Annotated in this window: 46 protein-coding genes and 2 pseudogenes (1 of these 48 running past the window's edge); 36 read left to right on the top strand and 12 right to left on the bottom strand. The window is 63.2% G+C overall.

Annotated features, from left to right (window positions below; genetic code table 11):
- From LHU53_RS10535 to LHU53_RS10460, 16 genes are all read left to right on the top strand, one after another.
- Positions 1-626 carry the end of an NAD(P)-dependent oxidoreductase gene (locus LHU53_RS10535; RefSeq protein ID WP_227332612.1) on the top strand. It extends 730 nt beyond the left edge of the window, so 626 of the gene's 1,356 nt are visible here — the last part of the coding sequence; the start codon falls outside the window, past its left edge; its stop codon occupies positions 624-626.
- Between the two features lie 160 nt (positions 627-786).
- A complete protein-coding gene (preA, locus tag LHU53_RS10530; protein WP_227332611.1) occupies positions 787-2,094 on the top strand; it encodes an NAD-dependent dihydropyrimidine dehydrogenase subunit PreA in 1,308 nt (435 codons plus the stop codon).
- Between the two features lie 233 nt (positions 2,095-2,327).
- Positions 2,328-3,770, top strand: coding sequence for a dihydropyrimidinase (hydA, locus tag LHU53_RS10525; protein ID WP_227332610.1), 1,443 nt, complete (start codon positions 2,328-2,330; stop codon positions 3,768-3,770).
- Positions 3,771-3,822: 52 nt separating this feature from the next.
- A complete protein-coding gene (locus LHU53_RS10520) occupies positions 3,823-4,071 on the top strand; it encodes a DUF4160 domain-containing protein (RefSeq protein ID WP_227332609.1) in 249 nt (82 codons plus the stop codon).
- A complete protein-coding gene (locus LHU53_RS10515; protein WP_227332608.1) occupies positions 4,058-4,483 on the top strand; it encodes a DUF2442 domain-containing protein in 426 nt (141 codons plus the stop codon). Before LHU53_RS10520 ends, LHU53_RS10515 begins: the two co-directional genes overlap by 14 nt.
- A gap of 6 nt (positions 4,484-4,489) precedes the next feature.
- On the top strand, positions 4,490-4,894 hold the full coding sequence (gene fosX / locus LHU53_RS10510) for a FosX/FosE/FosI family fosfomycin resistance hydrolase (RefSeq protein WP_255631994.1): 405 nt from the start codon (positions 4,490-4,492) through the stop codon (positions 4,892-4,894).
- 630 nt (positions 4,895-5,524) lie between these two features.
- A complete protein-coding gene (locus tag LHU53_RS10505; RefSeq protein WP_227332607.1) occupies positions 5,525-6,784 on the top strand; it encodes a Zn-dependent hydrolase in 1,260 nt (419 codons plus the stop codon).
- Between the two features lie 257 nt (positions 6,785-7,041).
- On the top strand, positions 7,042-8,043 hold the full coding sequence (locus LHU53_RS10500) for a BMP family protein (RefSeq protein ID WP_227332606.1): 1,002 nt from the start codon (positions 7,042-7,044) through the stop codon (positions 8,041-8,043).
- A 66-nt stretch (positions 8,044-8,109) separates the two neighbouring features.
- Entirely contained in the window at positions 8,110-9,660 is a 1,551-nt protein-coding gene (locus LHU53_RS10495; RefSeq protein ID WP_227332605.1) for an ABC transporter ATP-binding protein, read from the top strand.
- Positions 9,657-10,718: an ABC transporter permease gene (locus LHU53_RS10490; RefSeq protein WP_227332604.1), complete on the top strand. Its 1,062-nt coding sequence runs from the start codon at positions 9,657-9,659 to the stop codon at positions 10,716-10,718. The genes LHU53_RS10495 and LHU53_RS10490 overlap by 4 nt, the downstream gene beginning before the upstream one ends.
- On the top strand, positions 10,715-11,638 hold the full coding sequence (locus LHU53_RS10485; RefSeq protein WP_227332603.1) for an ABC transporter permease: 924 nt from the start codon (positions 10,715-10,717) through the stop codon (positions 11,636-11,638). Before LHU53_RS10490 ends, LHU53_RS10485 begins: the two co-directional genes overlap by 4 nt.
- A 77-nt stretch (positions 11,639-11,715) precedes the next feature.
- The gene (locus LHU53_RS10480; RefSeq protein WP_227332602.1) at positions 11,716-12,990 is read left to right on the top strand and encodes an amidohydrolase family protein; all 1,275 of its coding nucleotides are present in this window, start codon (positions 11,716-11,718) and stop codon (positions 12,988-12,990) included.
- A gap of 152 nt (positions 12,991-13,142) precedes the next feature.
- The gene (locus LHU53_RS10475; RefSeq protein ID WP_227332601.1) at positions 13,143-14,123 is read left to right on the top strand and encodes a substrate-binding domain-containing protein; all 981 of its coding nucleotides are present in this window, start codon (positions 13,143-13,145) and stop codon (positions 14,121-14,123) included.
- Positions 14,120-16,498: a hybrid sensor histidine kinase/response regulator gene (locus tag LHU53_RS10470; RefSeq protein WP_227332600.1), complete on the top strand. Its 2,379-nt coding sequence runs from the start codon at positions 14,120-14,122 to the stop codon at positions 16,496-16,498. The genes LHU53_RS10475 and LHU53_RS10470 overlap by 4 nt, the downstream gene beginning before the upstream one ends.
- A gap of 23 nt (positions 16,499-16,521) precedes the next feature.
- Positions 16,522-18,660, top strand: coding sequence for a GGDEF domain-containing response regulator (locus tag LHU53_RS10465; RefSeq protein ID WP_227332599.1), 2,139 nt, complete (start codon positions 16,522-16,524; stop codon positions 18,658-18,660).
- A 10-nt stretch (positions 18,661-18,670) separates the two neighbouring features.
- Entirely contained in the window at positions 18,671-21,289 is a 2,619-nt protein-coding gene (locus LHU53_RS10460; RefSeq protein ID WP_227332598.1) for a response regulator, read from the top strand.
- Here the strand turns inward: LHU53_RS10460 and LHU53_RS10455 are convergent.
- Positions 21,280-22,917, bottom strand: a complete 1,638-nt coding sequence (locus tag LHU53_RS10455; protein WP_227332597.1) for an NAD-dependent malic enzyme — start codon at positions 22,915-22,917, stop codon at positions 21,280-21,282. The genes LHU53_RS10460 and LHU53_RS10455 overlap by 10 nt on opposite strands.
- Before the next feature lie 167 nt (positions 22,918-23,084).
- On the bottom strand, positions 23,085-23,579 hold the full coding sequence (locus tag LHU53_RS10450; RefSeq protein WP_227332596.1) for a hemerythrin domain-containing protein: 495 nt from the start codon (positions 23,577-23,579) through the stop codon (positions 23,085-23,087).
- Positions 23,580-23,797: 218 nt separating this feature from the next.
- Here LHU53_RS10450 and LHU53_RS10445 point away from each other — a divergent pair, with 218 nt between their 5' ends.
- From LHU53_RS10445 to LHU53_RS10405, 9 genes are all read left to right on the top strand, one after another.
- Complete coding sequence (locus tag LHU53_RS10445) at positions 23,798-25,630, top strand: FAD-dependent oxidoreductase (RefSeq protein ID WP_227332595.1); 1,833 nt, start codon at positions 23,798-23,800, stop codon at positions 25,628-25,630.
- Positions 25,627-27,441, top strand: a complete 1,815-nt coding sequence (locus LHU53_RS10440; RefSeq protein ID WP_227332594.1) for a 2-oxoacid:acceptor oxidoreductase subunit alpha — start codon at positions 25,627-25,629, stop codon at positions 27,439-27,441. Before LHU53_RS10445 ends, LHU53_RS10440 begins: the two co-directional genes overlap by 4 nt.
- Positions 27,438-28,493 (top strand): 2-oxoacid:ferredoxin oxidoreductase subunit beta, encoded by a 1,056-nt coding sequence (locus LHU53_RS10435; protein ID WP_227332593.1) that lies wholly within the window; start codon positions 27,438-27,440, stop codon positions 28,491-28,493. Before LHU53_RS10440 ends, LHU53_RS10435 begins: the two co-directional genes overlap by 4 nt.
- A 63-nt stretch (positions 28,494-28,556) precedes the next feature.
- Positions 28,557-29,000, top strand: coding sequence for a cyclic nucleotide-binding/CBS domain-containing protein (locus tag LHU53_RS10430; protein WP_227332592.1), 444 nt, complete (start codon positions 28,557-28,559; stop codon positions 28,998-29,000).
- Positions 29,001-29,451: 451 nt separating this feature from the next.
- Positions 29,452-30,006 (top strand): alpha/beta hydrolase, encoded by a 555-nt coding sequence (locus LHU53_RS10425; protein WP_227332591.1) that lies wholly within the window; start codon positions 29,452-29,454, stop codon positions 30,004-30,006.
- Positions 30,007-30,054: 48 nt separating this feature from the next.
- Positions 30,055-31,056, top strand: a complete 1,002-nt coding sequence (locus tag LHU53_RS10420) for a sulfate ABC transporter substrate-binding protein (protein ID WP_227332590.1) — start codon at positions 30,055-30,057, stop codon at positions 31,054-31,056.
- A gap of 326 nt (positions 31,057-31,382) precedes the next feature.
- Positions 31,383-32,264 carry a sulfate ABC transporter permease subunit CysT gene (gene cysT, locus LHU53_RS10415; RefSeq protein WP_227332589.1) on the top strand — a complete coding sequence of 294 codons (882 nt, stop codon included), beginning with the start codon at positions 31,383-31,385 and terminating at the stop codon, positions 32,262-32,264.
- Positions 32,261-33,145 (top strand): sulfate ABC transporter permease subunit CysW, encoded by an 885-nt coding sequence (cysW, locus tag LHU53_RS10410; RefSeq protein WP_227332588.1) that lies wholly within the window; start codon positions 32,261-32,263, stop codon positions 33,143-33,145. Before cysT ends, cysW begins: the two co-directional genes overlap by 4 nt.
- Before the next feature lie 142 nt (positions 33,146-33,287).
- The gene (locus tag LHU53_RS10405) at positions 33,288-34,406 is read left to right on the top strand and encodes a sulfate/molybdate ABC transporter ATP-binding protein (protein WP_227332587.1); all 1,119 of its coding nucleotides are present in this window, start codon (positions 33,288-33,290) and stop codon (positions 34,404-34,406) included.
- Between the two features lie 22 nt (positions 34,407-34,428).
- On the opposite strand, the gene LHU53_RS10400 is transcribed toward LHU53_RS10405, so the two are convergent.
- The 7 genes from LHU53_RS10400 to LHU53_RS10370 all read right to left on the bottom strand — a co-directional run bounded on the left by LHU53_RS10400 (position 34,429) and on the right by LHU53_RS10370 (position 43,511).
- On the bottom strand, positions 34,429-34,833 hold the full coding sequence (locus LHU53_RS10400; protein ID WP_227332586.1) for a thioredoxin family protein: 405 nt from the start codon (positions 34,831-34,833) through the stop codon (positions 34,429-34,431).
- Between the two features lie 22 nt (positions 34,834-34,855).
- On the bottom strand, positions 34,856-37,270 hold the full coding sequence (locus LHU53_RS10395; protein ID WP_227332585.1) for a bifunctional diguanylate cyclase/phosphodiesterase: 2,415 nt from the start codon (positions 37,268-37,270) through the stop codon (positions 34,856-34,858).
- Positions 37,267-37,692, bottom strand: a complete 426-nt coding sequence (locus LHU53_RS10390; RefSeq protein WP_227332584.1) for a hypothetical protein — start codon at positions 37,690-37,692, stop codon at positions 37,267-37,269. Before LHU53_RS10390 ends, LHU53_RS10395 begins: the two co-directional genes overlap by 4 nt.
- Positions 37,693-37,698: 6 nt before the next feature.
- Positions 37,699-38,934, bottom strand: a complete 1,236-nt coding sequence (locus LHU53_RS10385; protein ID WP_227332583.1) for a porin — start codon at positions 38,932-38,934, stop codon at positions 37,699-37,701.
- A gap of 226 nt (positions 38,935-39,160) precedes the next feature.
- On the bottom strand, positions 39,161-40,270 hold the full coding sequence (locus tag LHU53_RS10380; RefSeq protein WP_227332582.1) for a 6-phosphofructokinase: 1,110 nt from the start codon (positions 40,268-40,270) through the stop codon (positions 39,161-39,163).
- A gap of 551 nt (positions 40,271-40,821) precedes the next feature.
- Entirely contained in the window at positions 40,822-41,451 is a 630-nt protein-coding gene (locus tag LHU53_RS10375) for a response regulator transcription factor (RefSeq protein ID WP_227332581.1), read from the bottom strand.
- Positions 41,448-43,511 carry a nitrogen regulation protein NR(II) gene (locus LHU53_RS10370; protein WP_227332580.1) on the bottom strand — a complete coding sequence of 688 codons (2,064 nt, stop codon included), beginning with the start codon at positions 43,509-43,511 and terminating at the stop codon, positions 41,448-41,450. The genes LHU53_RS10375 and LHU53_RS10370 overlap by 4 nt, the downstream gene beginning before the upstream one ends.
- A 118-nt stretch (positions 43,512-43,629) precedes the next feature.
- Between LHU53_RS10370 and LHU53_RS10365 the strand changes: the two genes are divergently transcribed.
- The 10 genes and pseudogenes from LHU53_RS10365 to LHU53_RS10320 all read left to right on the top strand — a co-directional run bounded on the left by LHU53_RS10365 (position 43,630) and on the right by LHU53_RS10320 (position 53,843).
- A complete protein-coding gene (locus LHU53_RS10365; RefSeq protein ID WP_227332579.1) occupies positions 43,630-44,565 on the top strand; it encodes a prenyltransferase in 936 nt (311 codons plus the stop codon).
- A gap of 229 nt (positions 44,566-44,794) precedes the next feature.
- Positions 44,795-45,802 carry an ABC transporter substrate-binding protein gene (locus tag LHU53_RS10360; protein WP_227332578.1) on the top strand — a complete coding sequence of 336 codons (1,008 nt, stop codon included), beginning with the start codon at positions 44,795-44,797 and terminating at the stop codon, positions 45,800-45,802.
- A gap of 2 nt (positions 45,803-45,804) precedes the next feature.
- Positions 45,805-46,692: a proline/glycine betaine ABC transporter permease gene (locus tag LHU53_RS10355; RefSeq protein WP_227332577.1), complete on the top strand. Its 888-nt coding sequence runs from the start codon at positions 45,805-45,807 to the stop codon at positions 46,690-46,692.
- Positions 46,685-47,749, top strand: a complete 1,065-nt coding sequence (locus tag LHU53_RS10350; protein ID WP_227332576.1) for a glycine betaine/L-proline ABC transporter ATP-binding protein — start codon at positions 46,685-46,687, stop codon at positions 47,747-47,749. The genes LHU53_RS10355 and LHU53_RS10350 overlap by 8 nt, the downstream gene beginning before the upstream one ends.
- A gap of 63 nt (positions 47,750-47,812) precedes the next feature.
- The gene (locus LHU53_RS10345) at positions 47,813-48,349 is read left to right on the top strand and encodes an SH3 domain-containing protein (RefSeq protein WP_227332575.1); all 537 of its coding nucleotides are present in this window, start codon (positions 47,813-47,815) and stop codon (positions 48,347-48,349) included.
- Between the two features lie 34 nt (positions 48,350-48,383).
- Complete coding sequence (locus tag LHU53_RS10340) at positions 48,384-49,454, top strand: mechanosensitive ion channel family protein (RefSeq protein ID WP_227332574.1); 1,071 nt, start codon at positions 48,384-48,386, stop codon at positions 49,452-49,454.
- Between the two features lie 43 nt (positions 49,455-49,497).
- On the top strand, positions 49,498-50,577 hold the full coding sequence (locus tag LHU53_RS10335) for a DctP family TRAP transporter solute-binding subunit (protein WP_227332573.1): 1,080 nt from the start codon (positions 49,498-49,500) through the stop codon (positions 50,575-50,577).
- Positions 50,578-50,687: 110 nt separating this feature from the next.
- Positions 50,688-51,683 (top strand): TRAP transporter substrate-binding protein, encoded by a 996-nt coding sequence (locus LHU53_RS10330; RefSeq protein ID WP_227332572.1) that lies wholly within the window; start codon positions 50,688-50,690, stop codon positions 51,681-51,683.
- Positions 51,684-51,786: 103 nt separating this feature from the next.
- Positions 51,787-52,374, top strand: a pseudogene (locus LHU53_RS10325) (TRAP transporter small permease); the annotation flags it as partial.
- Positions 52,375-52,559: 185 nt separating this feature from the next.
- Positions 52,560-53,843, top strand: a complete 1,284-nt coding sequence (locus tag LHU53_RS10320; protein WP_227332571.1) for a TRAP transporter large permease — start codon at positions 52,560-52,562, stop codon at positions 53,841-53,843.
- 151 nt (positions 53,844-53,994) lie between these two features.
- On the opposite strand, the gene LHU53_RS10315 is transcribed toward LHU53_RS10320, so the two are convergent.
- Positions 53,995-54,639 (bottom strand): MBL fold metallo-hydrolase, encoded by a 645-nt coding sequence (locus LHU53_RS10315; protein WP_227332570.1) that lies wholly within the window; start codon positions 54,637-54,639, stop codon positions 53,995-53,997.
- 333 nt (positions 54,640-54,972) lie between these two features.
- Between LHU53_RS10315 and LHU53_RS10310 the strand changes: the two genes are divergently transcribed.
- Positions 54,973-55,131 (top strand): hypothetical protein, encoded by a 159-nt coding sequence (locus LHU53_RS10310; RefSeq protein WP_227332569.1) that lies wholly within the window; start codon positions 54,973-54,975, stop codon positions 55,129-55,131.
- 226 nt (positions 55,132-55,357) lie between these two features.
- Here the strand turns inward: LHU53_RS10310 and LHU53_RS10305 are convergent, their stop codons facing one another.
- Both LHU53_RS10305 and LHU53_RS10300 read right to left on the bottom strand, forming a co-directional pair.
- Entirely contained in the window at positions 55,358-56,137 is a 780-nt protein-coding gene (locus LHU53_RS10305; RefSeq protein ID WP_227332568.1) for a hypothetical protein, read from the bottom strand.
- Between the two features lie 12 nt (positions 56,138-56,149).
- Positions 56,150-57,411 (bottom strand): annotated as a pseudogene (locus LHU53_RS10300) (Y-family DNA polymerase).
- Positions 57,412-57,671 lie beyond the last annotated feature (260 nt).

Genomic DNA, 57,671 nt, shown 5'->3' with positions numbered 1-57,671 from the left:
TTGGCGTGCCCGGCGAAGCGCTTTACGGCGTGCAAGATGCGGTGGACTTCATCGCCCAGCTGCGCCAGTCTGACGATTTATCGACCCTGCCCGTGGGCCGCCAAGTGGTGGTGATCGGCGGCGGCATGACCGCCGTGGACGCTGCCGTACAGGCCAAACTGTTGGGCGCGCAAGACGTGCACATGGTCTACCGGCGCGGCCCCGAGGCAATGAGCGCCTCCCAGGCCGAACAGGAATGGGCGATGACCAACGGGGTGGTCATTCACCACTGGCTGGCACCGGTGGCGGTACTGCCCAACAGTTTGAAGCCCCCATGCGTGGGTGGCGTGCGCTTTGCCCGGCAAAAAATGGCCGACGGCAAGCTGGTGCCGACCGGCGAGACGCTGGTGCTGGAAGCCGACATGGTGCTCAAGGCCATTGGCCAGACGCTGGGCAACCCGCTGCTGGCGCAGGCCGGTTTTGAATTGCAGGGTGGTCGTATCGCGACCGATGCCAACGGCCAAACCAACCAGCCTGGGGTGTGGGCCGGTGGCGACTGCCGCGCCGGTGGACTGGATTTGACGGTGGAAGCGGTGCAGCACGGCAAGTTGTCGGCGCAGGCGATTCACGTCCGGTTGACGGCCTAAGTCGCCATGTTGCCGCTCGTCCAGCACACTCCCTTGGCTGTCACGGCGGGCGCGACCCGCCATCCATGGCCGCGAATCGATGGCTGCCGGACCCCGTTCGGCATCACAGACCGCAACACCCGTTGACTATCGAAGCCTCTCAAGAACTCAAAAGCACACCATGGCCAATTTGACAACCCACTTCATCGGCATCCAAAGCCCCAACCCGTTCTGGCTGGCCTCCGCCCCGCCCACCGACAAGGCCTACAACGTCAACCGCGCTTTTGAGGCCGGCTGGGGCGGCGTGGTCTGGAAAACGCTAGGCGAGGACGGCCCGCCCATCGTCAACGTGAACGGCCCGCGCTACGGCGGCCTGCTCACGCCCGACCGGCGCCTGACCGGCTTCAACAACATCGAGCTGATCACCGACCGCGACCTGGCGCTGAACCTCCAGGAAATCACCGAGATCAAGCGCCTCTGGCCGGACCGTGCGGTGGTGGTGTCGATCATGGTGCCGTGCAACGAGGACGCCTGGCGCGCCATCCTGCCGCGCGTGGAGGCCACCGGCTGCGACGGCATTGAGCTGAACTTTGGCTGCCCCCACGGCATGAGTGAACGCGGCATGGGCGCGGCGGTGGGCCAGGTGCCCGAATACATCCAGATGGTGACCCACTGGTGCAAGCAGTACTGCAAGCTGCCGGTGATTGTGAAGCTCACGCCCAACATCACCGACATCCGCCTGCCCGCCCGCGCCGCCAAACACGGCGGTGCCGACGCGGTGTCACTCATCAACACCATCAATTCGATCATGGGTGTGGACCCCTACAGCCTGACCATGGTGCCCAGCACCGGCGGCAAAGGTTCGCACGGTGGTTACTGCGGCCCGGCAGTCAAACCGATTGCACTCAACATGGTGGCTGAAATTGCGCGCGACCCACTCACCGCTGGTTTGCCGATCTCGGGCATTGGCGGTGTCACCACCTGGCGCGACGCGGTGGACTACATCGCCCTGGGCGCGGGCAACGTACAGGTCTGCACCGCCGCCATGGTCTACGGCTTCAAGATCGTTCAGGAGATGATTGACGGCCTGTCCAACTACATGGACGAGATGGGTTTCACCAGCATTGACGACTTCAAAGGGCGCGCCGTTCCCACGGTGACCGACTGGAAGCACCTGAACCTGAACCACATCAGCAAGGCCGTCATCAATCAGGACAGCTGCATTGAATGCGGCCGCTGCCACATCGCCTGCGAAGACACCAGCCACCAGGCCATCACCTTCGAGAAAGACGGCAAACGCCACTTCGAGGTCAAGGAAGACGAATGTGTCGGCTGCAACCTGTGCACCCTGGTCTGCCCGGTGCCAGACTGCATCACCCTGCGCACCTTGGCACCCGGCGAAATTGATTTGCGCACCGGCAAAGTGGTCAGCAGCGAACACGCCGACTGGACCACGCACCCCAACAACCCGGCTCGGGTGGCGGCGTAGGACGATGAACGACATGTTGACGGCGACTAGCAGCTGGCATGCGGTGTCTGACGCAGCAGAATCAAGGAGGAGGCTGGGCGCTTGCGCCCAGCCGGGGGACATCTGCGGAGTCAGACACTGCATGTCGGCTGCGGGTAAGCGCTGTGAATGCGCGAGCATCACAAACGGTTTTTTCACCTCAACGCCCTGAACACGACAGAGCAAACAGCCATTCATAGACAGAGGAGTAACCGATGAGCAGTATCCTGATCCGCGGCGGCACGGTGGTCAACGCCGACCACGCCTTCCAAGCCGACGTCTTGACGCAAGACGGCCAAATCATCGCGGTCGGCCCTGACCTCCAAGCCCCGGCGGGCGCAACAGTTGTCGACGCAGGTGGCCAGTATGTGATGCCCGGCGGCATCGACCCACACACCCACATGCAGCTGCCGTTCATGGGCACCACCACCATGGACGACTTTTTCACCGGCACGGCAGCTGGCCTGGCCGGTGGCACCACCAGCATCATCGACTTTGTCATCCCCAACCCCAAACAGTCGTTGATGGAGGCTTACCAAACCTGGCGCGGCTGGGCCGAAAAATCTGCTGCCGACTACGGCTTTCACGTGGCAGTGACCTGGTGGGACGAATCCGTCAAGCGCGACATGGGCACGCTGGTGCAGCAAGAAGGCGTGAACAGCTTCAAACACTTCATGGCCTACAAAAACGCCATCATGTGTGACGACGAAACGCTGGTCAACAGCTTCAGCCGGGCGCTCGAACTCGGTGCCATGCCCACCGTGCATGCCGAAAACGGTGAACTGGTGTTTTTGCTGCAACAGCAGGTGCTGGACCGTGGCATCACCGGTCCCGAAGGCCACCCGCTGTCGCGCCCACCGGTGGTGGAAGGTGAAGCCGCCAACCGCGCCATTGCCATCGCTGACGTGCTGAACGTGCCGATCTACATCGTACACGTGTCGTGCATCGAAGCCGCCGACGCCATTGCCCGCGCCCGCGCCCGCGGCCAGCGCGTCTATGGCGAGGTGCTGGCCGGGCACCTGGCCATAGACGACAGCGTGTACCGCGACCCCGACTTTGCAAAGGCCGCCGCCCACGTGATGAGCCCGCCGTTCCGACCCAAAGCCCATCAGGAAGCGCTGTGGCGCGGTCTGCAAAGCGGCAACTTGCACACCACCGCCACCGACCACTGCACCTTCTGCGCGTCACAAAAAGCCGCAGGCTTGGATAACTTTGCCAAGATCCCCAACGGCTGCGGCGGCGTGGAAGAACGTTTGGCGGTGATCTGGGACGAAGGCGTCAATACCGGCCGCCTGACGCCGTCTGAATTTGTCGCCATCACCTCGGCCAACACCGCCAAGCTGTTCAACCTGTACCCGCAAAAAGGCTGCGTGGCCGTAGGCGCCGACGCTGACCTGGTGGTCTGGGACCCGGCGGGCACCAAAACCTTGTCCGCCAAAACGCATTTCAGCAAAAACGACTTCAACATCTTCGAAGGCCGCACCGTGCGCGGCATCCCCAGCCACACGCTGAGTCAGGGCAAGCTGGTGTTTGTGCAGGGCGACCTGCGCGCCGAGCGTGGTGTGGGGCGGTACATCAAACGCCCGGCGTTCAATGCGAATTTCACGGCGAGTAAGTTGAGGGCGGATGTGATGGCGGTGGGGGCGGTGAAGCGCTGAACCTTGATCTGTAGCCACAAAATAAACCCAAGCTGTTTAGGTTTATGAGAGAATGCCGACGGTTTTGATGATCTTCGGTTTACGCGTGGTGGTCTATCCCAACGACCATTGCCCCGCCCATGTACACGTGCAGGGCAATGGGTGTGAGGCGGTGTTCAATCTGGGTTGCCCCCAAGGGCCCGTTGAATTGCGTGAGAACTACGGCTTCTCTCAAAAGGAGCTGAGCCGTATTGCTGGCGCACTGCAAGACCATTTGGTGCCGCTTTGTAACGCCTGGAGGATGATTCATGGATTTGACTGATGCCGTTTTTGAAGCCGCCAACCAGCGCGGCCTAGCCAAACAGGCCGCTTTCCCGGCAGTGGTGGCAGTGCGCTACGACCGGCGCATTGCGCGCGTCGTGATTTCGCTGAGCACAGGCCTGGATGTGACGTTTTCACCGCGTGATGCGCAAGGACTTGAGCATGCCCGCCCATCTGATCTGGTGGATGCCCAGATCAGCCCGTCCGGCCTGGGCGTGCACTTTCCGAAGCTGGATGCAGACATCGACATCCCCGGGCTGCTGGAAGGATTTCTCGGCTCCAAAAATTGGATGGCCGCCCGCATGGGTCAGCGCGGCGGCAAGGCCAGCACCGAAGCCAAGTCCAACGCCGCTCGCGCCAATGGACGCCTGGGTGGGCGGCCGCGCAAAGCCAAACCGGCAGATATCGCCTGACATCAAATGAACATTGAAGGCATCAGCCATGTCACCTTCGTCGTCCGGGATCTGGAACGAATGGCCAGGTTGCTGTGTGAGGGACTGGGTGGCCAGGAGGTGTACAACAGCGCAAAAAAGAACTTTTCTGTCTCCCATGAAATGTTCTTCCTGGTTGGCGGCACCTGGATAGCGGCCATGCAAGGCGATGCCCCTGACCAGAAAACCTACTCACATCTGGCCTTCAAGGTGCCCGATGGAGCCCTGTCTGAATTCGAGAAGCGACTCCGTCACCTGGGCGTTGACATCAAACCACCGCGTCCGCGTGTGGAAGGTGAAGGTCAGTCTCTGTACTTTTACGACTTCGACAACCACCTCTTTGAACTTCATACGGGTACGCTGGCGCAACGGCTGCAGCGGTATTCAGAATGAGCTACTCGGCGAACCATAGTTTCCCGCGCGCAGGCCGCGTGCCTGCCGGAGAGGGCACGGCCGGGGGCCTCATACTGTCAAAGGCCCAGAAATCGGCCCCCGGCCATTGCCTCTCCGGCGACAACGGGCGGTGTTGGCTCACCAACAGTAAAAACCAAAGCCAAGACCATCGTTTTGGCGTGACACCGCAAAATTGGGGTCAGAGCCCAATTCGGGGCAAAACCTGTTGGACCAGGCAAGTTTCCCACCCCGAATTGGGCTCTGACCCCAATTCCGCTACAGCAACACGCAGCCTGGCACGAGCGAAGCAAAGTGCCGTAACTCTCCCCGCCGTTGAGGCCGGGCTGAGCAGCGCAGCGGCAGGCGGATCAGGGCTGGCGTTGTTTGAGCGAAGCGAGTTTAGCCAGACCCCGCCTGACGTGAGCAGCGCAAGGCACCGCGCAGCGGCCCGGACGTCGGCTCGCCTTTTCTTTGGTTACTTTCATTTGGCGAAGCAAAAGAAAGTAACTCGCCCGCCGGGGCGAAACCCGGCCAGCGGCAGCCAGCCGACCCGCCCACGCCAGCAGAACCAAGCGAAATGCAGGCACACCACTTGCAACAGATGACAACCCATTCACCAAGGAAGATGACATGACCACCACAGCAACCGACCTCTCCACCCTGCGCATCAACAGCCAGCGCCTCTGGGACAGCCTGATGGAACTCGCCAAAATCGGCGCGACTGAAAAAGGCGGCGTTTGCAGATTGACATTGACCGACCTGGACAAACAGGGCCGCGACCTCGTCACCAAGTGGGCCAGAGAAGCCGGTCTGACCGTCACCATCGACAAAATCGGCAACGGCTTCATGCGCCGCCCGGGCCGCAACAACGCCCTGCCACCCATCGTCACCGGCAGCCACATCGACACCCAGCCCACCGGTGGCAAGTTCGATGGCAACTACGGTGTGCTCGCCGGCCTGGAGGTTTTGCGCACGCTCAACGACCACGGGATCGAGACCGAAGCGCCGATGGAGGTCAGCTTCTGGACCAACGAGGAAGGCTCGCGTTTTGTGCCGGTGATGATGGGTTCGGGCGTGTTTGCCAAAGCCTTCACGCTGGAACACGCCTATGCTGCCAAAGACATCGATGGCAAATCGGTGGGTGAGGAGCTGGCACGCATCGGCTACATCGGTGATCAGGAGCCTGGCGACCACCCGATCGGCGCGTTTTTTGAGACCCACATCGAACAAGGCCCGGTGCTCGAAGACAACGATGTCACGATTGGTGTGGTGCAAGGCGTGCTGGGCATCCGCTGGTTTGACTGCACCGTGACCGGCATGGAAGCCCACGCCGGCCCCACGCCGATGGCATTGCGCCGCGACGCGATGCAGGTCGCCACGCACATCATGCAGGAGGTGGTGGCCACGGCTTTGCGCCACGCACCGCACGGGCGCGGCACGGTGGGCATGGTGCAGGTGTTCCCGAACAGCCGCAACGTGATCCCGGGGCGGGTCAAATTCAGCATCGACCTGCGCAACGCTTCTGATGCACTGGTGGACACCATGGCTGACGAGGTCAAAGCCTTTGCGGTCAGTCTCAGCACCCAAACCGGGCTGGACGTGAAGATTGAACTGGTGTCGAGCTACCCGGCGCAGGTTTTTCATGACGACTGCAAGGGTGCCGTGGCACGCGCAGCGGCCAAGCTGGGGTATTCCAACATGCCGGTGGTCAGCGGCGCCGGGCACGATGCGGTCTACATGGCCAAACTCGCCCCCACCGGCATGATCTTCATCCCCTGCCTGAACGGCATCAGCCACAACGAGATCGAATCCGCCACGCCCGAACACATCGCCGCTGGCTGCAATGTGCTGCTGCACGCCATGCTGGAGCGGGCCGGGGTGGCGGGCTGACAGCATGTTCGGCCAGCTGGCAACGGTTCGTGACAAAGACGCTGGCCTTGCGCAACATCCTGGCGCCCGACCAACTCGAACTCGAGGGTGGTGACCAACAGGATGCCAAAGCGGTGTTGAATGAAAAACCCCGCTTGATGCTTTGCAGAATGGCACATATTCTGCTTGTAAATACAAGGTCAAAATAAGGCGCCAACGCCGACCTCATTGACAGCCATAGCTCTTTATTTTGCAGTGTTCTTAACCTGGAGAAACCCATGTCGTTGAAACCGTTTTCCCGCCGTCAATCCCTCATCCTGGCTGCCACTTTGGTCGCCCTGACCCCTGGCCTGACTTTCGCCCAGGCCAAGCTCAAGGTAGCTGGCATCTACACCGTGCCGTTTGAGCAGCAATGGGCCGGCCGCCTGCACCAGGCGCTCAAAGCGGCCGAAGCCCGGGGCGAGATCGAGTACAAAGCGTCCGAGAACGTCAGCAACGCCGACTACGAGCGCGTCATGCGCGAATACGCCACCGGTGGCAGCCAGCTGATCGTGGGCGAAGTGTTTGGTGTGGAAACGGCCGCGCGCAAGGTGGCCAAAGACTTTCCCAAGGTCTCGTTCCTGATGGGGTCCAGTGGCAAACCGGTGGCACCCAATTTCAGCGTGTTTGACAACTACATCCAGGAGCCCGCGTACCTTTCCGGCATGGTGGCGGGCGGCATGACCAAGAGCAACAAGATCGGCATGGTCGGCGGTTTTCCCATCCCCGAAGTCAACCGCCTGATGAACGCCTTCATGATGGGCGCCAAAGAGGTCAACCCCAAGGTGGAATTCAGCGTGAGTTTCATCAACAGCTGGTTTGACCCGCCCAAAGCCAAGGAAGCCGCCTTCGCCATGATCGACAAGGGCGCCGACGTGATGTACGCCGAGCGTTTTGGCGTGTCAGATGCCGCCAAGGAAAAAGGCAAGCTGGCGATTGGCAACGTGATCAACACCCAGGCGCAGTACCCTGACACGGTGGTGGCCTCGGCCCTGTGGCACTTTGAGCCGTCGGCTGACCGTGCCATCAAGCTGGTCAAAGACGGCAAGTTCACCGCCGAGGACTACGGCCAGTATTCGATGATGAAGCACAAGGGCTCGTCACTGGCCCCGCTGGGCACGTTTGAGAAAAAAGTGCCCGCCGACGTGGTGGCCAAGGTCCGGGCCAAAGAGGCCGACATCGTGGCGGGCAAGTTCAGCGTCAAGGTAGACGACAGCCAGCCCAAGTCCACCGCCAAGTAATTGGCAATCAAGACGATGATCAAGCGGTTTTCCCGGACCTGATCCGGGAGCCTTGGTTTGACGCGCATGCCCCAACCCGTCCTCACCCTCTCCCACATCACCAAACGTTTCGGCGATTTGGTGGCCAATGACAACATCTCGCTGGAACTTGGGCGCGGCGAGGTGCTGGCGCTGCTGGGGGAGAACGGCGCGGGCAAGTCGACGCTGGTGTCGATCCTGTTTGGCCACTACACCGCGGACGAGGGTGAGATTCGTGTGCGAGGCCAGTTACTGCCGCCGGGCGACCCCAAAGCCGCGCTGGCCGCAGGCATTGGCATGGTGCACCAGCACTTCACGCTGGCCGACAACCTGAGCGTGCTTGACAACATCATGATGGGCTCTGAGCCGCTGTGGCAACCCTTCACCCGCCATGCCGAGGCCATCGACAAACTCACCGCGGTGGCGCTGCAGTTTGGCCTGACGGTGGACGCCAAAGCCAAAGTGGGCCACCTGTCGGTGGGCGAGCGCCAGCGTGTGGAGGTTCTGAAGGCGCTGTACCGGGGCGCGCGCATCCTGATTCTGGATGAGCCCACGGCGGTGCTGACGCCGCAGGAATCTGAAAGCCTGTTCGAGGTGCTGGCCCAAATGGTGGCGCAGGGCTTGTCGATCATTTTTATCAGCCACAAGCTCGGTGAGGTGCTGCGCGTCTCTGACCGGGTGGCGGTGTTGCGCGGCGGCCAACTGGTGGCTGAGGCTCCGGCCCAAGGCACCACACAAGCCCAGCTGGCGCAGTGGATGGTAGGCCACGCGATTGACGCACCGGTGCGCCGCCCGGCCCAGGCGGTGGGTGGCGCAGTGTGTGTGCTCAACCAAGTCAGCACCGCGCCGGGGCGGGAGCGGCTGGTCAACGTGTCGCTCGACTTGCGCGCGGGCGAGATCGTGGCCATCGCCGGGGTGTCTGGCAACGGCCAGGTGGCCTTGGCCGAGTTGTTATGCGGCACCCGCGCCGCCACCTCGGGCAGCGTCACGTTTCTGGGCCAGCCGCTGCCGCCGCACCCGGCCGAGCTGGTGGCCTTGGGCGTGGCCCGAATCCCTGAAGACCGCCACGCCGTGGGTGTGGTGGGTGACCTGCCGGTGTGGGAAAACGCTGCCTCCGAACGGCTGCGCAGCCCGACCTTCTCACGCTGGGGCTGGGTGCGCCGCGCCAGTGCCCATGCGTTTGCCAAACAGGTGATCGACGCCTTTGACGTGCGCGGCGGCGGCCCGCTGGTGGCGGCACGCGCCTTGTCGGGCGGCAACATGCAGAAGCTGATTCTGGGCCGGGCCCTTATGAATCCTAGATCAGAAGCTACACATTCAAAAGTAGAAGGCACCCCGCCGCGCCTGATCATTGCGCACCAGCCGACCTGGGGGCTGGACATTGGCGCAGTGGCCTATGTGCAGTCGCAACTCATCGCCGCGCGCGATGCCGGTGCCGCCGTGCTGGTGATCTCGGACGACCTGGACGAGGTGCTGACCCTGGGCGACCGGGTGGCGGTGATGCACGCCGGCGAGATGACCGCCGCCCGGCCCGCGCTGGATTGGACCCGCGAAGCCATCGGCTTGGCCATGGCGGGTGTGGCCGAGGTGCGTTCATGAGGCTCGAAAAACGCAGCCACAGCTCCCCCGCCGCGCTGGCGCTGGCACCGCTGGGGGCGGTGGTTTTTACCTTATTGATCAGCGCACTGCTGGTGTTGTGGGCTGGTGCACCGGTCGGCCAGACGTATGGGCTGTTATTCCAAGGCGGTTTCGGCTCGGTGTTTGCGTTGTCCGAGACGCTGACCCGCGCCATCCCGCTGATGCTCACCGGGCTGGCGGCGGCGGTGGCGTTCAAGGCGCGGCTGTTCAATATTGGGGCCGAGGGCCAGTTGTATGTGGGGGCACTGGCGGCGGTGGCGGTGGGTGGTCTGCATGGCGGCACCGGCTTTGATTTGCCACCGGCGCTGTTGTTTGTGTTGATGATGCTGGCGGCGGCACTGGCCGGGGCCACCCTACTCTTGGGTCCGGCCCTCTTGAAAGCCAAGCTCGGTGTGGACGAGGTGGTGACCACGTTGCTGCTGAACTTTATCGTGCTGCTGTTTGTCTCGATGATGCTGGACGGCCCGATGAAAGACCCCACCGCTTTGGGCTGGCCGCAAAGTGTGGCGCTGCTGCCTGAGCTGGAGCTGGCCAAACTGATCCCGCAAACCCGCGTGCACACCGGCCTGCTGTGGGGTCTGGCGCTGGCACTCGCCATCTGGGCGCTGATGAAATACACGGTGCCGGGTTTTGACATCCGCGCTGTCGGGGCCAACGCGCGCGCTGCCGCGTTTGCCGGGGTGTCGGTCACGCGGACCGTGGTGCTGGTGGCGCTGCTCTCGGGTGGGCTGGCCGGGTTGGCGGGTGCCATCGAGGTGGCCGGGCGCACCAGTTACCTGACGCTGGACATGTCGCCCGGTTACGGCTACAGCGGCATCGTGATCGCCATGCTGGCCGGGTTGCACCCGCTGGGTGTGGTGCTGGGCAGTGTGTTTGTGGCCGGGGTGCTGGTGGGCGCCGACAGCATGAGCCGCATCGTCGGCGTGCCGACCTACATCGCCGATGTGATTGTGGCCACCTCGCTGATTGCGGTGCTGGTGGCCACGCTGCTGACGCAGTACCGGGTGCGGTGGAAATGACTGAATTCCTCGACATCCTCACCAACCCCGCCTTCTGGGTCGCGGTGCTGCGCATTGCCACGCCGCTGGTTTTGGGCACGCTCGGCGTGCTGCTGTGTGAGCGCGCCGGGGTGTTGAACCTGGGCATTGAAGGCATCATGGTCGCCGGGGCGTTCACCGGCTGGCTGGCGGTGTACGGCGGCGCACCCTTGTGGGCCGGTGTGGCGGTGGCGGCGCTGACTGGCGCGGTGCTGGGCCTGTTGCACGCCTTTTTGACCGTTGGGCTGGCGCTGTCACAACATGTGTCCGGGTTGGGCATCACCCTGCTGGCCACGGCGCTCAGTTATTACGGCTACCGGGTGAGTTTTCCGAAAGTGACCACACCCCCCACCATCACCCCGTTTGCCGAGATGAGCTGGCTGCCCGTTCCCATCCTGGCCCAGCAGACCGCCATGACTTTGCTGGCGCTGCTGGCGGTGCCACTCATCACCTATGTGCTGTTCAAAACGCCGGTCGGCCTGGCGGTGCGCATGGTGGGCGAAAACCCGCAGGCAGCCGAAGGCCAGGGTGTGTCGGTGGCGCGGGTGCGCACGGGCTCAATAGTGGCGGGCTCGGCGCTGATGGGTGTGGCCGGGTCGTTTTTGACACTGTCGGCGTTCAACGCCTTCTTTTTCAACATGGTCAACGGGCGCGGCTGGATCTGTGTGGCGCTGGTGGTGTTTGCCTCGTGGCGACCGGGGAAGGCGCTGCTGGGGGCGCTGCTGTTTGCGTTTTTTGATGCGCTGCAACTACGGCTGCAGCAGATGAATGAGGCGGTGTTGCCCTACCAGTTGTACCTGATGCTGCCCTACATCTTGTCCATCGTGGCGCTGATTCTGGTGGCGCGCAAGGCCAGCTACCCGCAGGCGTTGATGAAGCCGTACCGCAAGGGTGAGCGCTGACCGCCTCCGGCCAGCAGATGGTGTTGAAATGACGCCCTGCTGCCTTTTTTGACATCACCACCTGACCCCACATCACCATGCTTGACCTGCTGATTCACAACGCCACCCTGCCCGACGGGCGCACCGCCATGTCGGTCGCCGTGCAAAACGGCACCATCGTCGAAGTGAGCGCCGGTCTGCAGGCGCCCGCGCACCAGGCGCTGGATGCGCAGGGCCAGTTGCTGAGCCCGCCCTTTGTCGATCCGCACTTCCACATGGACGCCACGCTGAGTTACGGCCTGCCGCGCATCAACCAAAGCGGCACGCTGTTGGAGGGCATTGCACTGTGGGGCGAACTCAAACCGCTGCTGACGGCTGAGGCGCTGATTGAGCGCGCCCTGGCCTACTGCGACTGGGCCGTGGCCAAAGGCCTGCTGGCGATTCGCACCCATGTGGACGTGTGCGACGACCGCCTGCTGGCGGTGGATGCGCTGCTGCAAGTCAAACAACAGGTGGCGCCGTACCTTGATCTGCAGCTGGTGGCCTTCCCGCAGGACGGTGTGTTGCGCGCACCCACCGCCCTGGCGAACCTCAAGCGTGCCCTGGACAAAGGGGTGGATGTGGTGGGTGGCATCCCGCACTTTGAGCGGACCTACGAACAGGGCACACAGAGCGTCAAGCTGCTGTGCGAGATCGCCGCCGAGCGCGGCCTGCGGGTGGACATGCACTGCGACGAGTCGGACGACCCGCTGTCACGCCATGTGGAAACCCTGGCCTTTGAAACCCAGCGCCTGGGATTGAGAGGCCGCGTGACCGGCTCGCACCTGACCTCCATGCACAGCATGGACAACTATTTTGTTTCCAAACTCATCGCGCTGATGGCCGAGAGCCAGCTTCACGCGGTGGCCAACCCGCTGATCAACATCACCTTGCAAGGCCGCTTTGACAGCTACCCCAAGCGCCGTGGTTTGACCCGCGTGCCCGAGCTGCTGGCGGCCGGCATCAACGTGGCGTTTGGCCACGACTGCGTGATGGACCCGTGGTATTCCTTGGGCAGTGGCGACATGCTCGAAGTCGCCCACATGGGCCTGCACGTGGCGCAAATGACCAGCCAGACCGCCATGCGCCAGTGTTTTGACGCGGTCACGGTGAACGCGGCCCAGGTCATGGGGCTGGAGGGTTATGGCATTGCCCCCGGCTGCCACGCCGATCTGGTGCTGCTGCAAGCCCGCAACCCGGTGGAAGCGCTGCGCCTGCGCGCCACCCGGCTCAAGGTGTGGCGGCGCGGCCAGCTGCTGGCCGAGACGGCCCCGGTGGCCGCGCAGTTGCACCTGCCGGGGCGGCCCGGGCAAACCAGCTGGATCAGCCGCTGAAGTGGGCGCCGACCCGACCTCACCCCAGACTTGATCAGGGCGCCTCCCTGCGCTGCGGCTGGGTGCCAGCACGGGTCCGAGCCGCGACTTGGCTTCATTTATAGTGCGTGCGCGGCTGTCGTTGGCCCAGACATAGTTCCTAAAATAAGTCGATGCATCTATTTCAATTGGTACTGACCGCGGCCCTGAGTCTGGGATTGGCGGGTTGTGGCCCATCCGCCGGCCCCAGCATCAACACACCGCCCGAGCCGGTGGCACCCGCTCCCGCGCCGGTGGTCAAAAAAGAGATCGGGCTGGTCATGAAAACCCTGACCAACCCGTTTTTTGTCGAGATGGAAAAAGGCGCCCGGCGGGCTGAAAAAGACCTCGGCGTCAACCTCACCGTCAAGACCGCGGCCCAGGAAACCTCCATCGAGCAGCAGATCCAGCTGGTCGAAGACCTGATTGCCGCCAAGGTCGACGCCATCGTCATCGCCCCGGGCGACTCGCAGCGGCTGGTGCCAGCCCTCAAAAAAGCGCATGACGCAGGCATCCGCATCGTCAACATCGACAACCGGCTGGACCCCGAAGCGGTGCAGCAGGCCGGCCTGGCGCCGGTGCCCTTCGTCAGTGTGGACAACGAGGCTGGTGCGTTCAAGGTCGGCCAGTTCCTGGCCCAGGGCATCACCGTGCCGACCGAGGCTGCCATTCTGGAGGGCATCCGCAGCGCCGACAACGCCAAACAGCGCGCCGCCGGGGCCCGCCGCGGCCTGGCGCAAAACCCCAACATCCGACTGGTGGCCTCGGAAACCGCCAACTGGAAAATTGACGAGGCCTACGCCGTGACCCGGCAACTGTTCAAACAGCACCCGCGCATCAAGCTGCTGGTGGCGTCCAACGACGTGATGGCCATCGGCGCCCTGAAATACCTGCAGGAAAGCCGCCGCAAGGGCGTCAAGGTGGCCGGTTTTGATGCGCTTGACGAGGCGCTGGCCGAGATCCGCAGCCAACGCCTGGCCGCCACGGTGGACCAGCAGGCCGGTGAACAGGGCTACCAGGGCGTGGCCCTGGCCTTGCGGCTGGCGCAGGGCAGCGCGGTGCCGTCGGTGACCCTCATCGACACCCGCTTGATCACCGCTGCCACGCTGCCTTGACCGCGCAACCCAGCGTGAAAAAACGCGCCAGCATCACGGCCAAGCTGCTGGGCTACCTGCTGGCAGCAGGGGTGCTGCCGGTGATATTGCTCGGCGTGGTGGCGTTCGAGACCTCCAAGCGCATCGTCATCAGCCAGGCCGAGGCCGACAACACCCGGCTGCTGGCCAGTTTTGCCTCGTACCTGAAGCTGTACCAGGGCCAGATCGAAGACCTGGCGGCCAGCGTGGCCGGCAACGCCGAGATCGGGCAGGCGCTGCGCCGCGCTGACGAACAATCGGCCGACACCTTTGATGCGCTGGACCTGCGCGCCCGCATCGGCTACATCCTGAACAGTTATGTGCGCGCCCAGGGACTGGTGTCGCTCAACGTGTTCTCACGCGGCGGCGCGCGCTACCAGGTGGGCGAGACACTGGAAGCCAGCCTGATCGGCCCCCAGGCGGTGGACACCTTGCTGCAGGAAGCCAGTGCCGCCAACACCCCGGCGCTGTGGCGCGGCGCGATGGACAACCTCAACCTCCACTCTGACCAGAAAAAGGTCGTCGGCGTGACACGGGGCATCCAGCACTTCTCCCCCCTCACCGGCAAATCCGAGGTGGTGGGGGTGGTGGTGATCAGCCTCAACAACGACATCATGAACAGCTTTCTGCAAAGCATGCCGCTGGAGCCGGGCAGCCAGCTCATGGGGGTGGACCGGCAGGGCAACATCACCCTGCACTCCGACCCCGGCCAGTTCGGCCAGCCGGTGCAGCCCGAGCTGCTGGCGCTGATGCGCGCGCCCACCCCGGTGACCCGGCTCACCCTCAACGGGCAAGAGGTGCTGATGCACGTTTTGCCCGCCTCAGGCCAGCAAGGTCTGCTGGTCATGATCAAGCCGCGTGCCCCACTGACCCAGCAAGTCAACCAGTTGGCCGTGTTCACCTTTGGCCTGGTGCTGCTGGCGTTGCTGGCGGTGCTGACGCTGGCTTGGGCCTTTGCCCGCACCATCGTCACGCCGATCCGCGCGGTGTCGACGGGTTTTGGCCAGATTGCCAGCCAGTCCGCGACGCCCAAACCGCTGCCGGTGGACAACGTGCCTGAAGAAATTACCCAATTGATCCAAGGCTACAACAGTCACCTGCTGGCCTTGCAAGCGCAGGCTGCGGCTTCGCAAGAGCTGCGCCTGGCCAAAAACGAGGCCGAGGCCGCCAACGTGGCCAAGAGCCGCTTCCTGGCCACCATGAGCCACGAGATCCGCACCCCCATGAACGGCATCCTGGGCATGGCGCAGTTGCTGATGAGCCCCCAGCTCACCGACAGCCAGCGCCTGGACTATGCGCGCACCGTGCTCAGCTCGGGCCAGTCGCTCTTAAGCCTGCTCAACGACATCCTGGACCTGTCCAAGATCGAGGCGGGCAAGTTCCAGCTCGACCTGACCGAGCTGGACCCGAGCGCTCTGCTGACCGACATCCAGGCGCTGTTTGCCGGCGCGGCCAAAAACAAGTCGCTGGCACTGGCTTGCAGCTGGCAAGGCCCGCCCGCGCGGCGCTACCAATGCGACAGCCACCGGCTGCGCCAGATGCTGGCCAACCTGGTGGGCAATGCCGTCAAGTTCACCCGCCGCGGGCAGATTGAGGTCACGGCCCGCGAGATCTCGCAAGACGGCCAGCGCGCGGTGCTGGAGTTTGTCGTCAGCGACACCGGTGTGGGCATCGCGCCAGACAAGTTGCCCCTGCTGTTCAAGCCGTTTTCGCAGGCCGACAGTTCCACCACCCGGCAGTTTGGTGGCAGTGGCTTGGGGCTGTCCATCGTCAGCAGCCTGGCCCAGCTGCTCGGTGGCGAGGTTGGCGTGGACAGTCACCCGGGCCAGGGCTCGCGCTTCTGGTTGCGGGTGAACGCCGCTCTGCTGCCCGATGCCCCCACCCTGCCACCCACGCAGCCTGAACCCGCACCGGTGAGCCCCACGCCAGCCAATCTGACACCGCCCGCTGCGCCCGCCAGCGCTGCCCTGCCCGCCCTGCCGGTGCTGGTGGTGGAAGACAACGTGGTGAACTGCCTGGTGGTGCAAGGCCTGCTGGCCCAGATGGGGCTGGCGGTAGAGACCGTGCACGACGGACAGCAGGCGCTGACGCGGGTGCAGACGGGCGGGCGATTTGCCGTGATCCTGATGGATTTGCAGATGCCGGTGATGGACGGTTATGCCGCCACCGCCGCCATTCGCCAGTGGGAAGCGGACAGCGCCAGCCCACGCACACCCATCCTTGCGCTGACCGCCGATGCCTTTGACGAAGACCGCCAGCGCTGCCTGACGATCGGCATGGACCACTTTCTGACCAAGCCGATTGCCCTGCAGGCGCTGCGTGCCGCGTTGCAACCCTGGCTGCCCCAAAGCGCATAATTTCACCCCGCCTTCGCCGAGACATGACCGCCGCCAAACCCACCATCCTGGCCATTGACGACACCCCCGTCAATTTGTTGACGCTGGGCGCCACCCTCAAACACGACTTTGACCTGCAGATGGCCACCTCGGGTGAAATGGGCCTGGAGCTGGCGCGGCAAAACCCGCCTGATCTGATCCTGCTGGACATCATGATGCCCGGCATCGACGGTTTCGAGACCTGCCGCCGGCTCAAGGCCGAACCCGCGCTGGCAGACATTCCGGTGGTGTTCGTCACCGCCCTGCATGAACAGGAATTTGAGCTCAAGGGGCTGGCGCTGGGCGCCTGGGACTACATCACCAAACCGATCCAGGTCGACACCGCACGCCAGCGCATCCGCAACCTGCTCGAACACGAGCGCCTGCGCAAACAGGTGGCGCTGCAGCGCGACCAACTCACCCAGGAACTGGCCGAGCGCCAGGCCAGTGCCAACCAACTCAAGCTCGCTGCGGGCGTGTTCACCACAGCGCGCGAAGGCATCGTCATCACCGACACCACCGGCACCATCGTCGATGTCAACGATGCGTTTTCCCGCATCACCGGCTATGGGCGCCAGGAGGTGCTGGGCCAGAACCCGCGTTTTCTGCGCTCCGGCCTGCAGGGCAAAGCGTTTTACGAGACGATGTGGCAGGAGTTGCTGAGCAAAGGCCACTGGTATGGCGAAATCTGGAACCGGCGCAAAAGCGGCCAGGTGTATGCCGAGATGCTCACCATCACCACGGTGTGTGATGAGAGCGGCCAGGCCCAAAACTATGTGGCCGTGTTCTCTGACATCACCGCCCTCAAAGAGCACGAGACCGAACTCAGCCACATGGCGCACTACGACGTGCTGACCGGCCTGCCCAACCGGGTGCTGCTGGCCGATCGCCTGCAACAGGGCATGCTCCAGGCCGAGCGCCACGGGCGTTTGCTGGCGGTGGTGTTTCTGGATCTGGATGGCTTCAAGCTGGTCAACGACCGCTACGGCCATGAGGCGGGCGACCAGTTGCTGATGGCCGTGTCCCGCAACATGAAAAAATCGCTGCGCGAAGGCGACACGCTGGCCAGGCTGGGTGGTGATGAGTTTGTCGCCGTGCTGGCGGACCTGGACAACACGGCGGTGAGTGTCCCGATGCTGGCTCGCCTGCTGGAAGCCGCGTCCCAGCCGACCCTGTTTGGTGGGCTGGAGCTCCAGGTCTCGGCCAGCATGGGCGTCACCTTTTTCCCGCAGGACACCGAGGTGGAGGCTGACCAGCTGCTGCGCCAGGCCGATCAGGCCATGTACCAGGCCAAACTGGCCGGCAAAAACCGCTTTCAGGTCTTTGATACCCAGCATGACAGCGGCCTGCGCAGCCGCCACGAAAGCCTGGAGCGTATCCGCCAGGCGCTGCACGCCAACGAGCTGGTGTTGTATTACCAACCCCAGGTGAACATGCGCACCGGCACGGTGACGGGGGTGGAGGCGCTGATCCGCTGGCAGCATCCCGACAAAGGCCTGCTGCCCCCGGCGAGCTTTTTGCCGCTGATTGAAGACAGCCCGTTGGCCAACGAGGTGGGCGAGTGGGTGATGGCGACCGCCCTGCGGCAGATCAGCCAATGGCGCAGCCAGGGGCTGAGGCTCCCGGTGAGTGTGAACGTGGGCGCACGCCAGTTGCAGCAGAGCAACTTTGTCACCCGGCTGAGCGCCACCCTGGCCGCCCACCCCGACATCCAGCGCGGTGACCTGTCCATCGAGGTGCTGGAAACCAGCGCCCTGCAAGACCTGGCCGGGGTGTCGCTGGTGATTGCCCAGTGCAAAGACCTGGGCGTGGACTTTGCGCTGGACGACTTTGGCACCGGTTATTCGTCCCTCACTTACCTGAAGCGCCTGCCGGTGTCGCTGCTCAAGATGGACCAGAGTTTTGTGCGCGACATGCTCGTTGACGCGGACGACCTGGCGATTCTGGAAGCGGTGATCGGGCTGGCCCGCGCGTTTCGCCGCGAGGTGATTGCCGAAGGGGTGGAAACCATCGCCCACGGCACGCGCCTGCTGGAGATGGGCTGCGACCTGGCACAGGGGTACGGCATTGCCCGGCCCATGCCGGCTGCCGCCGTGCCCGACTGGGTGGCGCAGTGGCGCCCCGACCCGGCCTGGGTCCATTGACAGGGATGGCATGACCGATTCGCCTCACCCGCCAGCGGCGCCAGAGCCGCTGCGCCACAAACGGGTGCTGCTGGTGGAGCCCGCCGCTGACGATGCGCGCCTGATCAGCCAGCAACTGCAGGGCAGCCACAGCGAGGTGTTTGAGGTGCAGTGGGTGCGTAACCTGGCGCAGGTGCAGGCGCTGTCAGGCACCCATGGCTTCCTCCCCGATGTGGTGCTGCTGAACCTGCACCTGTCGGACTCGACCGGCGTGGCCGGGGTGGAGCGCTGCCGGGCGCTGGTGGATGCGCCGATCGTGGTGCTCACCGCACTGGACGACGAGGCCGCCAACCGCGCCGTGATCGAGTCGGGCGCCGAGGACTACCTGGTCAAGGGGGGCAGTGGCGCCGCGCTGCGCAAGGCGGTGCGTTATGCCATGTTGCGCTACGAGCGCGACCGCGAAGCACGCCTGGCCACGGCGGTGTTCACCCACGCCCACGAGGGCATCATGATCACCAACCCCAGCGGCATCATTGTGGATGTCAACCCGGCACTCAGCCGCATCAGCGGCTACAGCGCGCAAGAGCTGATCGGCCAGCATCCGCGCGTGCTGCTCTCAGCGGCCCACCAGGCCGAGTCCTACAGCAGCTTGTGGCGCGAGATCCTGACCCGAGGCGCCTGGCAGGGTGAGCGCACCAACCGCCACAAGGACGGCCACGACTACACCGCCTGGGAGTCGATCAAGCCGTGCCGCAACCCGCAGGGTCGCATCGTCCAGTACATCGGCGTGATGATCGACATCAGCGAGCGCAAACTCGCCGAGGCGCAGCTGCTGCACAGCACCCAGTTGCTGCGCACCGCCATCGAGGCGATTGACGAGGCCTTTGTGCTCTTTGATGCCGATGACCGCATGGTGTTCTGCAACGACAAATACCGCGAGTCGTACGCCACCTGCGCCGATCTGATCGTGCCGGGCGCCCGTTTTGAAGACATCATCCGCGAAGGGGCGCGGCGCGGCCAATACGCGCAGGCCTTGGGTCGCGAAGACGCCTGGGTGGCCGAGCGCCTGGCGCAGCACCGGCGCGCCGACAGCACCTTGACACAACATCTGGACGACGGGCAGGTGCTGCGCATCATCGAGCGCCAACTGCCCGATGGCGGCAATGTGGGTTTTCGCGTCGACATCACCGACCTGGTGCGTGCCACCGAGGAAGCGCAAGCGGCCAACCTGGCCAAAAGCCGCTTTCTGGCGGTGATGAGCCACGAGATCCGCACCCCGATGAACGGCATTCTGGGCATGGCGCAGTTACTGCTGGCACCCCAGCTCAGTGAGCATGACCGGCTGGACTATGCCCACACCGTGCTCAGTTCCGGCCAGTCGCTCTTGAGCTTGCTCAACGACATTCTGGACCTGTCCAAAATCGAAGCGGGCAAGTTCCAGCTCGACCTGACCGAAGTGGACCCGCAAGCGCTGCTGGCCGAATCGCGGGCGCTGTTTGCCGGCGCAGCCCGAAACAAGGGGCTGGTTTTGGAGGTGGCCTGGCACGGCCCGCCGGACCGGCGCTACCGCAGCGATCTCCATCGCCTGCGCCAGATGCTCAACAACCTGGTGGGCAACGCCATCAAGTTCACCCACCGGGGACACATCCACATCGAAGCCCGCGAGGTGGACCACGACGACCAGGGCGCGGTGGTCGAGTTTGCCGTGACGGATACCGGCGTGGGCATCGCCGCCGACAAGCTGGCGCTGTTGTTCATCCCGTTTTCGCAGGCCGACAGCACGACCACGCGCCAGTTTGGCGGCAGCGGGCTGGGGCTGTCGATCGTGCACAGCCTGGCCAAATTGCTGGGCGGTGACACCGGCGTGCAGAGCGTGCCCGGCGCGGGCTCACGGTTCTGGTTCCGGGTGCGCCTGCAGCGCCTGGCCAGCGCCCCCAGCACCGCCCTGGCGCCTGCAGGCCCGCTGGACACGGCCCGTCCGGCCACCCCAAGTGCCAGCCCGCTCAGCGGCCGCGTGCTGGTGGTGGAAGACAATGCCGTCAACCGGATGGTGATTGAGGGGATGCTGACGCAACTCGGCCTGGCGGTGACGCTGGCCAACGACGGCCAACAGGCGCTGGACCACGTCTGCGGGGGTCATCGGCCCGATGCCATCCTGATGGATGTGCAGATGCCGGTGATGGACGGTTACGCCGCCACCAGCGCGCTGCGCCACTGGGAAACCGCCCACGGGCTGGCACGCACACCCATCATCGCGCTGACGGCTGACGCCTTTGAAGAAGACCGCCAGCGTTGCCTGGCCAGTGGCATGGACGACTTTCTGCCCAAACCCATCGCCATCACGGCACTGGGTGCGGCACTCCAAAAATGGTTGCCCCCGTCAGCTGGCCCCGGCGCCCTGCCAACGCCTGAGGCCACGCTGCAGCCGCTGGACTGGCCGCGTTTCGAGGCCGCGCTGGCGCAGCTGATGCCCTTGCTGGCACTGAACAAATTTGACGCCATCGCCCACTTCGAGACACTGCAGGCGCTGGCCGCCAACACCGCGCTGAGCGCCCCGCTGGCGGAGGTAGCCGATCTGGTGAAAACGCTGCGCTTCCAGGAAGCCGCCAACCAGCTGCAGCAGCTGGCTGGCCCCTACCGTCAAACGTAGGAGGTGTAGCGCGGGTCGTACACGTGCCCGCGCACCAGGTCCAGCAGGCTCTCCGGGCGTGACCGTGTGGCCAGGCCACGCTCGAAAATCACCTCGGCCACGGCCACGGCGATGTGCACCGACACCTCGCGCACACTCGTCAGCGGGGGCAGCAGGCTGCCCTGTTGCAAATCCTCTGGTGTCACGTAGGCAGCCAGCGTTTGCGCCGCGGCCAAGAACATCTCGTCGGTGATGTGTCTGGCCCCACAGGCGATGGCCCCCAGCCCCAGCCCGGGGAAGATGTAGGAGTTGTTGCCCTGGCGTGGCACCAGCGTTGTGCCGTTGTACTGCACCGGCGCAAACGGGCTGCCGCAGGCAAACAGCGCGCGCCCCTCGGTGGCTTGGTAGGCCTCTTCGGCGGTGCATTCGGCTTTGGACGTCGGGTTGGACAGGGCAAACACGATCGGCTGGGCGTTGAGGGCGGCCATGGCCTGCAGCACCTCGGTGGTGAAGGCGCCACCGACCGCCGCCACACCAATGATGGCGGTGGGTTGCAGGGCGTGCAAGGCACCCTGGAAACTGGCGACCTCGGGATGCGGGTGAGCGTAGGGCAGTTTTTGCTGTGCCAGGCCGGTGCGCGATGCCACCACCAGGCCTTTGGAGTCCACCAGCCAGCAGCGCTGGCGCGCCAGCTCGGGCGCCACGCCTTGCGCCACCATGGCCGCCACCAACAGGTCGGCAATGCCGGTGGCCGCCTCGCCTGCGCCCAGAAACAGGAATTTTTCGTCCGCCAGCTGGGTGCCCTTGACGCGCAGTGCCGACAGCACCGCTGCCAGGGCCACTGCGGCGGTGCCCTGGATGTCGTCGTTGAAGGTGCAAATCTTGTCGCGGTATTTTTCCAGCAGCCGGAAGGCGTTGTGGTTGGCAAAGTCCTCGAACTGGATGATCACATTGGGGAACACCTCGCGCGCGGCGGTGATGAACTCGTCCACCAGTTCGTCATAGGCCGCGCCGGTGACACGGCGGCGGCGCAGGCCCACATAGTACGGGTCGGCCAACAGGGTTTCGTTGTTGGTGCCCACATCGAGTGTGACCGGCAGGCAGATGGCCGGGTCAATGCCGGCGCAGGCGGTGTAGAGCGACAGTTTGCCCACCGGGATGCCCATGCCGTTGGCACCCAGGTCACCCAGACCCAGAATGCGTTCACCATCGGTGACCACGATGATGTCGGCCTTGTTGGGCCAGTTTTTCAGGATGTCGGCCACACGGCCCCGGTCATGGATGCTGATGAACATGCCCCGGTGGCGCTGAAAAATGTGCCCGAAGCGCTGGCAGGCCAGCCCCACGGTGGGGGTGTAGATCAGCGGCATGATCTCGTCGAGGTTGTCACACACCACCCGGAAAAACAGCGCCTCGTTGCGGTCATGCAAACCGCTGAGCGCCATGAATTTGTCGATCGGGTCCGGCAGGCGGCGCATGTTTTCCAGAAAACGCGCCACTTGCTCGTCCTGGGTCTGCACATGCGGGGGCAACAGGCCACGCAGCCCCAACACATCGCGCTCCATCTCGGTGAACGCCGTGCCTTTGTTCAGCAGCGGGTTTTGCAGCAGGGCCATGCCATGCGGGAGGGTGTGGGGGTGGATCTTCATGGGTGTCGTCCTCGGGGATTGATGGATGCATCTGTCATGGCCGACAGGCGAATCGTCCGCCTGCGGTGAGGGGCGCTGGCCGCTCTTTGGCAGCCTTGGGGATGGCTCAGCCGTGGCTGGCTGCCGGCCCTTGATCCATCAGGGCCAAAGACACGGTTTTTCTTGGATCAGCTGGCCAGACGCTGCTTGCGGGCCGCCAGCTCAACGGCAAATTGGCCCTTGGCTTCGGGATAAATCAGCGTTTCTTCGAGCACGATGTGGTCGTGCAGCAGCGCCAGGAACACCTCCACGTTGTGCTGCAACTCGGTCAGATCGACCCCGGATTCCCCCTCGGAAATGGCCCGCAGCATGGGCGAGAGTTCGCGCCAGTTCTGCTCAATCCAGCCGTGGTCTTGCTGCAGGGTGCGCACCGCCTGCACCAGCTCGGCGTTGTCGCTGGCCAGCAGTTTGGGGAACACATTTTTCTCTTCGTCCAAGTGGTGCTGCAGCGCGTTGCCAGTGAAAAATGCCTCGATCACCCGCATCTGGTCACGGTACTGACTCTCGTCAGCACCCGACTGCAGCTTCTCCAGCACATCCGTCAGCGCCGCCAGGTGTTCATGGATTTGCTGGTGGCACTCGTCCAGGGCTTGAAAACGATCGGGTTGGGACACTGGCTTCATCACTTACTCCTTTTGAGATATCAAGATTGAGACGTTTAGTGCGACTGTAGCGGCAACGACGACCTAGTTTCGCTGATTTGACGCCGGGATGTCATTTGATTTACGTCATGTTTTCTGCAATTCGCCATCCCCCGCCAACCCAGGCAACAGCGCTTGGCGTACCATCATCGGCACCCGCTCTGGCACCCACCGCCTGCAAGCGGGGCAAGGAGACAACTTTGCAAGCCACCCACACCGCCAACCCGGCCTATTTTCACAAGGTCGTGGACTGCCAATGGGCCTGCCCGGCCCACACCCCCGTGCCCGAATACATCCGCCTGATCGGACAAGGCCGCTACAGCGACGCCTACATGGTCAACTGGGTGTCCAACGTGTTTCCGGGTGTTTTAGGCCGCGTTTGCGACCGCCCCTGCGAGCCCGCCTGCCGACGCAGCCGCGTCGAGGAAAACAATGGCACCCGACCCGAAGCGGTGGCCATTTGCCGCCTCAAACGTGTGGCCGCAGACTACAAGGACGATGTGTCAGCGCGTATGCCCGCCATCGCCCCCGCCAACGGCAAACGGATTGCCTGCGTGGGCGCCGGGCCCGCGTCTCTCACGGTGGCGCGTGACCTGGCGCCGCTGGGCTACGAGATCACCATTTTTGAAGGCGAAGCCAAGGCCGGCGGCTTCATCCGCTCCCAGATCCCGCGCTTTCGTCTGCCCGAAGAGGTGATTGATGAGGAAACTGGCTACATCCTGGACATGGGCGTCAAGTTCCGCAGCAACCAGCGGGTGGACTCGATGCAGGCGCTGCTGGCCGAAAACTATGACGCCGTGTTTGTGGGCTGCGGTGCCCCACGCGGGCGCGAGCTGGACGTGCCCGGCCGCCTGGAAGCCGCGGCGCACATCCATATCGGCATTGACTGGCTGGCCAACGTGTCGTTTGGCCACATCAAGAGCGTGGCCGAGCGCGTGATTGTGCTGGGCGGCGGCAACACCGCCATGGACTGCTGCCGCTCGGCGCGGCGCCTGGGTGGCAAAGACGTGAAAGTGGTGGTGCGCAGCGGCTTTGAGGAAATGAAAGCCTCGCCCTGGGAAAAGGAAGACGCCCAGCATGAAGGCATTCCGATCCTGAATTACCACGTACCCAAATCGGTGGAGCATGTGAACGGCAAACTCACCGGCATGACGTTCGAGATCGTCCGCGCCGAATACGACGCCAAGGGTCGGCGCAGCCTGATCCCGACCGGCGAGCCCGACGTCCATCTGGCATGCGACACGGTGCTGGTGGCCATCGGCCAGGAAAACGCTTTCCCGTGGATCGAGCGCGACTGCGGCATCGCCTTTGACAAATGGGGCCTGCCGGTGCTGGGTGAGGGCACCTTCCAGTCCACCGTGCCGAACGTCTTTTTTGGTGGTGACGCCGCTTTCGGCCCGAAAAACATCATCACCGCCGTGGCGCATGGGCATGAGGCGGCGGTGTCGATTGACCGGCTGCTGAATGGCGAAGATGTCAACCGCCGACCGCCGCCCATGACGCACCTGATGTCGCAAAAGATGGGCATCCACGAGTGGAGCTACCGCAACGACGTCTCCAACGACATGCGTTTTGTGGTGCCCTGGGCGCCTGCCGAGAAAGCGCTGGCCAGCATCCGGGTCGAGGTGGAACTGGGGTTTGATGCCGCCACCGCCTTCAAGGAAGCCAGCCGCTGCCTGAACTGTGATGTGCAGACGGTGTTCAACCGGGGCACCTGCATCGAATGCGACGCCTGTGTCGACATCTGCCCGATGGACTGCATCACCTTCACCGCCAACGGGGAAGAAGCCGAGCTGCGCACCCGGCTCAAAGCACCGGCCACCAACACGTCGCAAGACCTGTACGTGTCGGCCGAACTCAAAACCGGGCGCATCATGGTCAAGGACGAAGACGTCTGCCTGCACTGCGGCCTGTGCGCCGAACGCTGCCCCACCGGCGCCTGGGACATGCAGAAATTTTTGCTGAACACCACGCAGGCCGGGCCACGCTGCCGAGACACCCAGCCCGCCAGCGCCGCCAAGGAGATCGCATGAAACGCATCGAAGCCGTCAACGACTTTGTGATCAAGTTCGCCAACGTCAATGGCTCGGGCTCGGCCAGCGCCAACGAGCTGTTTGCCAAGGCGGTGATGCGCATGGGCGTGCCGGTGAGCCCGCGCAACATCTTCCCGAGCAACATCCAGGGCATGCCCACCTGGTACGAAGCCCGGGTGTGTGAAAAGGGTTACCACGGCCGGCGCGGCGGCGTTGACATGATGGTCGCCATGAACCCGCAAACCTGGGACGCCGACGTGGCCGAGATCGAGTCGGGTGGCTACCTGTTTTACGACAGCACCCGGCCCATGCCCGCCGCCAAGTTCCGCGACGACGTGTTTACCATGGGCATCCCGCTGACCGACATCGCCAACGCCGCCTACACCGAGCCGCGCCAGCGCCAGCTGTTCAAAAACATCATTTACGTCGGCGCCCTGTCGGTGCTGCTGGACGTGGAAGCCGAGGTGTTCGAAAAACTGTTTGCCGAGCAGTACAAAGGCAAGGAGCGGCTGCTGGAGTCCAACGTGCAGGCGCTGCACTTGGGGCGTGACTACGTCAAAGAGCACATGGCTTACCCACTGGGCATTCGGGTGCAACGCGCCGACAACGTGGGTGACCAGATCTTCACCGACGGCAACAGCGCCGCCGGGCTGGGGCTGGTGTATGGCGGTGCCACCGTGGCCGCCTGGTACCCGATCACCCCGTCCACCTCGATTCCCGAGGCATTCCAGAAGTATTGCGACAAGTTCCGTGTGGACCCGGCCACCGGCCAGCACAAATACGCCATCGTGCAGGCCGAAGACGAACTGGCCTCGATTGGCATGGCGATTGGCGCCGGCTGGAACGGCGCCCGGGCGTTTACCGCCACCTCCGGCCCCGGCGTGTCGCTGATGACCGAGTTCATCGGCCTGGCCTACTTTGCCGAGATTCCGGTGACCATCATCAACGTGCAGCGCGGCGGGCCGAGTACCGGCATGCCGACCCGCACCCAGCAGTCTGACCTGCTCTCTTGCGCCTACGCGTCACACGGCGACACCAAACATGTGTTGTTGTTCCCGCAAGACCCGCACGAGTGTTTCACCCACTGCGCGGCGGCGCTGGACCTGGCCGAGCGCCTGCAGACCCCGATTTTTGTCATGACCGATCTGGACATCGGCATGAACCAGCGCCTGTGCAAACCCTTTGTCTGGGACGACGCCAAGGAATACGACCGCGGCAAAATCATGACCGCCGAAGAGCTGGAAGCGGGCAAACCCTTTGGCCGCTACCGCGATGTGGACGGCGACGGCATCCCCTGGCGCACCCTGCCCGGCACGCATCCGACCAAGGGCGCGTTCTTCACCCGCGGCACCTCGCGCAACCCGCAGGCCATGTACTCCGAGGCCGGGGCCGACTACATCTACAACATGGAGCGCCTGCTGCGCAAGTTCATCACCGCGACCACGTTGGTGCCGCAACCGGTGTTTCGCCCGGCGCAGCAGCCCACCAAGCTGGGGGTGATCTATTACGGCTCCACCAGCCCGGCCATGCGTGAAGCGCTGGACGTGCTGGACCGCAACGGCGTGCATGTGGACGCCATGCGGCTGTGTGCTTTTCCGTTCCCCGAGTCGGTGTCCCAATTCATTGCCGCGCACGACAAGGTGTTTGTGGCCGAGCAGAACCGCGACGGCCAGATGCGCACCCTGCTGATCAACGAGCTGGAGATCAACCCGGCCAAACTGATCCGGGTGCTGCATTACGACGGCACGCCGATCACCGCACGTTTCATCATCCGCACCATCCACAACAGCGTGGCCAAGGAGGCTGTATGACTTTTATCGCCAAACCCCGGTTGCATCACCCCACGCTGCACACCAACAAGGTCGGCTACACCCGGCGCGACTACGAGGGGCGGATTTCGACCCTGTGCGCGGGTTGCGGCCACGACTCGATTTCGGCCGCCATCATCCAGGCCTGCTGGGACCTGGACATCGAGCCGCATCGCGTCGCCAAACTATCCGGCATCGGCTGCAGCTCCAAGACGCCGGACTACTTTCTGGGCGCCTCCCACGGCTTCAACACGGTGCACGGGCGCATGCCCAGTGTGCTCACCGGCGCCAACCTAGCCAACCGCGAGTTGTTGTACCTGGGCGTCTCGGGTGACGGCGACTCGGCCTCCATCGGCCTGGGCCAGTTCGCCAACGCCATGCGCCGCGGTGTGCGCATGGCCTACATCGTCGAAAACAACGGTGTCTACGGCCTGACCAAGGGCCAGTTCTCGGCCACGGCCGACCGCGGTTCCAAAAGCAAAAAGGGTGTGGTCAACAGCGAAAGCCCGGTGGACCTGGTCGGCATTGCGCTGCAACTGGGTGCCACGTATGTCGCACGCAGTTTCTCGGGCGACAAGGCGCAGCTGGTGCCGCTGATCAAGGGCGCCATGGAGCACGGCGGCGCCGCGTTCATCGACGTGATCAGCCCCTGTGTGACCTTCAACAACCACAGCGGCAGCACCAAGAGTTATGACTACGTGCGCCAGCACAACGAGGCGGTGAGCCGCATCGACTTCATGGTGCCCGGCAAGGAAATCACCGCCGACTACCCCGCCGGTTCGCTGGTGGAAGTGGAGCAGCACGACGGCACGATGCTGCGCCTGCGCAAGTTGCACACCGACTACGACCCCACCGACCGTTACGCCGCCATGAGCTACATGCAGACCCACGCGGCCTTAGGTGAGATTTTGACCGGCCTGCTCTACATCGACCCGCTGGCCACCGACCTGCACACCGCCCTCAACACCACCGCTGCGCCGCTCAATACGCTGAACGCCCGCCAGCTCAACCCGGGCCAGAAGGCGCTCGATAAGATCAACGCGGCCTTACGCTGAGAACCCACAACCCGCATTCAACCTTCTCAAAATCCACCGCTTACGCTGTTAAAGGAGCCTTCCATGTCCGAACGCACGGTTTCTCAATCGATGGCGCAGCGCCATGTCATCAGTGTGCTGCCAACGGCCACCGTGTACGCCGCCGCGTGTGTGATGACGCGCACCAACAGCAGCAGTGTGCTGGTGATCGACGCGAGCAACACCATGCTGGGCATCGTCACCGAGCGCGACATGATCACCCGGGTGCTGGCCAAGGCGCTGGACCCGCAACAGACCCCGATCGCCACAGTGATGACGCGCAGCCCCCACTGCGTCAACCCCGAGATGAAGGTGGCTGACGCGGTGTTGATGATGATCGAACGCGGCTTTCGGCACCTGCCGGTGGTCATGGCCGACAGCCACAAGATTCTGGGCGTGTTCAGCGTGCGCGACGCCCTGCCGCGTGAAGTCAACGCCGCCGTGAATCTGGCGGAGTTTCACGAACAGGTGAACGACGCGCTGGGGTAGCAAGCCCGGGGGGTCATGCCAAGCCCCGGATGGCGGGTGACATGGACGCCAGCCACACCCACGGCCACCGGGATCGCACCGGCTGGCTGCACACTGCTTCCCCATCCTTGAACACTCTGGCCGAGAAGCGCCAGGCAGGCCCCGCGTGCGCCAGACCTGGCGGGGCACCATCCCGTCTGACACAGGGTCCGCCCCAACTGATTCCGTTTCCAGATCGATACGCAACTAAGCGCGAAGCCGCAGACAGTACAAACGTACGGCATGGCGTTGCAACAACGTGTCGGATTGATATGGCCATGGAATGAGGCGGTGAGCGCTGGCGGCCGCTGGTCTGCGTCGTTTGATATGCCTATATTCAAATAAGCAAATGAAAATATAGTCGTTTGTGTTTTAACAAGCTTGCTGAACAATCCAGCTCAGATCCTTTTTTCACCTTCTGGCAAACCCCAACATGGTTCCCATCATCATTCCAGGCTGGCAAGACTCGCCGCCCGGCCACTGGCAAAGCCTCTGGGCGGCCGAGTTGCCGGGCGCGGTGCGGGTGCAGCAGGACGACTGGATGGTGCCCTCGCGCAGCGCCTGGGTGGCGTCCATCAGCCGCACGATCCTGGCACAACACCAGCCGGTGGTGATTGCCGCGCACAGCCTGGGTTGTATTGCCACCGCGCATCTGCCACCCGAGGTGGCGGCGCACATTCACGGCGCCCTGCTGGTGGCCCCGGCCGACCCGGAACGCCGCGGCGTGCTGGCCGACTTTGCGCCGGTGCCGTATCACAAGCTGCCCTACCCCAACATCGTGGTGGCCAGCAACACCGACCCGTTTTGCCCGGTGCGCACCGCAGGGGCCTATGCGCGCGCCTGGGGCAGCGAGTTTGTCCGGCTGCAAGAGGCTGGCCACATCAACTTGGAGGCAGGTTTTGGCCCCTGGCCGCTAGGCCTGGCCCTGCTGCAGTCGCTGATGGGCCAGGCACAAGGCCTGGCACAGCCCGAGATGGCCACGACCTGACCCGACCACCGACCCCTTTTTTACCCTCATCGCCTCAAGGAAGATCTCATGAAATTCAAGCAAACCGTGACCCTGGCCCTGGCCACCTTTGGTCTGGCCGCCACAACTGTTGTGTCCGCACAAACCACCTTGTTGAACGCCTCGTACGACGTGGCGCGCGAGTTCTACAAAGACTACAACGCCGCCTTTGTGGCCAACTACAAAAAGACCACCGGCAAAGACGTCAAGATCGACCAGTCCCACGGCGGCTCCAGCGCCCAGGCCCGCGCCGTGAACGACGGCCTGGATGCCGATGTGGTCACCATGAACACCACCACCGACGTCGACTTTCTGGCCAGCACCGGCATCGTGGCCAAGGACTGGGCCAAACGTTTCCCAAGCAACGCCGCACCCACCAGCTCGACCATGCTGTTTTTGACGCGCAACGGCAACCCCAAAGGCATCAAGGACTGGAACGACCTGATCAAGCCCGACATCAAGGTCATCGTGGTCAACCCCAAAACCGGCGGCAATGGCCGCATGGCCTACCTGGCGGCATGGGGTTATGTGCGCAAAACCGGCGGCACCGACGCCCAAGCGGCTGAGTTTGTCGGCAAGCTGTTCAAAAACGTACCCGTGCTGGCCAAGGGCGGGCGCGACGCCACCACCATCTTCTTGCAGCGCAACATTGGTGACGTGCTGATCACGTTTGAGTCGGAAGTCGTGTCGGTGGACCGCGAATTTGGCGCCGGCAAGGTGGATGCCATCCACCCGTCGGTGAGCATCATTGCCGAGAACCCGGTGGCGGTGGTGGAGCGCACGGTGGCCAAAAAAGGCACAGCGGAAGTCGCCAAGGCCTACTTGAACTACCTGTACTCCGACGAAGCCCAGGAGATTGCCGCCAAACACGGCATCCGCCCGAGCAACCCCAAAATCCTGGCCAAGTACAGCAGCACCTTCAAACCGCTGCAGCTGTTCGCCGTGAGTGACTACTTTGGCTCGTTGACCGAAGCGCAAAAGGTGCACTTCAACGACGGCGGGCAGTTTGACAAGATTTATACCGTCAAATAAACCACCACGCACATCAATCCGAAACGTTGTTGCAACGCGCCACCGGGGGCCGTCCGTACTGTCTGCAACTTCCTGCTTAACGATGCATCAACCTGGCAAACCAGTGAGCGGCCATGAGAGCGTCTAGCAGTGTACGTTGGGTGTCTGACGCAGCGAAATTAAGGAGGAGGCTTGGGCGTAGCCCGAGCCGGGGGACATTCGCGGAGTCGGATACCCGGCGTGCGCTGCGGGTTCAAACCAACAAACTGAAACCAACCCTGGATGGCGGTTCAAGCCCACATGGCAAACACGCGTTCTACAACGATCCACTTTAGACAACAACTTTCATGACCGCTGCCGTTCTCTCTGCCCCGCTGGGATCCGCCGCCGCGCCACCCAAACGTGCCACCCGGCGCGTGCTGCCCGGCTTCAACCTGACGCTGGGCTACACCCTGTTCTACCTCAGCCTGATCGTGCTGATCCCGCTGTCAGCCTTGCTGTTCAAAACCTTCACGCTCACCTGGGCCGAATTCTGGACCGCCGTGGCCAGCCCGCGCGTGCTCGCGTCCTACCGCCTGACCTTCGGTGCCTCGTTCCTGGCAGCGCTGTTCAACGTGTTTGCCGGGCTGCTGCTGGCCTGGGTGCTGGTGCGTTACGAATTTCCGGGCAAAAAGATCATCGACGCGCTGGTGGATTTGCCGTTTGCCCTGCCCACCGCCGTGGCCGGCATCTCACTCACCGCGCTGCTGGCGGGCAACGGCTGGCTCGGCCAATACCTGGAGCCGATGGGCATCCAGCTGGCGTTCAACCGCAACGGCATCGTGATCGCGCTGATTTTCATCAGCCTGCCGTTTGTCGTGCGCACCGTGCAACCGGTGCTGGAAGATGCTGAAAAAGAACTCGAAGAAGCCGCCACCTGCCTGGGTGCCTCACGTTTCCAGACCTTTCGTTATGTGATTTTTCCGAGCATCGCCCCGGCGCTGCTAACCGGCTTTGCCATGGCCTTTGCCCGCGCCGTAGGTGAATACGGCTCGGTGATCTTCATTGCCGGCAACATGCCCATGGTGTCGGAAATCACCCCGCTGATCATCATCGGCAAACTCGAGCAATACGACTACGCGGGTGCCACCGCCGTGGCCACGGTGATGCTGGCCATCTCGTTTGTGCTGCTGCTGGTCATCAACGCGCTGCAAAGCTGGCAGCGCCGCCGTGCCGGAGGCAAATCATGAGCACCGCCATCGTTCGTAACGCCCGCGCGGGTACCACCGAGCCGACCTGGGTGCGCTGGACCCTGATCGGCCTGGCGCTGGGCTTTGTGTTCCTGTTTTTGCTGCTGCCGCTGGCGGCGGTGTTCACCGAGGCGCTGCGCAAAGGCCTGCCCGCCGCGCTAGAGGCGCTGCACGAGCCCGATGCCTGGAGCGCGATCCGCCTGACCCTGCTCACTGCCGCCGTGGCGGTGCCGCTGAACCTGGTGTTTGGTGTGGCCGCAGCCTGGGCCGTGGCCAAGTACGAGTTCAAGGGAAAGGCGTTTTTGACGACGCTGATCGACCTGCCGTTTTCGGTCTCGCCCGTCGTCGCTGGCCTGATCTATGTGCTGATGTTTGGCGCGCAGGGCTGGATCGGCCCGTGGCTGGCCGAGCATGACATCAAGATCGTGTTTGCGGTGCCCGGCATCATCCTGGCCACGGTGTTCGTCACCTTCCCGTTCATCGCCCGCGAGCTGATCCCGCTGATGCAGGCGCAGGGCACTGATGAGGAACAAGCGGCCATTGTGCTGGGTGCCACCGGCTGGCAGACCTTCTGGCATGTGACGCTGCCCAACATCAAGTGGGGCCTGGTCTACGGCGTGATTTTGTGTAACGCACGCGCCATGGGCGAGTTTGGTGCGGTGTCGGTGGTCTCGGGCCACATCCGTGGCCAGACCAACACGCTGCCGCTGCATGTGGAGATTTTGTACAACGAGTACCAGTCGGTCGCGGCTTTTGCCGTGGCATCCCTGCTGGCGCTGCTGGCACTGCTCACCTTGTTGATCAAGTCGGTGGTCGAGTGGCAGTTTGAACGCGACCAGAAGGCCGCAGCTGCCCTGCCGCCGGAGCGCCCGACGATATGACACACACCCCAGGCTTCGCGCACGCCGTGTCGCTACGCCACCCCCTTGCAGGGGCAACAACCGTGGCCCGGCAAAGCCGGTTCAACGGTGTTTCTGGCCTGGCCGCAGCTGATATCAACATTGCCTTTTTTAGAGAATCCCCATGAGCATTGAAATTCGCAACGTCAGCAAAGACTTCGGCAACTTTCACGCCCTGCGTGACGTGTCGCTGGACATCGAATCCGGCGAACTCGTCGCGCTGCTGGGCCCGTCGGGCTGCGGCAAAACCACGCTGCTGCGCATCATCGCCGGGCTGGAAACCGCCGACCGCGGCCACATCCTGTTCAACGGCGCTGATACCACCGACACCCACGTGCGTGAGCGCAATGTCGGCTTCGTTTTCCAGCATTACGCGCTGTTTCGCCACATGAGCGTGTTCGACAACGTGGCGTTTGGCCTGCGCATGAAACCCAAGGCCACGCGCCCGTCCGAGGCCGTGATCAAGCAGAAAGTGCATGAGCTGCTGGGCCTGGTGCAGCTGGATTGGCTGGCCGACCGCTACCCGTCACAACTCTCCGGCGGGCAGCGCCAGCGGATTGCCCTGGCGCGCGCGCTGGCCGTGGAGCCGCAGGTGCTGCTGCTCGACGAGCCGTTTGGCGCGCTGGACGCCAAGGTGCGCAAGGAGTTGCGCCGCTGGCTGCGCCGCCTGCATGACGACCTGCATGTCACCAGCATTTTTGTCACCCACGACCAGGAAGAAGCGCTGGAGGTGGCCGACCGGGTGGTGCTGATGAACACCGGCAAGGTCGAGCAGATTGGTTCACCCCAAGAGGTGTGGGACCACCCAGCCAGCCCGTTTGTGTACGGCTTTTTGGGTGACGTGAACCTGTTCCACGGCCGCGCGCACGAGGGCGAGATGCTGATCGGCGAAGACCAGCAGGGCCTGCGTCTGACCACACCAGAGCACAGCGCGGTGCAGGACGCCAAGGCCTTCGCCTATGTGCGCCCGCATGATCTGGACGTCACACCTTACGTGGCCGGTGCCAACCTGGCTGCGCCGTCACAAGGCCTGGTGGCCAAGCTGACGCGCGCCATGGTGGTGGGGCCGATTGCGCGGCTCGAACTGCTGCCGCTGGACGCCTCGGCCGCGGGCCAGGGCACCCTGATCGAAGCCCACATTCCTGCCCAGCATTACCGCGAGCAAGGCTTCAAGGAAGGTGACACCGTGCTGCTGACACCGCGCCGCGCGCGGGTGTTTGTGGCCGAGGGCGAAGGCATCTGAGCCAGCGCCACGGACCGAAGCCTCAAGCCAAGCGCTCAGGCTGAGCCGTGCGGGAGCGCCAGGCCCGAACCCGGCCCACCAGTTCTTTCACACCCGGGTCAGCCAAAGCGCCCGAGGCCGGGTCTTGCAGCGCGTTGCGCACCAGGCGCTCCAGCGTCTGCGGTTGCGGGGTGATGGTGCCAAAAAATCGCGGGGTGTCCCCCACGGCCAGCAACACGGTGGGGAAGTTCTCCACGTCCAGCGGGTCCAGCACCTCGGCTTCATCCTCGATGTCGAGCCAGAGGAACCGCACCGTGGGGTGGTCTGCCTGCACACTGGCCTGCACCTGCGCGAAATTGCGGCGGTACTGCTCACACACGTTGCACCACTGGGCGCACAGGCAAACCACCCACAGGGCATCCGGTGTCAGGTCAGAAGAAGTCGGCATGGGGCAAAGATCACAAAAAATATCAAGGTGCTGGCGGGACCAGCAATGTCGTCACGCGGGCGGCCACGGCCTCAAACTCCTGCGCAGGCACAGGCGGCGAAAAATAATAACCCTGCGCATAGTGGCAGCCCATGCGCTGCAGCGCCAGCAGGTGGCTTTCCAGCTCGACGCCTTCGGCCACGATGTCCAGGCCCAGGCTGCGGCCCATGGCAATGATGGCGCCCACCAGCGTGAATTCGTTGCCGTCGTCCTTCATGTCCTTGACAAACGACTTGTCGACCTTGAGCGTGTCCACCGGGAACATCTTGAGGTACGACAACGATGAATAACCGGTGCCAAAGTCATCCAGATAGACCCGAAAACCCAGCGCGTGCACCGCGTTGACCCAGGCCAGCGACTTGTCGATGTCGCGCAGCATCACGCCCTCGGTGATCTCCAGCGCCAGTTTGTCCGGAGTAATGCCGTAGCGCGACACCACCTCATGCAAGGTGGCCGGCGACAGCCCGTCCGGAATCTGTCGGCCCGAGACATTCAGCGACAAGGTGTAGTCCAGGCCCTGGTTTTGCCAGGTCTGCAGTTGCGCACAGGCGGTATCGAGCATGAGCAGGCTGATCTCCACCACCAGCCCAGTTTTCTCCGCCAGCGGAATGAAACTGTCGGGCGGCACCAGCCCGCGGGTGGGGTGGCGCCAGCGGATCAGCGCTTCGGCCCCGGACAGGCGCAGGGTGCGCAGATCGATGACGGGCTGGTAAAACAGCACAAATTCGTGGTTGCGGATGGCGCTTCGCAGGTCACTTTCCAGGTGGCGCCGCTGCTCGGCCGCCTCGGTCAGCACCGGGTTGAAAAAGACGTGGCCGTCACCGCCGGTGGACTTGGCGTTGTCCATCGCCAGCTCAGCCTGGCGCAGCAGCGAGGGCACATCGAACCCGTCGCTCGGGAACAGCGCGATGCCAATGCTGGCGTGCAGGTTGACCGGTGACCCGTCGACAAAATAGGGCTGGCGAATGGCCAGCGTGATGCGCCCCGCCACCCGGTCCACCACGTCGCCCTGGGTGATATGGTTCAGGATGATGCAGAACCGGTCTGCTGCCAGCCGCGCCAGGGTGTCTTCGCTGCCCAGGCAGGCCGACAGGCGGCGCGTGGTGATTTGCAGGATGCTGTCACCCGCGGGCAAACCCATGCCTTCGTTGATGCGACGAAACTCATCCATGTCCACCAGCAACAGTGCAAACCCGCCCGTTTTGGTCGCCGCGTATTCCTGCACATGGGTGTGCAGGCGCTGCTCCAGCCCGAGGCGGTTGGCCAGGCCGGTGAGCGGGTCGGTGATGGCCAGCTGCCGGGCATTGGCCTCCGACTCCTTGAGGTGGCTGACATCGTGCACCACGCCTTGCAGCAGGTTGTTGCCCACCGAGCGCAACACCACATTGGTCCAGCTGCGCTCAACGCCGGGAATCAGAATCTGCAGGTCTTTGGTCACGGCGGCGCTCTGGCGCAAGGCGTTTTGCACCAACTTATCGATCTGGGTCGGGTTTTGCCACGGCAACTGGTTGATGTTGAGCGCGGTGAGCGCCTGGCCGGGCGGCTGCCGGTCGATGTCAAACAGCTGGGCAAAGGCCGGGTTCCAGGACATCAACACCCCGCGATGGTCGATCAGGAACAGCCCGGACTCGGCATTGTCAAAAATGGTGTGGTATTTTTTTTCGTCAATGTCGCCTTGCAGGCGCAACTCGCGCTCGGTGGCCAAGGTATCGGTGAGGCGATCAGACAGCGCGTTGATGTCCGCCACCAGCTGGCCAATCTCCGTGCGCGCATGCCGTTTGGGTGTGGCCAGCCGCTCGCCGCGGGTCGGGTCCATGCGGTGCAGCCGGTCGGACATGGCCTTGATGGGACGCACGATGAACAGCAACATCATCACCACGACGGCAAAGGTGACCATGCCCAGTTGCCAGCTCAACTGCACCGCGGCCAGCCAGACCTCTTCGCGGATGCGCGCTTCAATCACTTGCGGGTCGGGGGTCAGCAGAATCTGGCCCACCTGCTTCGAGGCATCAAACGGCGAATAAATCAGCCGCTTGAGCTGCCCGTCGGTCTGGGCCACGTTGGTGCCGTCGCGCCGACCGTCGGCAAGTACCGCTTGGTCGGTGGTGATGTTGACCGCCAGCACATCGGAGTTGCTCAGCAGCCCCTGCGTGACTTCAACCGCCAGCGTCTGGTCGTTGGCAAAACAGGCCACCGCGAGTGTGCTCTCGATGGTGTCGAGCAACTCGTTCAAACGCGTCTGTGAGGTCTGGTGCGCGCGTTCACTGGTGGCCTGTGCCGTGTAAGCCACGGCCACCACCGCGGCCAGCAGCGACGCCAGAATGACCGCCAGTGTCGAACGCAGCAGCAGCCCCGTGGGTCGCCAGGACGCCGACAAGGCCTGGTGCGGCGGCTTCATCGCGGAAACTCCATGACGATGCGAAGCCGCTTGTCCACCTGCGTGCGATCCACATAAGCCACACCGCCCGGCTGCCCGAGCAGCCACACTATCACGTCGGCCGAGCTGGATGCCTGAAGCGGCGGCGAAGTGCGGCCGGAAAAGATCAGCCGTGACCAGTAGGCGTTGATTTCATTCAGATCCTTGTTGACCAGGCGCCGATAAAAATCGGCGCGCACAGGGCTGGACTCGGGTTGGTCAATGGGCAACGCGGTGTCACCATTGGGCAAGCGGCGGTAACGACCCAAAAAGATATTGACCACTTCGTCCTGACTGAGCTGACGCAGGCTACTTGCCGCGCTGACCACCACCACCGGCTCAGCGCGTGCCGTACTGCCCAGGCCGGACAGCACCAGAAACAGGGTGAACAGCAGTGCTTTCATGGCGGTTTAAAAGACAAAGTCCAGCGCCAGGCTGAAGACGGTCATGCGGCCGTCCCAGCGGCCTGGCTCGGTGCCCTTCAGCAGGAAAACAGAAGAAGGTGTGCCCTTGATCCGGTCGACCTGAGCTTTCACCGCCAGATTTTTCTGGAAGTCCCAGCGCGCACCGACGGTATAGGTGTGCTGGTCTGCGACACTTTGCGCAACCAGTGAAGGGGTTAACACCTTGTCAATAAAGTCGTTGCCGATCACCGGGAGTTGCTCCACATCAGACGAGCTGCGAGACACACCCAAGTAGGGAGTGATCGCCCCCAATCGATACGCAGCCATCACGTAGCCCGCCTTGGAGTCCGCATAGGCCAAGCCGTCATGCTTGATCTGATTGAGCATAAGCTGAACATTGAGTGGCCCTTGGTCATACACAAGCCCCAGGGAATTGAAACGCACAGACTGACCCGCCATGGCCATCGCAGGCACTGCAGACAGATAAGGTAGGCCGGTCAACGCATTGACCGGCATCTCATGATGGAACTGCACCTGGGCGTGACTCGCTCGCAACTGCCACGGGCCATGTTGGTAGTCCAGGTAACCACCGACCAGGGTCGAACCCGACAGATCCCAGGTCAGTCCAGGCGCATAAGGCGTCTTTTCAGGCGACCGCCCCGCAAACAGCTTGGCTTTGAGCAAGCCCGAGGCCACGGGCCGGGTCAGGGTGACATCCAGGCCATCGATGTATGAAAACACCAGCGAGCCGTAAAAATCCGGTGGCGGGCGCAGGCTGAGGTTGGAATACCCCACCAGCCGGGAGTCGCCCAGCATGTAGAACTCGGTGCCCAGGCGGCCCGCCCTAAGCGAGAAGTCGGGTGAAAAATCGTGCCGCACAAAGGCCCAGGTCAACTCGGGCCGGTAGCTTGAATCGGCGTGGTAGCGGGAGACCACCTGCACCACAGCCTCGGTGCTGTGGCTGAAATGAACGTTGGCCTGCAGGCCCACCAGGCTGTCCACCTTGGGCGTCCAGCGTGTGCGCGCACCGTTGGGTTGCGACAGATCGCGCACAAACTCCGCGTTGTCATCGTTGGAACGGGTCAGGCCCAGCGTGCCAAAACCATGCAGACTGACGTCTGGCAGATCAGGCGGGTCGGTCAGGGCGGTGAGGCCCTGCGCCGCGGACAAGGCGGGGGTGCCAAGGCCCAGGCACACGATCGCGCCGATGATGGCCCGATGCCACAACCTCCCAGAAACCATTGGGCAATTTTTATGTGTGATAAACATGCTGGTTGACCCACTCCCGGCGCCGACGCCGATACAAAATTGGCGTTGTGACGGCCAAAAGAGTGTAGCCAACTTGCGGCACACCCTGTCAGCAAAATGGCCTGTCCACAGGCCCCGCATAGGCCTTTTCAGGCTGCGACGGACAAGCCACCAACCCGGTACTTGGCAAATGATGGCAGGGGCTTCGTGTCGTGCTGCTTCAGTCGCCGAACGAGATACCGAGGTCACGCCCGGTTTGCAGGGTGTCGCAATCCATCGGCACATTGCGGATGTGGCCCGCCACTTCTTCCAGTCCGACATAGTCCACACCGTTCACGCCCAGCGACACCATCACACCACTTTGGCCGGCATCGAGCCCGCGCACGGCAGCGGCGCCAAAACGCAGGGCCGCCAGGCGGTCAAACGATGTGGGGCTGCCGCCGCGCAGCAAGTGCCCCAGCACCACCACGCGGGTGTCCTTGCCCGTGGCTTGGCCCAGCGCGTGGGCCACGTTCTCGCCGATGCCGCCCAGACGTTCGGCGTGGCCCACTTCAGCGGCGGCCACCAGTGCGCGGTGGCCGTCTTTGGCTTGCGCACCCTCGGCCACCACCACGATGGAGTACAGATGGCCATCGGCCTCGCGTTCGCGCAGCTTGGCGGTCACCTTGTCGATGTCAAAACCAATTTCCGGGATCAGGATGGCATGGGCGTTACTGGCAATTCCGGCGTGCAGGGCAATCCAGCCGGCGTAGCGGCCCATCACCTCGACCACCATCACGCGCTGGTGGCTCTCGGCGGTGGAATGCAGTCGGTCAATGCACTCGGTGGCAAAGCCCACGGCGGTGTCAAAACCGAAGGTGGTGAGGGTTTTGTCAAGGTCGTTGTCAATGGTTTTGGGCACACCCACCACCCGCAAGCCCTTGCGGTGCAGGGCGTCGGCAATGGTCAGCGAGCCGTCGCCACCAATGGATACCAGCGCATCGATCTCGTGGGTGGCAAAGTAGGTCAGCAACTCGTCCGAGCGATCGATCTCGCGCACCGTGCCATCGGGCATGTTCACCGGGAAATGCAGCGGGTTGCCCTTGTTGGTGGTGCCCAGAATGGTGCCGCCCAGGTGGCCAATGCCACGCACCTTGTCGCGGGTGAGGCGGTACACGCCGCCCTCGGCATAACGCTCCGGGAACATGATGCCGTTGAACCCATCGCGAATGCCGTAGCACTGCCAACCCAGGTTGTCGGCAGCGATGACCACCGACTGGATCACGGCGTTCAGGCCGGGGGCGTCACCGCCGCCGGTGCAGACTGCAATGCGTTTGATAGGTTTTTTCATGGGAGGGCCTCAATAAAACTAGGTCTTTGGACTGATGCATGAATTGTGCCGCAAGCACTTGGGTGTCAGTCTGCTGAAAGTTACATTCTTGAAACAAGTTTTCGCAGGGAGAAAGAGGTACCAAGTCATGTCGACATGCGTATGGCTAGCTATAACTTTTGTAGCCATTTGACCTGCGGGTTCGGTTGGCGCTGGGAGGGTGGGGCGGGTTGCATCGTGTTCGTGCACCGCTTGCATCGTTGGGGGGACTGGTCGGTGATGACCGATGAGACTGGGGCGAATGCTTCCGCGGCTGTCCCCCGCCCTGCGGGCTCCTCCTTGATGCCGCTGCACCATTCACCCCAGTCTCATCGGTCGCCAGCGCTGTGGGTAGGCCCAGACTGAATTCTTCACACTTCGCCCTTCGTTGGCTGACTCAGGACGGCGTGGCATTCAGCGCAGCGGCATCAAGGAGGAGGCCCGCAGGGCCGGGGGACAGCCGCGGAGCTGAATGCCGCGTCGTCCTGAGTCCGGGCGTACCCAAACAGCAAGCACCCCAAACACGTCACCTGTCACGCAGACCCCATCGGCTGCAAGCGACCGAGTTTGTGGGCCAGCTCAATGGCCGAACTCACGCCCATCTTCTCGAAAATATTGGCGCGGTGAAACTCCACCGTGCGGGCGGTGATGCCCAGGTGGTCGGCGATGTTCTTGTTGTAGTGGCCGCGGATCAGTTCGTCCAGCACCTCGCGCTCACGCGGGCTCAACGAGGTCAAGGCCTGGCGCAGGCGCTGCGCCTCGGCGTCACCCACCTGCATCGCGCTGGCCGCCGCCAGTGCCTGCGCCACGCGGTCGACCAGCTCGTTGTCCTGGAACGGCTTCTCCAGAAAATCCCAAGCGCCATTCTTGACCGCTGCCACCGCCATGCTGACATCGCCATGCCCGGTCAGAAACAGCACCGGCCAGGGGCAGCCCAGCGCCTTGAGTTGCTCAAAGGTGGCCAGCCCTGACAGCGGTGCCATGCGCAGGTCCATCAGCACCACCGACGCGCCCCAAGCACCCACCAGGGCCCGTGCGGCTTGCAAAAACGGCTCGCCACCGGCCCAGGTGGCAGGCGCATAACCGCGCGAGTCAAACAGCCAGGCCAGGCCATCTCGGATGTCCGGGTCGTCGTCAACGATGTGGAGTTCAGGGCGCTTCATGGGGCTCCTTCAGGCAACACCGCCGCCACCTGGGCCAACGGCAAAACAACGGTAAAACGCGCACCACCCAGCACCGGGTCGCGGCCCACTTCCAGCTGGCCGTGGTGCGCTTCGACGATGGAGCGGCAAATCGCCAACCCCATGCCCATGCCACCTTCCTTGCGGCTGACAAAGGCGTTGAAGATGCTCTCACGCGCTTCCTCACTGACACCCGGGCCGGTGTCGGCCACCGACAAGGCGGCCACGCCTTGGGCGCTGTCCTGGCGCAGGTCGATCCACACCTGCGGCTGAGCGCTGCCGATTGCCGCCCAGTCCTGCGCGTTGGCCACCAGGTTGTTCACCAGGTGCTCCAGCAGCAATTCGTCCGCATCCACCCACACCGGCTGGGCAGGCGCCGACCACTGGGCGCTCGGGCCGTCGTCGTCGCCGCGCACGGCCAGCACCCGTGTCAAAAATGTCACCAGGTCCAGCTGATGGCGCGACAGCTCACGCCTGCGGGCAAAGTCATTCACCCGGCGGATGATGCCGCCGGCACGGTCGGCCAGACGCGCCATGCGCTGCACCACCGGCAGCAGTTCGGGCAGGGTGATGGTGTTGTCACCCAGACGGTTCAGCAGGCCATTGGCAAAGCTGCTTAACGCGCCCAACGGCTGGTTCAGCTCATGCGCCAGGGTGGACGCCACCTCACCCACGGCGATCAGCCGGCCTGAGGCTTCGAGCTTTTCCTGCTGCTGCGCGGCCATGCGTTGCGCGCGTTTGCGCTCGCTGATGTCCATCACCGAGCTCATCCAGCCGATCTGCTGACCACTGGCGGTGTTGAGCGGCGCCTCATGGATCAGCACGTCGATCAGGTGGCCGTCGCGATGGGCAAACTGCACCTCGACGCCGTTACCCGAGGTACCGTGCGCAATGATGCCCTCATGCACCTGCACCAGCAGCTCGTGCTGGTCGGGCGGCCAGTACGGAAACGGCATCTTCAAACCCATCAACTCGTCCGCGCTGAAGCCCACCAGGCGCGTGAAGGCGTCGTTGACATACAGGATGCGGCCCTGCAAGTCCCAGGCGCGCAGGCCAATCGTCACCGAGTTTTCCATGGCGGTGCGCAGCGCGACCTGCGCCTGCAGCAGTGTCTGCACCCGCTGGCGCTTGACAAAGTCGCGTCGCAAGACATACAGCGCCACCAGCATGCCGAGTAAAAAAAGTACCGCCACCAGGAAAAAGATACGGGGCACGGTGGCGGGCTGTGCCTGGGTTAGCGCCACCTGCAAAAACAGGTCCACCCCCGGCAGGTTCAGGGCCACACGGTCCACCTGGAGGTCCGCCAGCTCAGGCCCACGGGTCAACATGTCCCCCGGCGCAGGCTGGTTTTCCAGCCGCACGCTGTGCGACTGGCTGAACCAGGTGGGCACCAGCGCCGCCAGCGCCTGCTGCAGCGACACCGCCGCCAGGTAGTTGCCAACGAAGTCGCCACCGTCAAAAAAGGGCACCGCCAGCCAGATCACGTCGGTGGCGGTGCCATCCGGGCGCAGCATCAGCCCGGCGTAGGCCGAGCGGCGCAGTCCTTGGGTGGTGGTCTGCATCAGCGTCAGGGCGTCGGCATTGTCAGGGTGCGCCTCACGGTCGCGCTGCCAACGCTCGGGGCCGAGCTGCAGCTGACCCAGCTGACCGGCGGGCATCCAGCCGCTGGACAACACCACACCGGGCTCGCGCCACAGCAGGCCACCTTGCACCTGTGGCGCGGACGTGTCGGCCTGCGGCTGCGCGTTGCTGGCCTGCAGTACGGCCTGGCGCGCCAGCACCAGCAGGTCGTCTTCCAGGCGGCGAAAGTGGAACTGCACACTTTGCTCCAGCCACTGGGCATCGGCGGCGCGGCGGCGGGCGGCTTCTTCTTCCTCAAAATTGTTCAGGTACAGCAGCAGCGCCACCACCGAACCCACCAGCAGCGCCAGCAGGCCCAGCAGCCACAGCAGCGTGACGCGGTTGCGCCCCGACGGCCGTGCCACCGTGGTTTGCAACAGCGCAAAGTCAAGAGAATGGTCAGCGGCGGGGTGGTGGGCCATGGGCAACGGGTTGGGGTTCACATCATAGTCAGGGCACGGCGGGCCCGGTCTGTCACATCATCCGGCCCGATTGATCTGTGTCACGGCGCTGGCGTGCGGGTCCGATAGATTCGGGGCGATGTCCCAAGCTGCAGTGCGCGAAATTTCCCTCCACACGGTGTGGCAACTGGCCCGCCCGGCCTCACTGAGCCTGACCGCCGTGGCTTGTGTGCTAGGGTTCAGCTCGGCGGCGGGTTGTGGTTATGCGCTGGACTGGGCGGGTGCCGTGGCGGCGCTGCTGCTGGCCTGCGGCTTTCACGCCGCGGTCAACATGCTGCACACCTGGCATCTGGCGCCGCGCGATCAGCGTCTGCCCACCCCACCGGCTGACGCGATGGAACCCTGGGGTGCGGCCTCGGGCCTGCGCCTGATCACCCAGGGCACCATCACCGTGACCGAGCTGCGCCAGCTGGCGTGGGCGCTGCTGGGGCTGATGCTGGTGGCCGGGTTGGCGCTGGCGGTGAAAGCCGGTGGCGGGCTGGTGCTGCTGGGTCTGGCAGGCCTGCTGCTGGCCTGGGCCTATGCCGCGCCACCCTTTCGTTTGGGCGCACGCGGCGGCACGGAGGTGGTGACCGCGCTGGCCTGGTGGCTGGTGGTGCTGGGCGCCGACTACGTGCAGCGGCACCAGTTTTTTGTGATTCCGGCGGTGGATGCGGTGAGTTTTGCGCTGCTGGCGGCGGCCATCCCGCTGGCGCAGCGGGCCACCCAGGCCGCTGACCGCACCACGGGCAACCCGCCCCCGGGCCTGGGCCCCAAAGGGCTCGCCGCGCTCGGCACGGCGCTGATGCTGCTGGCTTACGGCTGGCTGGTGGGCGGCGTGTGGATGCTTTACCACCCGCAGCAGGCGCTGTGGGGACTGGTGTCATGGCCGCTGTCGCTGGGTGCAATCGGCCTGCTGTGGTTGGCAGCCCGGCAGCCACAACACGCGCCATGGGCCTGGCGGCTGACCGTGGCAGCCGCCTTGGTGCACGGTCTGAGCATGGCGGGCGGTTTGCTGACCGTGACGCTTTTCTGACCCCGCGACGCGTCCGAGCCTGCGGGACCGGGCCCGCGCCTGGCAAAAACCGCTTGTCAGGTGCATTTTTTTTGAATTAAAATACATTTGTACAAAAGTACTTTTCTGATTCAGCGTTGCTTTTGGGCACGCACGATGTCGCCCGACCGCCTGTTTCACCACCCCGCCGTGGTGAGCGCCGCGGCCAGCTCCCGATGGGAGGCTGGTTTTTTTTCCACAAGGAGTCTTCATGCCACAAACCTCTTCTTTTCGTCTCACCCTCATCATCGGCACACTGGCATGGGCAGGTGCCCAAAGCGCACTGGCGCAGTCGTGTGGCCGGGTGACCGTGGCCAACATGAACTGGCAGTCAGCCGAAGTTTTGGCGCACGTTGACAAGCTGATCCTGAGCAAGGGTTATGGTTGCGAGGTTGAGCTGGTGCCCGGCGACACCATGCCAACACTGAGCGCCATGATGGAAAAAGACAAACCCGACGTCGCCCCTGAAGCCTGGATCAACGCCGTGCGTGAGCCACTGGAAGCAGCTATAAAAGACGGGCGCCTGCACTACGCCGCCCGCGCCCTGACCGATGGTGGCATTGAAGGCTTCTGGATCCCCAAATACGTGGCCGATGCCAACCCGCACATCAAGACCATTGACGACGCCCTGAAACACCCCGAGCTGTTCCCGGCCCCGGCTGACAAATCCAAGGGCGCGGTGTTCAACTGCCCGTCCGGCTGGAGCTGCCAGCTCACCGCCAGCAACGCCTACAAGGCCTGGGGTGCCGACAAGAAAGGCTTCATGCTGGTGGACACCGGCTCGGCAGCCGGCCTGGACGGCTCCATTGCCAAGGCGTATGAGCGCCAACAGGGCTGGCTGGGCTACTACTGGGCACCGACCGCCATTTTGGGCAAATACGACATGGTCAAGCTCGACGCCGGGGTGCCGTATGACAAGGTGGCGTACGACACCTGCAACACCAGGGCCGATTGCGACAACCCGACCAAAACCGATTGGGCCAAGTCTGAAGTGTTCACCGTGGTCACCGACCGCTTCAAGAAAACCGCTGGTCCGGCCAACGATTACCTGACTAAGCGCAGCTGGAGCAACACCACGGTGAACCAGCTGCTGTCATGGATGGGCGACAACCAGGCCACCGGTGAAGACGGCGCCCGGCACTTCCTGAAGACGCAACCCGCCGTCTGGCAGGCCTGGGTCAGCCCTGACGTGGCCCAAAAAGTCAGCCAAGGGCTTTGAGCATGGCTTGGTGGGACGACTTTCCGGCCATGGACAGCCAGTGGCTGAGCCAGCTCAGGCGCACCATTGATGGCGCGTTTCGCAGCTTCTCGCGCGAGTACGGCGAGGCGGTGGAGCTAGCGTTTGAGCCGCTGCGCCAATTTCTGTTGACCAGCGAGCGCTTGCTCACGCAGTCACCCTGGCCGGTGGTGATGGGCGGCATTGCGCTGGTGACCTGGCTGGCATCACGCTCAACCAAACTCACCTTGAGTACCGTGCTGATCCTGATGCTGGTGGGCTACTTTGGCATGTGGCAAGACACCATGACCACCATCTCGATGATTTTTGTCTGCACCATGGTCGCCTTGGTGGTGGGTTTGCCGATCGGGGTGGCCATGAGCCGCTGGGAGCGGCTGCAGCGCCTGCTCAACCCGGTGCTGGACGTGATGCAAACCATGCCCAGCTTTGTCTACCTGATTCCGGTGGTGATGCTGCTGGGCATTGGCCGGGTGGCCGGAATGATTGCAGTGGTGATCTACGCGGTGCCGCCGGTGATCCGCTTCACCAACCTGGGCATCCGGCTGGTCGACAAAGACCTGCTGGAGGCGGCGGACGCTTTTGGCGCGGCCACCTGGCAAAAGATGCTGAAAGTTCAACTGCCGCTGGCGCTGCCCACCATCATGGCGGGCATCAACCAGACCATCATGCTGTCACTGGCGATGGTGGTGGTGGCCTCGATGATTGGGGTGCCCGGGCTGGGGCAACCGGTGCTCAAGGCCATTTCCAACCAGTACTTCACCATGGGCTTGTTCAACGGGCTGGCCATCGTGGGCATTGCCATTGTGTTTGACCGCGTGTCGCAGACCTACGGCAAACGGCTGCAAAAGCATCTGGAGGTGGTCCATGGCTGAGCCAAATCAAACCAGCGAGTCGGTGGGCATCCGCATCAAGCACCTGTACAAGATCTTTGGCCCCAACCCGGCGCAGCATCTGCAAGCCGTGCAACAAGGCATGACCAAGCAGGAACTGCGCGAGGCCCATGGCCATGTGCTGGGCCTGCGCGACATCAACATCGACATGCCCGGTGGCGCCATTCAGGTGGTGATGGGTTTGTCCGGCTCGGGCAAAAGCACGCTGATCCGGCACATCAACCGGCTGATCGAGCCGACCTCGGGCGAGCTGTGGGCCGGACCGCACAACGTGATGGCCATGAGTCCCGGCGAGCTGCGGCGGTTCCGGCGCGAGCGCACCGCCATGGTGTTCCAGAAGTTTGCCTTGTTCCCGCACCTGACGATTCAGGAAAACACCGAGTTCGGCTTGCAGATGCAGCACGTGTCGCGCAAAAAACGCCAGGAGGTGGCGGTGCGCTGGATCGAACGGGTGGGACTGAAGGGTTACGAAGACAGCTACCCCAACCAGCTCTCGGGCGGCATGCAGCAGCGCGTCGGGCTGGCCCGCGCCCTGGCCAACGACGCACCGATTTTGTTGATGGACGAAGCGTTTTCTGCGCTGGACCCGCTGATTCGCGGCGACATGCAGTCGGTGCTGCTTGACTTGCAGCAAGAGCTCGGCAAAACCATTGTCTTCATCACCCATGACCTGGACGAGGCGCTGCGCCTGGGTGACCGCATTGCCATCCTGCGTGACGGCGAGGTGATCCAGCAAGGCACCGGGCAGCAGATCGTGTTGCAACCGGCGAACGAGTACATCAGCAGCTTCACCCGCGACGTGAACCGGGGCCGCGTCATCCGCTGCCGCACGCTGATGACGCCCGGTGTGATGGTGGCAGGCCCCAGCGTGGACGCCAGTCTGGTGATCGAGGAGGTGGCGCGCCTGCTCAGTGCCCAGGGCCAAGATGCCGCCAACGTGGTCAACAGCCGCGGCAAGCCGCTGGGCAACATCAGCATGAGCGACATCATCGCCGCCATGGTGCCCCCCAAGGCGCCAGAGGCATCCGCCACCGTGTGAAGCACCCGGTACCCAAAGCAAAACAGGAGGCCGGTGGGCCTCCGCCCCACAAGAAAGGACATCATGATTCGGTCCATCCAGACCCTGGCCAGCCGTGTTGGCGGGTCGACACCCGACGGGAGCCCGACGCGGGCACCCAGCCGTCTCACGCAGGTCGTCACCACCGGGGCACGCGGCGTGATCGCCCTGCTGCTGCTGGGATCGGCCGTCGGCCTGCAAGCCAGGGAGATGGTGAGCGTTGCCAAGCCGGAGATCAACATGCGCGCCGGGCCCGGCACCGGCCACCCCACGCTGTGGACGCTGGCCCAGGGCTACCCGCTGGAGGTGCTGCAGACCCAAGGCCAATGGTTCAAGGTGCGCGACTTCGAAAAGGATGTCGGCTGGGTCTACCGCCCGTTGGTCAGCCAAGTGCCCTATGTGGTGGTGAAGTCGCGCACGGCCAACGTGCGCCAGGCACCCAACACGCGCGCACGCATTGTCGACAAAGCTGAGTACGGTGACGTGATGCGCCAGCTGGAGCGCCGCGCGGGCTGGGTCAAGGTGCAGCGCACAGACGGGCCCGCAGGCTGGATCGCGCGCCAGCTGCTTTGGGGCCGATGACCCGCCCGCTCTTGACGACCTCGACAGGCCAGCCATGCTCCAACACCTGATGACCCACAACACGCTGCAAGACCTGGCCTATGCCTTGTTGGCGGCAGCGTCTTTCATGTTGCTGATGCACGCCTTGCGGCGGCTGATCTTGCACCGCCTGCAGCGGGTCGCCAAACACACCGACACGGTGATTGACGACTTCCTGGTGGAGGTGCTGTCGGCGACCCGCATCTTGCTGGCCAGTGCCCTGGGCCTGTATCTGGGCAGCCATTTCCTGACGCTGCCCGAGACGCTGGGCAAATGGGTGGACCGCGCCTTTGCCGTGGCGCTGATCATGCAGGTCGGCTTCTGGAGCACGCGGGCGCTGATGTTCTGGCTCAAGCATTACTTCAGGCAGGGCGAATCAGAAGACACCGGCTCACGCGCCATGACGCTGTCGCTGCTGTCCTTTTTGGGGCGCATGGTGATCTGGGTGCTGGTGCTGCTGTCGCTGCTGGACAACCTGGGCGTCAATGTCACCGCGCTGGTGGCCAGCCTGGGCATTGGCGGCATTGCGGTGGCGCTGGCGGCGCAAAACATCCTGGGCGATCTGTTTGCCTCGCTGTCGATCGCCATCGACAAGCCGTTTGTGATTGGCGACTTCATCATCCTGGGTGAAGAAATGGGCACCGTCGAACACGTGGGCCTCAAAACCACCCGGCTGCGCAGCCTCGGTGGCGAGCAAATTGTGGTGTCCAACAACGACCTGCTGCAAACCCGCATCCACAACTACAAACGCATGCAGGAACGCCGCGTGGCCTTTGCCATTGGCGTCACTTACGACACCCCGGCAGACACGCTGGAACGCATACCCGTCCTGATCAAACAAGCCATCGCGGCACAGTCCGAGGTGCGATTTGACCGCGCCCATTTCAAAGGTTTTGGCGCGTTCTCACTCGATTTTGAAGCGGTGTACTACGTGCTCAGTGCCGACTACACCGTGTACATGAACGTGCAACAAGCGATCAACCTGCAGGTGGTGCGCAGCTTTGCCGCCGAGCAGATCAGCTTTGCCTTGCCGACCCAGACGCTGCACCTCCACCGCAGCCCCGGGCCGCAACGACCGGCGCCGTAAACCGGCGGCGTCGTTCGGGCCGCGGGTGGCCATAATCATCGCCATGCCCGCTGACCGTTTTGCCCGCCCTGCCTTGCCGACTTCGCCGGTGCACGCCGGGCGCAGGCGCTGGTTGGCTGGGGCTGGCACCAGGGCCGCTGCCCTGGCCGGTGCCGCGCTGCTGCCAGCCGCCCGCGCCACCGCGTCATCCCCCGAGATCACGCTGCGTTTTTCGCATGTGGTGGCCGAAGAAACGCCCAAGGGCCTGGCGGCCAACCGCTTCAAGGTGCTGGTGCAAGAGCGCTCGGACGGGCGCATTGGCGTGCAGGTGTTCCCCAACGCGCAGCTGTATGGCGATGCCGACGAAATGCAGGCGCTGCAGTTTGGCGCGGTGGATTTGGTGGCGCCGTCGCTGTCCAAGTTTGGCCGCATCGGGCTGCCCGAGTTTGAGCTGTTTGACCTGCCGCTTTTGTTTGACGACCTGGCCGCGGTGCGCCGCATCACGCTGGGGCCGTTGGGCCAGCGGCTGCTGCACGGGCTGGCGCGCCAGGGGCTGGTCGGGCTGGGTTACTTTGACAACGGCTTCAAACAGATGAGCGCCAACCGCCCGTTGCTGGCGCCGCAGGACTTTGCCGGCCTGCGCATGCGGGTGCAGGCCTCACAGGTGATCGCCGCGCAGATGCGCACGCTGGGTGCCCGGCCGGTCACGCTGCCTTTCAGCGAAACGCGCCGCGCGCTGGCCAGCGGTGTGGTGGACGGCACCGAAAACCCGGTGTCGAACTTCTGGACCCAGGCCATGCACCAGGTGCAGACCGACCTGAGCCTGACCAACCACGGTTACCTGGGCTACGCGGTGGTCACCCACCAGCGCCTGTGGCAGCAACTCAACACCCACGACCGCGCCCTGATCAACCAGGCCCTGCAAGAGGCGCTGGCCTTTGGCAACCAGATTGCCGATGCGCAAAACGACAACGCGCTGACCGCCTTGCGCCAGGCGGGCACCACCCGCGTGCACACGCTCACCGCAGCGCAGCGCGATCGGCTACGCCAGGCGGTGTTGCCGGTGCAACAGCAACTGGCCAGGCGCATTGGCCCGACATGGCTGCAGCTTTTGCACCAGGCGCTGGCACGCCAAACGCACTGATTCCGGTACTTAGGTGTAAACCCTACTGTTGAACGCCACAGTTGTTTTGGCGTGATGGCGGGGATACGCTCGCGCTCCCTCAGTCACCCAACCTCTGGAAACAAGCCACCATGAAAATGAAAATCGTCATCGCCGCTGCCATGCTGGCCGCAGGTTTGAGCGTCCATGCCCAAACCATCATCAAATTCAGCCACGTGGTGGCTGCCGATACCCCCAAGGGCAAGGCGTCGGAATTTTTTGCCAAGAAGGCTGCCGAGCTGACCAAGGGCAAGGTGAAGGTGGAGGTGTACGCCAACAGCGCGCTGTACAAGGACAAGGAAGAAATGGAAGCCCTGCAAATGGGTTCTGTCCAGATGTTGGCCCCGTCACTGGCCAAGTTTGGCCCGTTGGGTGTGAAAGAGTTTGAGGCGTTTGACTTGCCGTTCATCTTTGACGACCGCACCGAATTGCACAAGATCACCCAGGGCCCGGTCGGCGCTGCGCTGCTGACCAAGCTGGAATCGCGTGGCATCAAGGGCCTAGCCTACTGGGACAACGGCTTCAAGTCGTTTTCGGCCAATTCGCCGCTGAAGACGGTGGCCGACTACAAGGGCAAGAAGTACCGCATCCAGTCCTCCAAGGTGCTGGAAGAAGAGATCCGGGCGGTCGGTGGCATCCCGCAGGTGATCGCCTTTGGTGAAACCTACCAGGCCCTGCAAACCGGTGTGGTGGACGGCACCGAAAACCCGCCTTCCAACTTCTACACCCAAAAAATGCACGAGGTGCAGAAACACCTGTCCCTGACCAACCACGGTTACCTGGGCTACGCGGTGATCGTCAACAAGAAGTTCTGGGAGGCGCTGCCTGCCGACGTTCGCACGCCGCTGATGCAAGCCATGAACGAGGCCACCACTTACGCCAACCAGATCGCCCAGGAAGAGAACGACAAGGCACTCGCAAGCGTGAAGGCCAGCGGTAAAACCACCATCTACACCCCCACGGCCGAGGAGCGTCTGGCGCTCAAGAAAGCCATGGCCCCGGTGCACACCAAGATGGCCGACCGCGTCGGCAAAGACACCCTGCAGCAGATCTACCAAGCCACGGGTTTCGACCCCAGCAAGCTGTAAGTCCAGCCAGTCCGGAACCCCGCCCGGCGCTCAACCTGGCGGGTTTTTTTGTATCTAGCCCCTAAGGATGGGCACCATTAGCTATATTTAGCGGAGCAGCCGAATGAAAATCCTCAATCATCTGGAAGAGTGGCTCATCACCTTCCTGATGGGTGCCGCCACACTCATCATCTTTGTCGCGGTGCTGCACCGATATGCGGCGGGCTGGGCCATCCCTGGCGTGCAAGACTGGCTGCTGTCCCTGAACATGACCTGGGCGCAAGAGCTGACCATCATCATGTTTGTGTGGATGGCCAAGTTTGGTGCCGCCTATGGCGTGCGCACCGGCATCCATGTGGGGGTGGATGTGCTCATCAACCGCTTGACCCGCCCCAATCGCGCCAAGGCGGTGATCTTTGGCTTGAGCGCGGGCGCCCTGTTCACCTTCATTGTGGCGGTACTGGGCACGCGTTTTGTGTGGGAAAACGGCGCCCACCACTACTTCTTTACCCTGTTTGGCATGGACCTTGTGGACGTGCCCGAAGGCCCGACCACGCCAGACCTGGAGTGGCCCACCTGGATGGTGTACAGCGCCATCCCGCTGGGCACCAGCCTGATGTGCTTTCGGTTCTTGCAGGTTCTGACAAATTTCATCAAAACCGGGGACCTGCCTCACCATGATCATGGCCATGTCGACGGTCTGGACGAGGAACACCCGATCGCGGTCGATGTCAACCCCTACGCCATGGGTGACAACCTGCATCCGCGCGACCTGCACCACAAACCCGACGGCAGCTTGCACACAGCCACCCGCCTTGCGCGGGAGCAGGCAGCGGCCAAAGAAGCAGCGGACGCTGCCCGCGCTGCGGCGCAAGAAGCCAACAAGGGAGACCGTTCATGAACGCCGCCATCATCTTTATCCTGCTGGCGGTACTGATGCTCACCGGGATGCCGATTTCGATCTCGCTGGGGCTGACGGTGCTGACCTTTCTGTTTGGCTTTACCGATGTACCGCTGGAGTCGGTGGCCTTGAAGCTGTTCACCGGCATCGAGAAGTTCGAGATCATGGCGATCCCGTTCTTCATTCTGGCGGGCAATTTTCTGACGCACGGTGGCGTGGCCCGGCGCATGATCAACTTTGCTTCCAGCATGGTGGGCCACTGGCATGGCGGCCTGGGTCTGGCGGGGGTGGTGGCCTGCGCGCTGTTTGCCGCGGTATCGGGCTCCAGCCCGGCCACGGTGGTGGCCATTGGCTCGATCTTGCTGCCCGCCATGGTCAAGGCCGGGTTTCCCAACAAGTTTGGCGCTGGCGTCATCACCACCTCAGGCGCTTTGGGCATCCTGATTCCACCCAGCATCGTGATGGTGATGTATTCGGTGGCGACCAACACCAGTGTGGGTGCGCTGTTCATGGCCGGGGTGGTGCCGGGTATCGCGCTGGCCTGCGTGTTGGCTGGGGTCACTTACTTCCGCGCCCGCAAGTTCAACTACCCACGCTTGCCCAAGGCCAGCTGGCCACAACGGTTGAAGGCGTTCAAGGATTCCGCTTGGGGCCTGCTGCTGATCGTGATTGTGATGGGCGGCATCTACGCGGGCATCTTCACACCCACCGAGGCAGCGGCCATGAGCGCGGTGTATGCCTTTGTCGTGGCGGTGTTTGTCTACAAGGACATGGGGTTGAAAGACGTGCCCCGCGTGCTGCTGAACTCCGCCAACATGGCCGCCATGCTGCTCTACATCATCACCAACGCGGTGCTGTTCAGCTTCATCATGACCAACGAGAACATCCCGCAGGCCCTGGCCGACTGGATGCTGGGCAATGGCCTGGGCATGATCACCTTCCTGCTGGCAGTGAACGTGATCCTGCTGCTGGCGGGCAACTTCATGGAGCCCAGCTCGATCGTGCTGATCTTTGCACCCATCTTGTTCCCGGTGGCGATGAAGCTGGGCATTGACCCGGTGCACTTCGGCATCATCATGGTGGTGAACATGGAGGTGGGCATGTGCCACCCGCCGGTGGGACTGAACCTGTATGTGGCCAGCGGCATCACCAAGATGGGCATCACCGAACTGACGGTGGCGGTGTGGCCGTGGCTGTTGTCGATGCTGGCGTTCCTGATGCTGGTGACTTACTGGCCCGGCCTCTCCTTGTGGTTCCCGCGCATGTTGGGCATGATCTGACGGACAGCGCCTGAGCGTGAAAAAGCCCGGTTCAACCGGGCTTTTTCATGTCCGCAACCCCGAGAAATTAAGACACATCGCCCTCTAACTTTTTATCTACCGGGGCTGGCAGCTCTCTTTTTTTGAGCGTATCCAACGGCATTCCGACCGATCACACCACCGCGTCAGCCACATAGGGGTTGCTGCGCCGCTCGCGCCCAAAGGTGCTCTCCGGCCCGTGGCCGGGAATGAACACGGTGTCGTCACCCATGGGCCACAGGCGGTTTTTGATGCTGGCGATCAGCGTGGCGTGGTCACCCTGCGGAAAGTCGGTGCGGCCAATCGAGCCGGCAAACAGCACATCCCCCACAAACGCGCGCTTGGCCTCAGGTGAGTAAAACACCACATGCCCCGGTGTGTGGCCCGGGCAATGGCGCACCTGCAGCGTGCAGTTGCCCACCGTCACCGTGTCGCCGTCATGTAACCACCGTGTCGGTTTGAACAGCTTGGCGGGCGGAAAACCAAACATCTTGCTTTGCGCGGGCAGCCCGTCAATCCAGAACTGGTCGCCCTCACCCGGGCCGATGATGGGCAAGCCCAGGCGCTCAGCGAGTTCGCCCGTGCCCCCGGCATGGTCAATGTGCGCATGGGTCAGCCAGATCTGGCCCAGCGTCAAGCCCAGGCGCTTGACTTCGGCCAGGATCACATCCAGATCACCCCCCGGGTCAATCACGGCGGCTTGTTGGGTCTGGTCACACCAGACCAGGGAACAGTTTTGATCAAAGGCGGTGACGGGAATGGTGAGGTACTGGAACATGTTTCAAAAAAGGTTACTGATAACAAATTCTCAAAATTTATAACAAATTCTCAAAACTCGACTTTTGGCAATCGAACGTTGCCATAACAAATTCTCAAAACCAGTTGAGAACAAAGAACTTTTTAGGGTTTGAGTATGCACCGAAGTTACACCTGCGGTTCTGTGGCGCCCAAACCATAGAGATTCGGCATTTCAATCAAAATCCTTCTTCCTGAGAATATTGATCAGTCAAGCCTCCCAGAATGCTCGGCAGGGAGCCCCCATGACGCCAGAGCCAGGGCCAGAGCCAGTATCGACGCGCTGTTGGTTGCAACTGGTTGGCACCTCTGCAATATGGCTGATGCCAACATCCATGCCACTCGTGGTGTGGCTTTACGCGCATTTCCCCTCAATACCGGCTACGGCTTTGCCGACTACCTTCTATATATTGATGGCAAAGCCGCTGGCGTGATGGAAGCCAAGAAAGAGGGCCTCACCCTGAAGGTTGGATAGTTAGTGGTGCCAACGGCAGTTTAAAACTGACGGTGGTAGAAGCCGAAACGCCATCCGCTGTTAAGTTAAATCTGCCTCAGGTAGCTTAAACGCCTTCCGGGTCGACAGCCGCGGCCATCGAGTGAACGTGCTGGCCCGGACAACTGATTGCGGAGCTGACACGCTAGCCTGACGCGGTACCCGCCAGTCAGCATCCCGTCCTGACTGACTTAACGGCCGACCCCTCTCAGTCAGCCATGTTGCTGAAGTCCGCCTGATCCGGGAGATCCCTTCCCATTGATGCTGCGGCATTGATGGGGGTCGCCTTGGCCAGCGCCATCCAAACCTCAAACGGCAATTCCGGGCAAGCCCGCTTCGGCGCTGGCCGCATCACCTCCGACTGCTTGTTTTGGTACACCATCACCCTGCACGCCAGGGGAATCTCATTGGGCTTGGCAATCGGATGGCCGCTACGATCACAACCCAGCACATACCAGCACTGCCCACCCAGATCCAGATAGGCGGCGCGTTTGTCCGGGCGCTTGAGATCGCCTAGCAAATCCGCCCGGCTGACCTTGATTTCATGCACGATGGGCTCCAGATACGCCTGGACACTGCTGTTGCGGATCGAGAACACATCAGGCATCGCCATCTTCCAGCGTCCGGGTGTCTCCTCCTGTGGCGCCACCCAGGCCCTCAGGTTCAGGTTCTTCCAGACCAACCTGCCTTCACGCAGCAACACCTGGGTCACCTGATCCACCAGGGCCTCATGGGCTGACATCACCTGACGGTTGTTCTGGGCGGTTTGAGCCAGGTACTGGATACCGGCATCGGTCACACGCACATAGTCATGCCCGTCAAGGTTTTGTCTCTCCAGCAGTCCGGCAGCCAGCAGTTCAATCTCGATCACATCCAAACTGGGCCAACCAGCCGAGCGGTACACCTCCCGGAGCCTTTTCGCATGGATGCGTTTGAGCGTGGGTGCTTCCAGCGACGGTGCCTGCATGGGTGTTGCTGACTCTTGCATTCGGCCTTCCTCTCAAGCCTTGGCGGTGGGCATGTCTGCCAGACAGGTGGTGTAAGCCGGAGTCCGGCGTTCTTGTTTCATCGACCAAAGTCTCTTTTCACCCTTCAGACCGCTGCTTGCCATCTTCACCGTGCCACGGCCAAACCGCTGGTTTAACGTATCCAGAGAACACATCAGGCTGCCACGGTCTTTGCCTGTTTTGTCATCGTCCCAATCAAGCTCGCCTTGCTGCACCTGATCGGATTGCAGATCCATCAACATCACACCAGCCTTGGCGTAGTTGAAACCAGGTTGGTAGATGGTCCGCAAACCTGCCAGGGCCGCTTCCAGGATGACCGCCGTATCCGAAGTTGACCAGCGAATCGGCACATTGATGGAGCGGCTGTACTGCGGATCTCGTCGAAAGGGGCTGGTGCGGATGAGCACCAACACCAGTGCAGCTTGACTGCGGCACGGCTGGCGAACTCGGTCACCGCTTCCGCCAGGGTGGACAGTTCAGTCACCGGATGCCCAAAGGAGCGGGTACAGGCAATCTCCTTCTTGGGTGCAGGTGTGTGGTCCAGATCAATGCACGGTGTGCCCTGCAGTTCACGCACCGTGCGCTCCAACACCACCGACCAGCGGCGCTTCACCATGGCGGGGTCCAGCCGTACCAGGTCCAGCACGGTGGTCACCCCGGCTGCGGTCAGTTGCTTGGATATCTGCCGGCCCACGCCCCAGACTTCATTCACTGGCGTAGCGGTCAGTACGGCATCGAGTTCGTTCTGGGTCAACTTGGACAAGTCACACACCTGCGCCAGATGGTCTGGATAAATGCCCGGTTTGCGCTCGGCGGTCTTGGCCACATGGTTGGCCAGTTTGGCCAGTTTGGCCAGAGTCTTGGTGGCACCGATGCCAATGCCGCAGGGAATGCCGACCCACTGCAGGATGCGCGAACGGATCTTGTGGCTGCGGGCCACCAGGTCGCCGCGCACACCCGACAGGTCAATGAAACTCTCATCGATCGAATAGATCTCCTGGTGCGGGCCAAGCCCCGCAGCCAGGCTCATCATGCGGTCACTGAGGTCACCGTAGAGGGCAAAGTTGGCAGACAGGGCCACCAGCCCCGCTTCTTCTGCCAGGTGTCTGATCTGGAACCAGGGGGCACCCATGGCGATACCCAGCGCCTTGGCTTCATTCGAGCGGGCAATGGCACAACCATCGTTGTTGGACAACACCACCACTGGCAAGCCGTTCAGACTCGGACGAAACACCCGCTCACAGCTCTTCTGAATGACCCTAACTGTTAGTAGGGAATAAGTTCGCTATTTCACTCGCTGAGTAAAGACTAACACTTTAAGCAAAAAACACCACTCTAAAAAGCCAAATGTGTGCCCGGTTTAGGCTGTTATGTACATCTCTACATAACAGCCTCTATGCTCAGGTGACAACTATGCGCAGATGGTTGTTTATGAATGCCGTCAGCCCCTCTGGCAGTGAGACTTCGGGTCCGGCGAAGTCTGTGCATAGTTATGGCGTCTAAAGAACTCGCGTG

Origin of the sequence: Rhodoferax sp. U2-2l (assembly GCF_020594515.1) — a bacterium.
GTDB lineage: Bacteria > Pseudomonadota > Gammaproteobacteria > Burkholderiales > Burkholderiaceae_C > Rhodoferax.
The sequence above is the reverse complement of the archived record's forward strand: the minus strand, read 5'-3'. Positions and strand labels throughout refer to the sequence as shown.

Coding starts and splice junctions, on each gene's coding strand:
- preA (WP_227332611.1), top strand. CDS start 787: ATGGCCAATTTGACAACCCACTTCATCGGCATCCAAAGCCCCAACCCG.
- hydA (WP_227332610.1), top strand. CDS start 2,328: ATGAGCAGTATCCTGATCCGCGGCGGCACGGTGGTCAACGCCGACCAC.
- LHU53_RS10520 (WP_227332609.1), top strand. CDS start 3,823: ATGCCGACGGTTTTGATGATCTTCGGTTTACGCGTGGTGGTCTATCCC.
- LHU53_RS10515 (WP_227332608.1), top strand. CDS start 4,058: ATGGATTTGACTGATGCCGTTTTTGAAGCCGCCAACCAGCGCGGCCTA.
- fosX (WP_255631994.1), top strand. CDS start 4,490: ATGAACATTGAAGGCATCAGCCATGTCACCTTCGTCGTCCGGGATCTG.
- LHU53_RS10505 (WP_227332607.1), top strand. CDS start 5,525: ATGACCACCACAGCAACCGACCTCTCCACCCTGCGCATCAACAGCCAG.
- LHU53_RS10500 (WP_227332606.1), top strand. CDS start 7,042: ATGTCGTTGAAACCGTTTTCCCGCCGTCAATCCCTCATCCTGGCTGCC.
- LHU53_RS10495 (WP_227332605.1), top strand. CDS start 8,110: ATGCCCCAACCCGTCCTCACCCTCTCCCACATCACCAAACGTTTCGGC.
- LHU53_RS10490 (WP_227332604.1), top strand. CDS start 9,657: ATGAGGCTCGAAAAACGCAGCCACAGCTCCCCCGCCGCGCTGGCGCTG.
- LHU53_RS10485 (WP_227332603.1), top strand. CDS start 10,715: ATGACTGAATTCCTCGACATCCTCACCAACCCCGCCTTCTGGGTCGCG.
- LHU53_RS10480 (WP_227332602.1), top strand. CDS start 11,716: ATGCTTGACCTGCTGATTCACAACGCCACCCTGCCCGACGGGCGCACC.
- LHU53_RS10475 (WP_227332601.1), top strand. CDS start 13,143: ATGCATCTATTTCAATTGGTACTGACCGCGGCCCTGAGTCTGGGATTG.
- LHU53_RS10465 (WP_227332599.1), top strand. CDS start 16,522: ATGACCGCCGCCAAACCCACCATCCTGGCCATTGACGACACCCCCGTC.
- LHU53_RS10460 (WP_227332598.1), top strand. CDS start 18,671: ATGACCGATTCGCCTCACCCGCCAGCGGCGCCAGAGCCGCTGCGCCAC.
- LHU53_RS10455 (WP_227332597.1), bottom strand. CDS start 22,917: ATGAAGATCCACCCCCACACCCTCCCGCATGGCATGGCCCTGCTGCAA.
- LHU53_RS10450 (WP_227332596.1), bottom strand. CDS start 23,579: ATGAAGCCAGTGTCCCAACCCGATCGTTTTCAAGCCCTGGACGAGTGC.
- LHU53_RS10440 (WP_227332594.1), top strand. CDS start 25,627: ATGAAACGCATCGAAGCCGTCAACGACTTTGTGATCAAGTTCGCCAAC.
- LHU53_RS10435 (WP_227332593.1), top strand. CDS start 27,438: ATGACTTTTATCGCCAAACCCCGGTTGCATCACCCCACGCTGCACACC.
- LHU53_RS10430 (WP_227332592.1), top strand. CDS start 28,557: ATGTCCGAACGCACGGTTTCTCAATCGATGGCGCAGCGCCATGTCATC.
- LHU53_RS10425 (WP_227332591.1), top strand. CDS start 29,452: ATGGTTCCCATCATCATTCCAGGCTGGCAAGACTCGCCGCCCGGCCAC.
- LHU53_RS10420 (WP_227332590.1), top strand. CDS start 30,055: ATGAAATTCAAGCAAACCGTGACCCTGGCCCTGGCCACCTTTGGTCTG.
- cysT (WP_227332589.1), top strand. CDS start 31,383: ATGACCGCTGCCGTTCTCTCTGCCCCGCTGGGATCCGCCGCCGCGCCA.
- cysW (WP_227332588.1), top strand. CDS start 32,261: ATGAGCACCGCCATCGTTCGTAACGCCCGCGCGGGTACCACCGAGCCG.
- LHU53_RS10405 (WP_227332587.1), top strand. CDS start 33,288: ATGAGCATTGAAATTCGCAACGTCAGCAAAGACTTCGGCAACTTTCAC.
- LHU53_RS10400 (WP_227332586.1), bottom strand. CDS start 34,833: ATGCCGACTTCTTCTGACCTGACACCGGATGCCCTGTGGGTGGTTTGC.
- LHU53_RS10395 (WP_227332585.1), bottom strand. CDS start 37,270: ATGAAGCCGCCGCACCAGGCCTTGTCGGCGTCCTGGCGACCCACGGGG.
- LHU53_RS10390 (WP_227332584.1), bottom strand. CDS start 37,692: ATGAAAGCACTGCTGTTCACCCTGTTTCTGGTGCTGTCCGGCCTGGGC.
- LHU53_RS10385 (WP_227332583.1), bottom strand. CDS start 38,934: ATGGTTTCTGGGAGGTTGTGGCATCGGGCCATCATCGGCGCGATCGTG.
- LHU53_RS10380 (WP_227332582.1), bottom strand. CDS start 40,270: ATGAAAAAACCTATCAAACGCATTGCAGTCTGCACCGGCGGCGGTGAC.
- LHU53_RS10375 (WP_227332581.1), bottom strand. CDS start 41,451: ATGAAGCGCCCTGAACTCCACATCGTTGACGACGACCCGGACATCCGA.
- LHU53_RS10370 (WP_227332580.1), bottom strand. CDS start 43,511: ATGGCCCACCACCCCGCCGCTGACCATTCTCTTGACTTTGCGCTGTTG.
- LHU53_RS10365 (WP_227332579.1), top strand. CDS start 43,630: ATGTCCCAAGCTGCAGTGCGCGAAATTTCCCTCCACACGGTGTGGCAA.
- LHU53_RS10360 (WP_227332578.1), top strand. CDS start 44,795: ATGCCACAAACCTCTTCTTTTCGTCTCACCCTCATCATCGGCACACTG.
- LHU53_RS10355 (WP_227332577.1), top strand. CDS start 45,805: ATGGCTTGGTGGGACGACTTTCCGGCCATGGACAGCCAGTGGCTGAGC.
- LHU53_RS10350 (WP_227332576.1), top strand. CDS start 46,685: ATGGCTGAGCCAAATCAAACCAGCGAGTCGGTGGGCATCCGCATCAAG.
- LHU53_RS10345 (WP_227332575.1), top strand. CDS start 47,813: ATGATTCGGTCCATCCAGACCCTGGCCAGCCGTGTTGGCGGGTCGACA.
- LHU53_RS10340 (WP_227332574.1), top strand. CDS start 48,384: ATGCTCCAACACCTGATGACCCACAACACGCTGCAAGACCTGGCCTAT.
- LHU53_RS10335 (WP_227332573.1), top strand. CDS start 49,498: ATGCCCGCTGACCGTTTTGCCCGCCCTGCCTTGCCGACTTCGCCGGTG.
- LHU53_RS10330 (WP_227332572.1), top strand. CDS start 50,688: ATGAAAATGAAAATCGTCATCGCCGCTGCCATGCTGGCCGCAGGTTTG.
- LHU53_RS10320 (WP_227332571.1), top strand. CDS start 52,560: ATGAACGCCGCCATCATCTTTATCCTGCTGGCGGTACTGATGCTCACC.
- LHU53_RS10315 (WP_227332570.1), bottom strand. CDS start 54,639: ATGTTCCAGTACCTCACCATTCCCGTCACCGCCTTTGATCAAAACTGT.
- LHU53_RS10310 (WP_227332569.1), top strand. CDS start 54,973: ATGGCTGATGCCAACATCCATGCCACTCGTGGTGTGGCTTTACGCGCA.
- LHU53_RS10305 (WP_227332568.1), bottom strand. CDS start 56,137: ATGCAAGAGTCAGCAACACCCATGCAGGCACCGTCGCTGGAAGCACCC.